Source organism: Brevibacterium sp. ZH18, from assembly GCF_022748595.1.
In the GTDB taxonomy this organism is placed as follows: Bacteria; Actinomycetota; Actinomycetes; order Actinomycetales; family Brevibacteriaceae; genus Brevibacterium.
Map to the genome: position 1 here is coordinate 1 of NZ_JALDSX010000001.1, position 57,671 is coordinate 57,671.

The window sequence follows — 57,671 nt, forward strand, 5'->3', positions numbered from 1 at the left end:
CCGCCCCTCCTGCGTTCCCTGCTGAGCCGTCAGCGCGCGACTGCAGCGCTGCGCAGCGCCTCGGGGTTCGTCCTCAGCTCAGCGGCGAGGACCCGGAACAGCTGAGCTCCACGGTCGACGTCGGCAGCGGATTTGCAGAACGAGTACCTGATCGATGTGCGGTATGCCTCATGTGCTGCAGAACCCGGACGGCACAGGGCCGGAACCGGGATGCCGACGAGCGAATACCTGTGCGCCAGCAGATCGTTGAGTTCGAATGCGTCGAGGTCGGTGAGCGCGGAGAAGTCCATGACCGTGAAATAACCGGCAGCCGGCGTCGACGCGATCGCACCGGGCACCGAACGGCAGGCAGGCACCAGCATCTCGGCGCGTTCGCGCAGCGATTTCCGGTTCTCATCCACGAAGCTCGGATCCTCGCTGAGCATCCGACCCAGACCCACCTGCATCGGCCCGCTCGCGGTGAAGGTGAGGAACTGCTTGACCGTCTGTATCGCTTCGCGGACCTCGGGCTCGGCGATCACCCAGCCGACCTTCCACCCGGTGGCATTCCACGACTTCCCGGCCGAGGAGACCGTGACGACGCGAGAGGGGTCGGCGATGGCCACGGCCGGCGGTACGTGGGTGCCGCCGTCGAGGACCAGCTGCTCGTAGACTTCGTCCGTGAGCACCCATGCGTCGACGGCGGCAGCGGCCTCGCCGATTCGCGCCAGATCCTCGGGCGAGAACATGAAGCCCGTCGGGTTGTGTGGCGTGTTGATGAGGATGATCGACGGGGGAGTGGCGGCACCGGTGACTGCCTCGTCGAAGCTCGTCCAATCGGGGGCGAACCCACCATCTGCGGTGGGCATGATCGGCACTGTTCTCAGCTCCCCTCCCGCAGCCGCGACGGCAGCCGGATAGGAGTCGTAGAAAGGCTCGAAGGTCAACAGGCTGCCACCGCGCGGCAGGAGAGCCAGAATCGCGGCAGTCAGGCCCTCTGTGGCCCCGCACGTGTAGAGCACCTGCTCGGGACGGACCTCCTGGCCGAAGTCGCGTCGGCGCTGCTTCGCAACGGCATCGAGCAGCGCCGGGAAGCCCTGCCCGGGGGCATATTGGTTGAAGCCCTCCCGCATGGCCTGGGCGGCCGCGTCGATGAGAGCAGCCGGAGGTTCGGTGCCCGGCGCTCCCTGCCCGAGGTTGACGGCTCCGATCTGCGCCGCGAGTTTGGTCATCTGTCCGTAGATGGTCTCGCCGATCGTTCCGTCAGCATTGACCAGGCCCGCCGCATCGGCCATCTGATGCCACAGATCCGCACGCATCACATCAGGCATGTCGAGCCCCTTCTCCGAGAAATTCCCTGTTCATCGTTGCCGTCTCTCAGGTGCCGAGATTCGGCGGCGCGACCCGCCCCAAACGGTCGAGCACCGAGTCGTGGAGCCGCGAATTCGTGGCGACCGCGTTTCCGCCGAAAGGTCCCGGAACTCCGGCTGTATTCGTGAACGAGCCCCCGGCTTCGAGGACGATAGGGGCAAGCGCGCCCATATCGTAGAGTTCGAGTTCCGGTTCGCAGGCGATGTCGACGGCTCCTTCGGCGACCAGCATGTACGAATAGAAGTCGCCGTAGCCTCGCGTACGCCACAGCGCATCGCACAGACCGATGAATTCCTCGCGGATGCCCAGGTCCTTCCAGCCGCCCAACGAGGCGTAGGACAGGGACGCATCACCGAGGTCGTCGACGTCGGAGACCCGCAGCTGAGTCGGTGCCCCGCCCAGCGCCGAGGCGAAGGCTCCGTGACCGATCTGCGCCCACCAGCGTCGGCCCAAAGCTGGCGCCGAGACCACACCGAGGATCGGCGTCTGCCCGTCGTAGAGGGAAATGAGCGTAGCCCAGATCGGGACTCCGCGGACGAAGTTCTTCGTGCCGTCGATAGGATCGACGATCCACCGCCTCGGCGAGGTGCCGTGCGATCCGAACTCCTCACCCAGGACGCTGTCCTCTGGGCGCGAAGCAGAGAGCCGATCCATGATGGCGGCTTCGACGGCACGGTCGCATTCGGTGACGGGGGTGAGGTCGGGCTTCGTCTCGACGGCGAAGTCCTGTGCGATGAAGTGCCGGTGACTGATGGAGTCCGCGAGGTCGGCGAGTTCGATCGCCAGATCGAGGTCGTTCATGCCTCCACCTTATCCAGTCTTGGGCAGCAGCCTGCGCAGGGATTCCAATCGTGAGACTCCACCCGGCCCGGCCTGGCCCTCAGCAACCCAGGCGTCGAGGCGGCACCCGGGGGCGCCGGCCTGATGCGTGCAGCCGCGGGGGCAGTCGGCGGTGGCCTCGACGAGCTCCGGGAACGCGGAGATGAGCGTCTCGCGGTCGACGTGTGCCAGTCCGAAGCTGCGCACGCCCGGGGTGTCGACGAGCCAGCCGCCGCCGTCGAGGGGCAGACAGATCGCCGAGGAAGAGGTGTGCCGTCCCCGGCCGGTGACGTCGTTGACGTGTCCGGTGGCCCGGTGGGCCCGGGGCACCAGTGCGTTCATCAGGGTCGACTTGCCGACCCCCGAGTGTCCGACGAGGACGCTGAGATGGCCCCGCAACCGGTCGAAGACAGGTGCATCGGTCAGTGTTCCGTCGGGCTGGAGCCCTGAGGAGATGATCTCGACACCGGTGGCCGAGAACCGTTCGACGATGTCGTCGGCGGGCCGCAGATCGGTCTTCGTGACGATGAGCAGGGGAGTGACGTCGGCGTCGAAGGCCGCTGTGAGTGCGCGGTCGATGAGCCCGAATGACGGTTCGGGGTCCTCAGTCGCGGTGACGATGCCCATCACGTCGACATTGGCGACGATGACCCGTTCGGTCGGGTCGGTGTCGTCTGCGCTGCGTCGCAGCAGAGTGCGACGCTCGGTGATCTCGACGAGTCGGGCCAAAGTGTCTTTCCCGCCCGAGGTGTCCCCGACGAGTTTGACGATGTCGCCGGGCACGACCGCATCCTTGCGCAGATGGGATGCCCGCACGGCGGTGATCGAGCCAGTGCCGGAACCGTCGGTCAGGGCTACGCGGTAGCGGCCGCGGTCAACGGCGGTGACGAGTCCGTCGACCGCGGCATCGTGGTTCGGGCGGTTCTTCGTTCGCGGGCGCGAGCCGCGCTTGTTGGGACGAGGCCGGTAGTCTTCGTCGCGGTAGACGCGGGTCATCTCAGGCTCCGGGACTCAGCATGGCTTCCCACAGCTGAGTGAATTCGGGCAGCGTCTTGGCCACGGTGTCGGCATTCTCAATGACCAGACCTTCGGTCCGCAGGGCGAGGATCGCACCGGCCATGACCATCCGATGGTCGTTGTACGTGTGCCACATGCCGGGTCCCGGACGTGAGCCCGTGATTGTGAGAGCCGTGGGATGCTCCTCGACCTCGACGCCGATGGCGCTGAGTTCGCGGTGCAGAGCAGCGAGGCGGTCGGTCTCATGGCCGCGGAGGTGGCCGATGCCATGCAGGTGCGATGTGCCTTCGGCCAGAGCTGCCAGAGCCGCGACGACGGGAGTGAGCTCGCCGATCGCAGACAGATCGAGGTCGACTGCGCGCAGTGCACGCGGTCCCTGGACGTGCAGACCGTCGCGGTCGAGTCTGACCTCGGCACCGAAGGCCTCGGCGATGGCGCGGAAGCCGTCACCTGCCTGGGTGGTGTGCACGGGCCAGTCGAGGACGGTGACGTCACCGCCGGTGGCCACCGCGGCAGCGGCGAACGCGGCCGCATTCGAGAGATCGGGTTCGACGAGGACGTCGAGACCGCGGGGCAGTCCCGGTTCGACGATCCAGTGCTCGGGTTCGGGCTCGGTGACGTCAACACCGGCATCTGCGAGGACTTCGAGCGTCATGTCGACGTGGGCACGACTGGGCACCGGCTCACCTTGGTTGACCAGTTCGATGCCCAACGGCATCACCGGTGCGGCCAGGAGCAGTCCCGAGACGAACTGGCTCGAAGCGCTGGCATCGATGGCGAGGTGACCCCCGCGCAGCGAGGAATCCGCGTGGATCGTCATCGGCAGCAAGCCCTCTGCCGAGGTGATGGAGGCACCGAGGCGAGTGAGCGCATCGATGGTGACCGACATCGGGCGCACGCGGGCCTGTTCGTCGCCATCGAGGATGACCTCGCGTCCGGTGGCGGCGGCCAGCGGGGGAACGAAGCGCATGACCGTGCCGGCGAGACCGCAGTCGATGACGACGGGTGCGGCGTTCGTCGCCGCGGAGAAGTCGATGGGTGTGATGAGGAGGTCGCCGTTGTCTGCTTCTTCGATGACGGTGCCGAGGGCACGCAGCGCATCGATCATCAGCAGAGTGTCGCGACTGCGCAGCCAACCGCGCAGCACCGAATCGGACTCAGCCAGTGCCGCGAGGATGAGGTATCGATTGGTCAGGGATTTGGATCCGGGAACACTGGCATGGGCAGTCACGCCGGAACCGGCGACCGGCGCAAGCCAGTCGCCGGTCACGGGGACAGCGGACGCGGGTGTATCAGTCAACGCCAAGTGCACTCAGTGCCTGTTTAGAGGTGTCCTCGACAGTGGTCCACAGATCTTCTGCGGCATGCTGCGTGCGCCACCACAGACCGGGCTTGCCGGCCGTGTCGACGCTGGCGAGCAGGGCGCCGCCGAGCATCGAGGTGCGGATCAGCGTGCGTTCGGTGCGATCGCGCTTCTCCTCCTTCGACGTCGCCTTGTCTCCGGCGATGCGTTCGCCGACGGTGTCGAGGAGGTAGGTGCCGACGAGGATCGTGGCGCTCAGTCGTGGGAAGCGACCGATGGCCAGCAGCGATCCGGCGGCGATCTGTGCCGCACCGGTGGCCCGAGCCAAGGTCGGAGCGTCGATGGGGATATCGACCTGCTTGCGAGCGAGGGTGAGCAGCGGGCCGATTGTGGCGGCAGCTGCTTCCGGTCGGCGCAGACGGTCGACGCCGTTGCTGATGTAGCCTGCGGCCAGCATGGGCCGTGCGAGGAATCTGATTGGAGACACTGTGGTCCTTCCTACGTGTCGGGCATCTCACTGGCAAGCATAACTGCTGTGCGGGAATAGTGGGGCACCGGTGAGGTGTTGGAATCAGTAATGCGCGTCGAGGGTGTGACCCTGCGACGCTGAGTCGATTGGCAGAAGGAGATGTCTGTGAACGCCACTGCCGTCCTGGAGAGAACGGGCGTACCATTGACTACGATGACCGAATCAGTCAAAGAAGTCCCCGAGACGAAGGCCGAGCGTTCGGCCCGTTTCGAGCGTGACGCTCTGGAGTACCTCAATCAGCTCTATGCGGCTGCTCTGCGGATGACCCGTAACCCAGCAGACGCCGAGGACCTTGTGCAAGAGGCCTATGCGAAGGCCTACGCCGCCTTCCACCAGTACACGCCCGGGACCAACCTCAAGGCGTGGCTCTACCGGATTCTGACGAACACCTTCATCAACAACTATCGGAAGAAGCAGCGCCAGCCGCAGCAGCACGGCAGCGAGGACATCGAAGACTGGCAGATAGCCCAGGCGGACAGCCACTCGTCCTCCGGCGGCCGTTCAGCCGAACTCGAGGCACTCGATCATCTGCCCGACTCGGACGTCAAGGACGCTTTGTCAGCGCTTCCCGAAGACTTCCGGATGGTGGTCTACTACGCCGATGTCGAAGGCCTTCCGTACAAGGAGATCGCCGAGATCATGGAGACGCCGATCGGCACCGTGATGTCGCGTCTGCACCGGGGGCGACGTCAGCTGCGCGACATGTTGGCCGACTATGCCGCCGACCGCGGCTTCTCCACAGCGAAGGGAGGCGCGAAGTGAACGGCGAAGACTGCTGCGAAAGCGTCCGCGCGGAATCTCTCACCCGCATCTACCACTACCTTGACGGGGAGCTGACGACGACGGAGATCCGTGAGATCTCGGTCCATCTCGACAACTGCCCATCGTGCCATGACGAATACGAGATCGAAGCCCTGCTCAAGGAGCTCGTGCGTCGGTCCTGCAGTCGCGAACAGGCCCCGATGGGTCTGCGCGAGAAGATCCGTCAGCGGATCGCCCGCGAACCAAACGTCGGACCTGCCACCGGGCTCTGAGAGCCGTATACAGACGAAGAAGAGGGCGGGAAGAGTTTTCACTCTTCCCGCCCTCTTCTCTCACACTGAGGGTCTCAGTGCATCAGCTGTTCGGACGATTGCCGTGGTTCGCATTACGGCGTTTGCGATCGCGACGTTTGCGGCCTCGCTTGCTCATAGCAGTCCTCCTTCAATAGACGGTTCATTCTTTCATGTTCACAGAGTCAGGGCAAAGTATCGCCGTGCTCAGCTGTCGCCCAGGACGTCCTGGACACCGAGCCACGGGAACCAACCCCGGTGGAGCACCAGCCAGGCGAGAAGACCGTAGCCCTCCTGCGCCGGCTGATGATCTCGTGACGACGCGATCTCCCGTTGCCACACCGGATGTCCGAGCAACGGGGTGAACGTATCGACGTAGGTGATCCCACGGCGTTTGGCGACATCCGAGAAGCTCGTGTTGAGCTCAGCGATCGCTCGGTTCCGATCCGAGTTGTACTCGGGCGGAGGGCCGATGACGAAAGCCGAGACCTTACGTGCCAACGCCTCATCGAGGACATTGGCGACGTCGAGTCGCGCCCTGGCAACCGACCGGCCGGTGTCGAGATCTCCAGACCCCAGAGCCAACACGAGTCGGTTGTCACCGTCCGAGGTGAAGCGCAGCGACGCCTCGGCGATGGTGCGGGCATGCAGCCCGGCGGAATCCTCGTGGGGGACCGCCAGGGGGAAAACCCGGAGCTCGGGAAGACTCGGCAGCGTTCTGGCAGTGACGCGGCCAACCCATCCGAGCCCACGCCCGTCGCCGTGACCGGCGACGAGCGGGCCACCGATCACTGCGACGGTCGTCGGGGATTCGGAGCTCACCGGCGGAAGACCTGATCGACGACCTTCTGCTGCTGCAGTTCGTGGATGTGCTTGAGTCCGGTCGCGGTCGCGGCCGAAGCCGGACGTGAGACGACCGTGAGCTCGCGGTCCCCGAGCAGCTGCGGAAGGTTGAGAGCCATGAACGGCCATGCGCCCTGGTTCTCCGGCTCTTCCTGGGCCCAGACGAGCTGAGCACCGGCCGGGTAGCGATCGAGCACCGCGGTGATGGACTCCTCATCGAGCGGGTAGAGCTGCTCGACGCGGATGAGTGCGGTCTTCGTATCGCCGGTCTTCTCCCGCTCGGCCTCCAGCTGCCAGTAGAGCTTGCCGGAGACGAGCACGATGCGTTCGACCTGAGCCGGGTCGACAGTGGAATCGTCGATGACGGGCTCGAACGTGCCGTTGGTGAAGTCCTCCGGGGCGTTCGCAGCGGCCTTGAGACGCAGCATCGACTTCGGAGTGAAGACGATGAGCGGACGCTTGTTCGTCGTCATCGCGTGACGGCGCAGGAGGTGGAAGTACGAGGCGCCGTTCGATGGGAGCGCGACGGTCATGTTCGACTCGGCACACAGCTGCAGGTAACGCTCGATGCGCGCCGACGAGTGGTCGGGTCCCTGTCCCTCGTAGCCGTGGGGCAGGAGCATGACGACGCCCGAGTTCTGCTGCCATTTCTGCTCAGATGAGGAGATGAACTCGTCGATGACGGACTGGGCACCCTGCGCGAAGTCGCCGAACTGGGCTTCCCATGCGACCAGGGCATCCGTGCGTTCGACCGAATAGCCGTACTCGAAGCCGACGGCGGCGTATTCGCTGAGCAGGGAGTCGTAGACCCAGAAGCGGGCCTGCTCCTCGCTGAGGTTCTGCAGCGGAGTCCACTCATTGCCGTTGACGGAGTCGATGAGGACCGAGTGGCGCTGGACGAAGGTACCGCGGCGGGAATCCTGGCCGGCGAGGCGGACCGGGATGCCATCCATGAGCAGCGAGCCGAAGGCCAGAAGCTCGGCGAAGCCCCAGTCGATGCCACCGGAACGGACCATCTCCTTGCGCTTCTCGAGCAGAGCCCGCAGCTTCTTGTGGACCGTGAAGCCCTCAGGCACCTCGGCGAAGGCATCGCCGATGCGCTGGAGGGTGTCCGCGCTGATCGCGGTCTCCGTGTCGTTGTACGCCTCGATATCGCTGGGCACGTGAGGCGAATTGAACGCATCGCCGTCGTACGGTCCGGTCTCCGCGGCCTTGGTCTCGGCGAATGCCGACTCGAGCTTGGACTGGTAGTCCTTGAGCGCTTCGGCTGCCTCGTCGTCGGTGATGCACTTCCTGCCCACGAGGGACTCGGTGTAGAGCTTGCGCACCGAACCCTTCTTCTCGATGAGGGAGTACATGGTCGGCTGGGTCATCGACGGATCGTCACCCTCGTTGTGGCCGCGGCGGCGGTAGCACACGAGATCGATGATCACGTCGCGGTTGAACTCCTGGCGGTATTCGAAGGCCAGGCGAGCGGCCCGGACGACAGCCTCGGGGTCATCGCCGTTGACGTGGAAGATCGGCGCGTTGATCGACTTCGCGACGTCCGTGCAGTAGAAGGACGAGCGTGCCGATGCCGGCGGAGTGGTGAAGCCAACCTGGTTGTTGATGATGACGTGGATCGTACCGCCGGTGCGATAGCCGCGCAGTTCTGAGAGGTTGAGGGTCTCGGTGACGACACCCTGACCAGCGAATGCGGCGTCGCCGTGGACGAGCACGGGCAGGACAGTGAAGCCGGATTCGCCCTGATCGATGAGATCCTGCTTCGCGCGGACGATGCCCTCGAGGACAGGGTTGACGGTCTCGAGGTGGCTCGGGTTCGCAGCGACGTAGACGTCGGTGGTATTGCCTGCTGGTGAGGTGAACGACCCCTCGGTGCCCAGGTGGTACTTGACGTCGCCAGAGCCCTGCACGCTGTCAGGAGACATGGTGCCGTCGAACTCGCGGAACATCTGTGCGTAGGACTTGCCGGCGATGTTCGTCAGCACGTTGAGTCGACCGCGGTGGGCCATGCCGATGGCGACCTGCTCGAGGCCCGAGTCAGCCGACTGGTTGAGGACCTCGTCGAGGAGGACGATCGCGGATTCTCCGCCTTCGAGGCTGAAGCGCTTCTGTCCGATGTACTTCGTCTGCAGGAAGGTCTCGAAGGCCTCCGCAGCGTTGAGACGACCGAGGATATGACCCTGCTCGGAGCGGGTCAGCTCCTGATGGGGAACCTCGATCTTCGACTGGAACCAGCGGCGCTGCAGCGGATCGGCGATGTGCATGTACTCGAAGCCGATCGTGCGGCAGTAGCTCTCGCGCAGCAGTCCGAGGATGCTGCGGAAGGGCATCATCGGCTTGGCGCCGAAGCCGCCGGTGGGGAACTCGCGCTCGAGGTCCCACAGGGTCAGTCCGTGCTGGTTGATGTCGAGATCCGGGTGCGAACGCTGGCGGTAGACCAGCGGATCGATGTTCGCCATCAGGTGACCGCGTGAGCGGTAGGCGTCGATGAGCTCGATGACGCGGGCGGTCTTGTTGACGTCGTCCTGGTCCTCGGCCGAGACGTCGGGAACCCAGCGCACGGGTTCGTAGGGCAGACGCAGCGATTCGAAGACGTCATCGTAGAAGCCGTCTTCGCCCAGCAGGTAGCTGTGGACGAGCTTGAGGAATTCGCCGGAGCCCGCACCCTGGATCACACGGTGATCGTAGGTCGAGGTCAGGGTCAGGACCTTGGACACGGCCAGTTTGTTGATCGTCTGCTGGCTCGCACCCTGGAACTCCGCCGGGTAGTCGAGAGCGCCGACACCGATGATGCAGCCCTGGCCCTTGGTCAGGCGGGGCACGGAGTGGACTGTGCCGATGCCGCCGGGGTTCGTCAGCGAGACCGTGGTGCCTGCGAAGTCATCGGCGGTGAGCTTGCCCTTGCGCGCCTTGTCGACGAGACCGTCGTAGGCATCGACGAACTGACGGAAGGTCAGCGTTTCGGCCTTTTTGACGTTGGGCACCAACAGTGTGCGGGAGCCGTCCTTCTTCGGTACGTCGATGGCGAGACCGAAGTTGATGTGGGCGGGGGAGACGGAGACGGGCTTGCCGTCGCGGACATCATAGGAGACGTTCTGCGACGGGAAGTTCTGCAGAGCGCGGATGACGGCGAATCCGATGAGGTGGGTGAAGGAGACCTTCCCGCCGCGGGTCCGCTTGAGGTGCGAATTGATGACGATGCGGTTGTCGATGAGCGCCTTGGCAGGCAGTGCCCGCACCGAGGTGGCGGTGGGGACCTCGATCGAGTCGTCCATGTTCTTCGCGATGAGCTTCGCAGGGCCGCGCAGGGGGGTCACGGTCTCCTCGGGCGCCGGCTTGGGCTCGGTTTCCTTGGCGACGACCTTGGGCACGGACTTCGTCTCGGCCTTCAAGGTCTCAGTCTGTGCCGACGACGGCGAGACGCCGCGGGGGCTCTCATCGACCGTGGATTCGGCTGACTTCTCCGCGGGTTTCTTGGCAGGTTTCGCAGCTGCCTTCGCGGGCGGCTTGGAGGCAGCAGGTTTCGCAGCACCCCCTCCGCCGTTCTTCTCGTACTTGTCGAAGAAGGGCCACCATGACTGGTCGACCGAGTTCTTATCGGACTTGTACTGTTCATACAATTCCTCGACCAACCACTCATTCGACCCGAAATCGTCGACGGTGCGGTTCGGAGTATTGACGGACACGGCGTTGATCGCCTACTTCCTGATTCAAGAATTGCTGCTTAACGACATGACCAGCCTAACGCGATGTGCCCGTGTATGTCCGCATAGGGGACAATAGTGTTATGCGTTTCATCTCAAATGGCCCCAATACGGATCTGACGTACTCCGACGTCTTCCTCGTCCCCAACTCCTCGTCGCTGACATCGCGCTTCGACGTCGACCTGACGACGATCGATCCCTCAGGCTCCACGACGCCGATCGTAGCCGCCAATATGACGGCCGTGTCCGGGCGTCGGATGGCCGAAACAATGGCGCGCCGAGGCGGTCTGGCAGTCCTGCCCCAAGACATTCCCCTGACTGCGGCGAAGGACACCATCGCGTGGGTCAAGAGCCGCGACCGGGTCTTCGAGTCCGCCCTGCGGTTCTCCCCGGACGATACGGTGCTCAGCGCCCTGCACGTCCTGGCCAAGCGCTCTCACGGGTTCGGCGTCGTCGTCGACGAGTCCGGAAAGCTCGAGGGGATCATCGATTCGGCCAACCTGTCCGACGTCGACCGCTTCACCTCGGTGTCCGAGCTGCTCGAGTCCTCCTCGCACGTGATCACCGACTCGGAGTTCGACTGGTCGGACCCTGCCGCACTCGAAGCCCTGTTCGAGACGATGAACGAGTCGCGGACTCCGTTCGCCGCCGTCGTCGATGCCACCGGCACGGTGCTCGGCTCACTGACCCCGAAATCGCTGCTGCGATCCTCGATCTACAGCCCCAACCTCGACGCCCAGGGTCGGCTGAAGATCGCCGTGGCCGTCGGCGTCAACGGCAATGCCGCCGAGCGTGCCCGGGCACTCGTCGAGGCCGGCGCAGACGTCCTCGTCGTCGACACCGCGCACGGACATCAGGTGAAGATGCTCGATGCCCTGAGTTCGATCGCCTCCGCCGACCTCGGCGTTCCGATCGTCGCCGGCAACGTCGTCACCGCCGACGGGGTCCGTGACCTCGTCTCGGCCGGCGCTCAGATCGTCAAGGTTGGAGTCGGTCCGGGGGCCATGTGCACGACCCGGATGATGACGGCCGTTGGGCGTCCGCAGTTCTCCGCAGTCCGCGAATGCGCCGAGGCGGCCCGTGAGCTGGGTGCCCATGTGTGGGCCGACGGGGGAGTCCGCTACCCCCGCGACGTCGCCCTGGCACTGGCTGCCGGCGCATCGCAGGTGATGATCGGATCCTGGTTCGCCGGCACGCACGAATCCCCGGGCGACCTCCTCGTCGACGGAGATGGCCGCAAGTACAAGGAGAGCTTCGGAATGGCCTCGGCCCGCGCGGTGGCGAACCGGACACGCACCGAGTCCGCCTTCTCGCGTGCTCGGAAGGGACTGTTTGAAGAGGGCATCTCCTCGTCGACGATGTACATCGACCCGGAGTCTCCCGGCGTCGAGGACCTGCTCGACGGAATCACCTCCGGAGTGCGCAGCTCCTTCACCTACGCGGGGGCCAGGAACCTCGCGGAGTTCGCCGACCTGGCGACAGTCGGCGTGCAGAGCGCAGCCGGCTACGAAGAAGGCCGCCCCCTGGCCGGAAGTTGGTAAACTCTCCTCATGCACAGTGACAGTCCCGGCCGGCGGGAAGCCGGCGCCTCAGACGACGACCCCCACCCCGCGGCGGTCTGTCGACACACATCCCCTGATCCTCGGACGTCGGACGGCAGGGATCGTCACTGATGGAATGGCTTTACCTTGCCTTAGCCCTCGTCCTCATTTGCGGCACCGGAATCTTCGTCGCCGCAGAGTTCTCCCTTCTCACCCTCGATCGCTTCACCGCGGACAAAGCTGTCGAAGACGGCGTGTTCGGTGCGAAGACCCTGCGCCATTCGATGACCCATCTGTCCACGCAGCTCTCCGCTGCTCAGGTGGGCATCACGATCACGACGCTGCTCACCGGTTATCTGATGGAGCCCTCGCTCGGCAAGATCCTCGCTTCGGTGTTCGAGGCCTGGGGTGCCAGCCCTGGACTGTCGGCTCCGATCGCCCTGGTCATCGCCCTCATCGTCTCCACGATCCTGTCGATGATCTTCGGCGAACTGGTGCCCAAGAATCTGGCGATCGCGGCACCACTGGCGGCTGGGCGGATCGCGGCTCCCTTCCAGTACGGCTTCTCCGTCGTCTTCAAACCGGTCATCGCGGTGCTCAACGGCACCGCCAACAAGATCCTTCTCTCCGTGGGCATCGAGCCGCAGGAGGAGGGGTCGGTGGGGCGCTCTCCCGAAGAGCTCACCTCACTGGTCAGACACTCCGCTGAAGAGGGGATGCTCGATGAGCAGACAGCGGATCTGCTCGAGCGCACGCTCAGCTTCTCCGAGCGCAGCGCCGAGGACGTCATGACACCGCGGACCCGGATGTCCTCGGTGGTCAAGGACACAACTGCCCGGCAGATCATCGAACAGGCCCGTGAGACCGGATACTCCCGCTTCCCGGTGGCCGGCGAGGACAAGGACCACATCGTGGGAGTCGTCCACGTCAAGCAGGCCTTCGCCGTGCCGCTGTCGAACCGCGACGATGCCTACGCAGGCGGGCTGATGACCGACGTGACCGAGATCCCCGAAACTCTGCGACTCGATCCGCTGCTCATGGAGCTGCGCGCTCAGGGGCTGCAGATGGCCGTCGTCGTCGACGAATTCGGTGGCACCGCCGGCGTGGTGACACTCGAAGACGTCGTCGAAGAACTGGTCGGTGAAGTCGCCGATGAACACGATCGGATGCGTGTGGCAGCACGGCCCGCCCGCGACGGTACGTGGATCGTTCCCGGTCAGCTGCGCCCCGACGAAGTCTTGTCGACGATCGGCCTCGAGATCCCCGAGGACTCCGACTACGAGACCTTGGCCGGCTATGTCCTCAAGGAGCTGGGGCGGATCCCGGAACCCGGGGACCAGGTGCGCACCGACGACGCTCTCATCCGGGTCGAGCGGATGCATGGACGACGGATCGAACGGCTTCGGATCCTGCTGCGCGCAACCGATGCCGCAGGCTACGAACTGGGAGGTGAGCTCTGATGGGCGCTGATTGGATGGGCCTCATCTGGCTCGTGGTCCTCCTGCTGGGCAACTCCTTCTTCGTCGCCGCGGAATTCGCTGTGGTGGCGGCCAAACGCTCCCAGATCGAACCGCGGGCCCAAGAGGGCTCCGCGGCTGCGAAGACTGCTCTCTACGCGATGGAGCACGTGTCTCTGATGCTGGCGATCTGCCAGCTCGGCATCACGGTCTGCTCGCTGCTGCTCGGCAACGTTGCGGAACCGGCCATCCACCACCTCCTGTCCGGGCCGCTCGAAGGATTGGGCATCCCTGCCGGACTGTCATCGACGATCTCCTTCATCCTGGCTCTCGGCGTCGTCACGTATCTGCACGTGGTGATCGGAGAGATGGTGCCCAAGAACATGGCGTTGGCCTCATCAGGCACCGCTGTGATGCTGTTGGCACGGCCGCTGGTGTTCCTGGCCAAAGTGTTCGGCTTCGTCATTCGACCGCTGAACAGTCTGGCGAACTCGATCTTGCGTCTGTTCAAGATCGAACCCCGTGACGAGGTCAACGAGGCCTTCACGATCGAACAGGTCGAATCCATCGTCGCCGAGTCCAAACGTGAGGGACTGCTCACCGATGACACCGGTCTGCTCAAGGGTGCCCTCGAGTTCAGCGACAAGACGGCCGCTGACATCATGGTCCCGATGCTCGAGATAGTCACGATATCCGGGCGGGTGAGCCCGGATGAGCTGGTCACGCTCGTCGGCAAGACCGGGTTCTCCCGTTACTTCGTCATCGATGCGGAGGGATACCCGGAGAACTATCTCCACATCAAGGACGTCCTCTACGCCGACAGCGACCTCGAATACGATTCGCCCGTGCCGGGTAAGCGATTCCGACCTCTCTTCACCGTGAAGTTCGACGATGAGGTGGAGGAAGCCCTGGCGCAGATGCAGAAAGCGGGCATCCACGTGGCGCGGGTCGTCGCTGCCAATGGTCAGGTTCTGGGCCTCCTGTTCCTCGAGGACGTCCTCGAGGAACTGGTCGGCGAGGTCCAGGACGCCATGCAGCGGGGACGCTTCGCTCACTGAGCGTGAGATCGCGCACGGAGCGAGCTGGGAGTGTGACCCGGCTCGCTCCGGAGCACGGTTTTCTGTAACGAAATGTAACGAATCGGACCTTTTCGATAGGTCCAATTGTGTATTCGTGACCTGTTGAGACACGGATCTGCGGCATATATCGAGGTCACGCGCCGATAATGAACAAGAAGTGACTTTTTGTAACGAGGTCGTTATAGTGTTGTGACATAAGGATTTCACTCGCCCGGGATGTTGGCGGCCGAAATCAGGACCACAGGACAGACAACAGTACGGAGCATTATGTCGAGTGACACCTCGACCGCGGAGGCAGCACCGATTCGCCGCCGCGATCTGCGCAAGCAGCACGCGTCCTCACCAGCCTCATCGTTCTTCACTCGGCAGACCGCGACACCGGAGTCGCAGGCACCCGAGTCCGCTCGGACACCAGAGCTCTCGCCCCGACGGGCCGCCATGGCGGCCGAGGCCAGAGCAGCAGCAGGCTCTCCCCGTCGCGCTGCGATGGCCAAAGAGTCCGCAGTCAACCTTCAGACAAGCACCGCCGACACAGGGGGAAGCGCCTTCGTCGCCGCCCAGATGGGTCGGCGCGGCTCCGACGGTTCGCTGCTGCGGTCGGTGCGCCGGCGTCGGGTGACGACGATCTCCGCACTCGCCACTGTGTCTGTGACCGGCACTGCCATTGCGGCCGTGATGATCGCTGGAAACATGAGCGGGAGCCAGGAAGTCAAGGTCGACGAGACTGCCGCGAAGTCACAGACGCGTGCCATCAATGCCGAATCTGTCTCCGCGAACATCAAAGCAGATGACGAGAAGACCAGCATGGCCATCGGTGCGCCCAGCGCCAAGCAGACCAAGGTCGAGGCCGCCTCTCGTGCGATCAAGAAGACCGTACTGCCCGGTTGCGAAGGAGACGCGCCGAAGGGCGAGGCCTCCAACGGCGAACTGCCGTCGGACTGGCTGTGCAAGATCGGCGTCGGCGACCACAAGCTGCGTGCCGATGCCGCAGTGTCGTTCGCGAAGATGAATGCCGCGTTCAAGAAGGACACCGGCAAAGAGCTCGCCATCACCGACTCGTATCGCTCCCTCGAATCCCAGATCTCGGTGGCCCACCGCAAGCCGGGCTTCGCTGCCCGTCCAGGCACGTCGAACCATGGTTGGGGCCTGGCCCTCGACCTCGGCGGCGGCACCCAGACAGGCACCGGCGTGCAGTACGAATGGCTCGTCGCCCACGCGAAGGAATACGGCTGGGAGAACCCGGACTGGGCTCAGCGGAACTCCTACGAACTCTGGCATTGGGAGTACGTCCCGGGCCGCAAAGCCATGAAGGGCGCCTGAGCCCACAGGACACGTCAACCGCGTGCAATCGAGACTCGATTGCACGCGGTTTCGTTTTGGGAGCCGCCCCAAGGTGGTGATAGCATTGCATCCGTTGCCCGCGTAGCTCAGTGGATAGAGCGTCTGCCTCCGGAGCAGAAGGTCGTAGGTTCGAATCCTGTCGCGGGCACCACAGAAACCTCCTGAGTAATCAGGGGGTTTCGCCATTTGTAGCGGCACTCTAGTTGGTTGCTTCACGGCTCTCAGACCACGTTTTGGCCCTATGACGCCGGGTCTGCTGCCGTCGTCGATGACGGTGCACAACCCCGCAGGGCAGGAGCAGCCGACGAGACCTGCTGGGCCCTAGGGCCCGATCGGTGGGACAACGTGCGGTTGCCGCTTCAGGACAAAGGACTTCCATCGTTGAGGACGACCTGCCGGAAGCACAGTCCGGCAGCGAATGCTAGTCATTTCGCCCTATCGGTGGCGCGCCACCCGGTGCCACAATGAACAGATGACAACTTCTGCTCCTGCAGACCAGCCCGTCACCCCCGCCAAGAGTTCGCTCGCCGGCGGCATCTTGCCCCTCATCGGCGTCATCCTCTTCGTGATCGTCACCATCATCCAGTTCGCCGGCGGTGCGGGTGCACAGTGGGGGCAGCAACTCCTCGCCAACGCCGTGACCTACATGATCGGGTGGGCGGGCGTTGGTGCGGGCATCGCACATCTCTTCTTCGGGCGCAGGATCTCGAAGACGATCGGATTTGAGAAGAGCCCCTACGAACTCGAGGTCGGGTTCGCCGACCTGGCGTTCGGAATCGTCGGTCTGATGGCCGCGAGCTACTCGATCGAGTTTTCTCTCGCCGTGATTCTCGCTAGCTCCATCTTCCGCGTTGGTTGCGGCATCGGTCACATCCGCTCGATAGTCAAGGAGCGCAATTTCGCGATCAACAACACCCTGATCTTGGTGAGCGACTTCTTGGTGCCCGCGTTCCTGATCTTCGCGTATTACACCTGGGCGTGATGCACTTCCCTAATCGGGAATTCGTCAACCACGTTGCTGAGGTTGGTGATGGCAGTTGCGCTCGATCCACGTCTCGATCCCGATCCGTAGCTCTTCCCACCTCGCCCAGTTGCGACGGTTGAGCACGTTCCTCCGCATGAGACCCTCTGATAACGGCGCAGAGAACTGCTCGACTGTCCGGACACTCAGTCCGGCCTCGAGTGTGAAATCGACCGTTTCAGAGCCCGTGACGACTTTTGAACCTCATCCAGCCCGGGGCACCGATCACCGCCCACCTCATCACCTGCGATGGGTGGTTTCTGCTGCCACCGACTAGAGTTGTCCAGGAGAGACCACTTACCTGCGTGCAAAGGCCGTGATGTCGATTTCTGCGAATGGGATCAGTGACGATGTCGTGCTCAGCGCCGAGGGTCTGCGCAAGAGCTTCGGCCGCGGGGAGACAGCGGTGACTGCGCTCGACGACATCAGCGTGGACTTCGAAGCGGGACGATTCAGCGCGATCATGGGTCCTTCGGGCTCAGGGAAATCGACGCTCATGCATGTTCTGGCCGGACTCGACAGAGTCGATTCGGGAACGATCACGATGAGCGGGCGGGACATCACGACGCTCAACGACCGGCAGCTGACCCAGCTGCGGCGTGATCGGGTCGGGTTCATCTTCCAGGCGTTCAATCTCGTTCCGACCCTCAGCGCAGAACAGAACATCGAACTGCCCGTGTCACTGGCACGCAAACGGATCGACCGGGACTGGAAGGCCGAGGTCGTCGAACGCCTCGAGCTCGGAGACCGTCTCAAGCACCGTCCCCACGAGCTCTCCGGCGGCCAGCAGCAGCGTGTGGCCGTGGCTCGCGCCCTGCTCACCCGACCCGATGTGATCTACGCCGACGAACCCACCGGCAACCTCGACTCCCATTCCGGCACCGAGGTGCTCTCCCTGCTCCACGGTGCGACCACGCGCTATGGGCAGTCCATCATCATGGTCACGCACGACCCGATGGCCGCCTCCCACGCGGATCGCGTCGTTCTGCTCAAGGACGGTCGTGCCGGGGGTGAGGTCCGGCAGCCGACTCGGGAGTCCGTGGTGAGCGCGCTGAGCGAATTGAGCGATCAGTGATCGCAGTCGCCCTAGCCCAGATCCGCATCCACTGGGCGCGTTTCCTCGCCATTGGGCTCGGCATCGCCTTGGCCGCAGGCTTCGTCGCCGCAACCCTCATCAGCAGCGCCTCGCTGCAGGCGAGCCTCAGGGACACGGTCACCGACACGTTCTCGCAGGCCGATCTCGTTGTGATGCCCGCCCGTGACGTCTTCGTCGACGGGCAGGAGGCCTCGGGGGTGACGAAGCGCCTCAGTGCCGTCGAAGGCGTCAGCACTGCGGCCGTCAATGCACGTACAACGACGACGGGCAAAAGCTCATCCTTCTCCGAGAGCACCTTCGCTCTGTCCCCGGTGCCCGTTGCCGAGCACCTCGACACCTTCTCGATGGTCGCAGGCTCGCGTCCCGCGTCGATCACTGATCTGGTGCTTGAACGCGCCACAGCGGAGGAACTGGGTGTCGGCATCGGCGATGAGATCCGCTTCTCTGTCGACTCGGTCCCCGTCGAGTCAGCTGATGACTCGATGCCGGTCTACCGCGGCCCGAGTCACAGCAGCACAGTATTCACAGTGGTCGGCCTCGCCGAGATGGCCAACGACCCGTCAGCGGCCGGGACTCATCGGGCGCTGACAACCTCGGCGAGCTATCAGGAGTACTTCGCCCAGCTGGGTGATGTCATCTCGATCAGGATCGCCCTCGACAGTGGCGCCGACCCAGCAGTCGTGCGGGAGCGGCTGCAGACGACGATCGATGACTCCGCTCTCGCGGGCAGTCTCGAGGCGATGACGGTCGATGACGCCGTCGCGGCGAAAACCGATCGCCTCTCCCAAGGCGACGACGTCATCACCTGGATGTTCCTCGTCTTCGCCGGAATTTCCGTCATCGTCGCGATCCTCGTCGTGTCCAACACGTTCTCCGTCATCGTGGCAGGCCGTCGCCGTGAGCTCGCGCTGCTGCGGTGCCTCGGTGCCTCACGAACGCAGCTCTACGGGTCCGTGGTCATCGAGGGACTCGTCGTCGGGCTGCTCGGCTCGATTGTCGGCGTGGTCGCCGGGATCGGCGCGAGCTTCGGGCTCGCCGCCACGGCCAAGCGTATCTGGCCCGACGACTTCGACTACGTCAACGTCCACGTTCCGGTGTCCGCACTGCTCATCGGCGTCGGGGTCGGAGTCCTGCTGACGATCTTCGCCACGATCAGACCCGCGCGCAGCGCCATCGCGGTCACCCCACTCGAAGCGCTGCAGCCCTTCGACGAGTCCCTGCGCCCCGCGGCCCACAGCCGACTGCGGCAGGTCGCGGGCTGGACGAGCCTCGGGCTGGGTGCCGGCCTGATCGTCATCTCCCTGCTCGCGGTCGCCCACTCACAGATGTGGATTCTGGCGGGGGCGCTCGGGGGTGCACTCATCGTGTTCGGCCTCGTACTGTGTTCGGCGCTCATCATCCCGCCGATCGTCGCGGGCATCGGCGAACTCGTGCTCAGCCCCTGGGGAGTGCCCGGACAGCTGGCGACCCTGAATACGCTGCGCAACCGACGGCGGACCGCGGCCACCGCAACAGCGCTGATCATCGGCGTCACCCTCGTGGCGACGATCCTGGTCGGCGGAATGTCGACGAAGGCCACTCTCGCCCAAGGCCTGAGCCAGCGCTACCCCGTCGATATCGCCGTGCCGCTGGCCACCACCGTCGACCAGGACACGCTCGACGACCTCGGCGAGATCAGGGGAGTGGCTGCGGTCGCCGTGGCCCATCGTGCCGATGCCCTCGACGACCATGACGGGTCGACCCCCGATCTCTATGTCATCGATCCGGATTCGGCTGCGTCCGTGCTCGGCCCCGGAGCTCCACCGCTGGTCGCGGGCAAGGTCACGGTCCCGGATGACTTCGCTCGGGACAGCATCCGCATCAAGGGGCTCAACGAGATGAACGTCGCGGTCGAGAAGGCCGGGAGTTCGAGCCTCGTGTTCTTCACGACCCCCGACGTCGGCAACGATCTGGGCGTGTCCGCCACCACGACCTCGGTGCTGGTCAGGATCGACGACGACACGGACGTTGCTGACATCTTCCGGATCCAGCAGGACGTGGCGCAGGCACTCGACGTCACGAGCGACGAGGTCGTCGGATCGGCGGTGGCGAAGGGAATGTACTCCGAGCTCATCGACATCCTCCTTCTCATCGCAGTGGCCCTGCTCTTCGTCGCCGTCATCATTGCACTCATCGGCGTGTCGAACACGGTGAGCCTCTCGGTCATCGAGCGCAGGCGGGAGAACTCCCTGCTGCGTGCTCTGGGGCTGACCATCGGTCAGCTGCGCACCCTCCTCGCCCTCGAAGCCGTGCTCATCTCATCGGTGGCTGCGCTCATCGGACTCGTCCTCGGGGGAGGGCTCGGAATTGTGGGCACTCGACTGATCACCGTCGACTATGCAGACGAGCTGGTCATCGACTGGTCCATCCCTTCGTCGCTGGGCATCCTGGCCGCAGCGATCCTGGCCGGACTCGGTTCGGCCCTGGTCCCGGCGCGGCGTGCCGCCAGACTCTCACCGGTCGAGGGTCTCAAACAGGAGAACTGACCCCACCGGTGTCCGGGAACCGGGCGCAATGATAGAAATGCAAGCATGAAATCAGCGTGGACGACCGGACTGGTCGTGGTCGGCCTCATCGTCGCCGCATTCAACTTGCGGCCCGGCGTCACCGGTCTGTCCCCGCTGCTCGACGCGATGGGCGCCGAGATCCATCTCAGCGCAGCCTTCCTCGCCGTCATCGGCATGCTGCCTCCGCTGCTCTACGGACTCAGCGGCTTCATCACCCCACGTCTCTACAGTCGATTCTCCGGCCTCTCGCTCACCTTGGCCGCGATGATCATGATCACCGTGGGCCTGGGCGTGCGTGCGATCACCGACTCTCCGGGCCTGTTCCTCGGCCTCAGCGTGCTCGCGCTGTTCGGCATGGGCATCGGCAACGTCGTGTTGCCTCCGATCGTCAAGTCGTACTTCCCCGACAAGGTCGCTCTGATGTCGACCGTCCACGTCGGGCTGCTGCAGCTGGGCACCTTCATTCCCCCGCTCGTGGCCGTGCCGTTGGCGGGCATGTTCGAGTGGCGGGGATCGCTGCTCGTGTGGACCGGATGCGCCGCGGTGGCCGTCATGGTGTGGGTGATCATCATCGTCGTGCGACCAGCCGCCCGGACGGAGGTCGCGGCCTCCGTCGTCGGCGGCAGCGAGCTGCGGCGGCTGGTGCGCAGCCCTCGCGCCTGGTCGCTCATGACGATGACGGGTCTGACCTCATTCAACAACTTCATCCTCTTCACCTGGCTGCCCACGCTCCTGACCCGTTCTGGCTTCGACGCTGCCTTCGCCGGTGCCATGCTCGCACTCGTGACTGCGATCCCGTTGGTCCTCGGATTCGTCCTGCCGGTGCTGGCACAGAAGATGCGCACCGCCTCACCGATCGTCTCGGCATTCTGTCTGAGCCTGGCCGTCGGCTACATCGGGCTGTGGCTCTTCCCCGCGGCTGCCCCTGTGCTGTGGACCGTGCTGCTGGGAATCGGCATCTCGACCTTCCCCCTGGCACTGACCTTGATCACCCTGCGCTCACGCAGTGCCGAAGCCTCGGCGGCCCTGTCGGGCTTCGTGCAGGGAGGCGGATACCTCATGGCCGCCACCGGACCTCTGCTCTTCGCGTTCCTGCTGCAGAGCTTCGACATGATGTGGCCGGCCTTCGCGCTCGTCCTCCTCTCGACGGCAGTGAAGTTCGCCGTCAGCTTTTCTGCGTGTCGGCCGGGGTCGATCTGAAACGCATGGATTCGCCGTCGACAACCTGCGCCGAGTAATCTGTTCGAGTGACCCTGGAACTTCTGCACACCGGCCTCGCGCGCGCTTTGGCGACGATTGCCGCGGCAGGAGAATCCGCAGACGTCCCACTCGCGGACTTCATCGTCGAGCGCACCCGGGATCGATCGCAGGGGGACTGGTCGACGAACATCGCACTGCGCAATGCGCGCCTCCTGCACACCGACCCGACGGCGCTGGCCGCTGAGATCGCCGATCTCCTGCAGGTCCACGCTGAGGTGGCCCGCGCCGAGGCGAGCGGCCCCGGATTCGTCAACATCACCGTCACGACCGCGGCCCGGGCCGCGGTCGCCGCCGAGATCGTCGCGGCCCAGTCAGGGGCGGAGTCAGAGCCAGGGTCAGAGTCCATCGATGCTGCCCCCGAGACCATCCGAGTCCTCCAGGCCGCCCATGCCGCCGCCTGCAGAATCGAACGGCGGGCCACCTCGGCGGGGATCGACAGCTCCGATTTTGCGCCGGAGACACTCGCCGAGCCACGCGAGGTCGAGCTCCTGCTCGCCCTGACCGACGCTGCAGACATGATGATCAGCGCTTCGCCGATCCACGATTCCCAGCGGCTCGAACGCAGCCTCGAGGCTGTCGCCGAGGCCTTCTGCGACTGGTCGGGGGCCACGACCGTGACACCCACGATCGACGAGCACATCACCTCGACGCACGCTTCCCGGCTGGTCCTCGACCGAGCCGTCATCACTGTCCTGGCCACAGGACTTCGACACCTGGGCGCTTCGGCCCCGGAGAGGATGTAATGCCATCTCATATCGCCGGCACCATGCACGCCACGCCAGCACCCGTCTGGCTGCCGTATCCCGATGACGTCAATGCGCTCCTGCCTAGCCTGTGGTCGGACAATGTGACGAAGTCTGAGTCCGGGGTGCTCACCATCGCCGGTCACGGTGTCACCGACCTGGCCGCGCAGTACGGCACGCCGACCATGGTCATGGATGTCGAGGACTTCAAGGCCCGCGCCGGGTCCTACCTCAGCGCATATTCTGCGGCCTTCTCCGAGGACAAGGGCTTCTCCGGTGTCGACGTGTTCTATGCCGGCAAGGCCTTCCTGTGCACGGCGGTGGCCCGGTGGGTCCACGAAGCAGGCCTCGGTCTCGACACGTGCTCCCTGGGGGAGATGATGGTGGCCCGTGCCGCGGGTGTGCCCGGCGAGAGAGTCGGTCTGCACGGCAACAACAAATCCGTGGCCGAGCTCGAATACGCTCTCGACTACGGAGTCGGACGCATCTTCGTCGACAGTCTCGATGAGATCGCGCGTCTCGAGTCGATCGCGGCGGCGAAGGGGCTCGTCGCTCCGGTCATGCTGCGCGTGACCGTCGGCGTCGAAGCCCACACCCACGACTTCATCGCCACCGCCCACGAGGACCAGAAGTTCGGGCTCTCCGTCGCCGCCGGGACCGCAGCCGCTGCTGCGAAGGCGGTGGCGAACTCGGAGCACCTGCGCTTCGACGGCCTCCACTCGCACATCGGATCGCAGATCTTCGACATCTCCGGATTCCAGGTGGCTGCCGCACGTGTGCTCGAACTGCGCGCTCAGATCATGGCCGAACACGGCGTCGACCTGCCCGACATCGACCTCGGCGGCGGCTTCGGCATCCGCTACACCTCGCAGGACACGCCGATCCCGGTGACGGAGATGGCCGAGGAACTCGCCGAGGTGGTCGCGAAGGAGTGCCGCGGGCTCGGCACGAACGTGCCCCGGCTCTCGATCGAACCCGGTCGTGCGATCGTGTCTCCGTCGATGTTCACCCTCTACGAGGTCGGCACGGTCAAAGAGGTCAGCACGGACAACGGCATCCGCACCTACGTCGCTGTCGACGGCGGCATGAGCGACAACATCCGGACAGCCCTCTACGACGCGGATTATTCGTGTAGTTTGGCGAATCGGAACTCGGCTGCTGAACCGGTGATCGTGCGAGTCGTGGGCAGACACTGCGAGTCGGGCGACATCATCGTCCGCGATGAGTACATGGGAGCCGACGTCACCGCCGGTGACCTGGTGGCGGTTCCGAGCACCGGTGCTTACTGCCGGTCGCTGGCGAACAACTACAACCATCAGCCCAGACCCGGAGTCTTGGCTGTGGCACCGGATAAGGTTGAATGGATCGTGCTCCCGGAGGACTACTCGCAGATGCTGAGCAGCGATCCCGGCATGAGCGCAGGCGACAACGGATGAGAGTCAATGACGAGCGGGGAAAAGGTGAGGATATGCAGGCGTTGAAGGTAGCCATGCTCGGATGCGGTGTCGTGGGCACGGAAGTCGCCGCGCGCATCCAAAACAGGGGAGAAGCCCTGGCCGAGCGCATCGGTGCTCCACTCGAACTCAGCGCCATCGTCGTGCGCGACACCGCCAAGGAGCGCCCCGGGATCGATGCGAGTCTGCTCACCACCGATGCCGAAGCCGCCATCGCCGGCGCAGACATCGTCATCGAACTCATGGGCGGCATCGAACCGGCCAAATCGCTCATCACCGCAGCCCTGGACCAGGGGTCGTCCGTGGTCACGGCGAACAAGGCCCTGCTGGCCGCGAACTACGTCGAGCTGATGTCCGCTGCCGACCGCGCCGGCGTCCGCCTCGAGCACGAGGCCGCCGTGGCCGGAGCCATCCCGATCATCCGCCCCGTCGGGGACTCCCTGGCCGGAGATCGGATCGAACGGATCATGGGCATCGTCAACGGCACGACGAACTACATCCTCGACCAGATGGACTCCGAAGGCTGGGCCTTCGACGAAGCGCTGTCCACAGCACAGGAACTCGGCTACGCCGAGGCGGATCCCACCGCGGACGTCGGCGGCCACGATGCCGCAGCGAAGGCCGCGATCCTGTCCTCTCTGGCCTTCCACGCCCCGGTGACGATCGACGACGTCCATGTCGAAGGCATCGAGGACATCACCCCCGATATGGTCGCCACGGCCAAAGACCAGGGCTTCGTCATCAAACTTCTCGCCGTGTGCGAACGAGTCAACGATTCCGCCGCGGGCTCGGGCCTCTCCGCCCGTGTCTACCCGGCCCTGCTGCCTCGCACCCATCCGCTGGCCACCGTCCGCGGAGCCTTCAACGCCGTGTTCATCGAAGCCGAAGCAGCTGGCTCGCTGATGTTCTACGGCCAGGGTGCCGGCGGTTCGCCGACCGCCTCCGCGGTCCTCGGCGACGTCGTGTCCGTGGCCAGGCGCAAAGTGCTTGGCGGTCGCGGGCAGTATGAACGCCCGTTCCACGAGGACTCGCGGATCCTGCCGATCTCAGCCATCACGACGCGCTACCACATCACGCTCGACGTGGTCGATCGTCCCGGTGTGCTCGCGGCGGTCTCCGAGATCTTCGCCGATGAGGGGGCGTCGATCGAACTCATGCGCCAGACCGTGGGCGAAGCCGACGAACAGGGCAACCAGCACGCGAAGCTCGTGCTCGCCACCCACTCGAACACCGACGCGGTCCTCAGGGGAACGGTCGACCGCCTCGGCGATCTCCCCGTGGTCCGCGCCGTCAAATCCGTGATCCGTGTAGAAGGACAGTGAGAATGAATTACCCCAGACATCAGTGGCAGGGCGTCGTCGAGGAATACCGGAGCTTGCTCGACATCTCCGCGGCCACCCCGGCCGTGACCCTGGGCGAGGGCGGAACCCCGCTCATCCGCGCGCAGAAGCTCAGCGAGCTCACCGGCGCCGAGGTGTGGGTGAAGTACGAGGGTCTTAACCCGACCGGCTCGTTCAAGGACCGCGGCATGACGATGGCGATCACGAAGGCCGTCGCGCACGGGGCGAAGGCCGTCATCTGCGCCTCGACAGGAAACACCTCGGCCTCAGCGGCCGCGTATGCCACGAAGGCCGGACTCACCTGCGCTGTGCTCGTGCCGACGGGCAAGATCGCCCCTGGCAAGATGAGCCAGGCCATCGCCCACGGTGCCACGCTGCTCGAGGTCGACGGCAACTTCGACGACTGCCTGACCCTGTGCCGGAAGCTCTCCGAGTCCTACCCTGTTCACCTGGTCAATTCGGTCAACCCTGACCGGATCGAGGGCCAGAAGACCGCCTCCTTCGAGGTCGTCGACGTCCTCGGCGACGCTCCCGACATCCACGTCCTTCCCGTCGGCAACGCCGGCAACATCACTGCCTACTGGAAGGGATACCGCCAGTACAAGGAGATCGGCGTCTCGACCAAGCTGCCGCAGATGTGGGGCTTCCAGGCCGCGGGTGCGGCCCCGATCGTCCTCGGCCACCCGGTCGACGAACCCGATACGATCGCCACGGCCATCCGAATCGGCAACCCGGCCAGCTGGTCTCAGGCTGAAGAGGCGCGAGACTCGTCCGGAGGAGTCATCGACTCGGTCACCGACGATGAGATCCTCGCCGCCCATAAGGTGCTCTCCCGCGAAGAGGGCATCTTCGTCGAACCCGGCTCAGCCGCCTCGGTCGCCGGTCTGCTGAAGATGTCCGAAGCCGGCCGCGTGCCGGCCGGCGCACGCATCGCGGTCACGGTCACCGGGCACGGGCTCAAGGACCCCAGCTGGGCGCTGCACACCGCGGACGGCTCGGAGATCGAGCCGAAGCGCGTCTCCGTCGACGCCGTGAGTGCGGCTCGCGCCCTGGGACTCGAGGACAGGTGAGCGTGAGGTTCGAGCTCGAGGTGCCGGCCACCTCGGCGAATCTGGGACCCGGATACGACTCCTTCGGGCTGGCACTCGAGATCTTCGACTCCTTGTCTCTGACCCTCCACGACGAACCGGTCGACGCGACCGCCTGCGTGCGGGTGACAGGGGAGAGCGCCGCGGCGCTGCCGACTGACCGTACCCATCTGATCATGCGAGTCATCGCCGAAGTGCTTGCTTCGGAGTACCCGCTTACCCCGGCGGGCGTCGTCGATCGGCTCAGCCTCGACTGCACCAATCGGATCCCGCATTCGCGCGGCCTCGGCTCGTCCGCCGCCGCCATCGTGGCGGGCATCGCGCTGGCAGGGGAAGTCGGACACCACGTGGGAGGCCCCGAGCTCAGCCGTGAACGTGTCCTCGAACTCGCCACTGACCGTGAGGGTCATCCCGACAACGCGGCGCCCGCGATCTTCGGCGGGCTGAGCATCTCCCTCTCGCACCCGGCGCGGTCCTTCCGGATTCCGATCGGCACGGTCGCTGAGGTGACCGTGCTGGTTCCGGACGTGCGCCTGGACACCGAGATCGCCCGTGGCGTCATTCCCGTGTCCATCGAACACGAGGTCGCTGCGGAGAACTCTGCACGTGCGGGACTGCTCGTCCACGGATTCTCCAGCGATGCCTCGGTGCTCATGGAAGCCACCGACGACCGACTGCATCAGGAGTTCCGTCGGGAGGCCTATCCCGAGTCGATGGAGCTCGTCGACGCTCTGCGCGCCCGCGGGCTGCCGGCGGTCATCTCCGGTGCCGGACCCACAGTCCTCGTGCTCGCCGATTCGGTTCCGGCCGAGGTCGTGCCCGCCGCGGTCGAGGTGATTCGGACGTCGATTGACCTCGGCGGATATCGCACGCGCAGGATCGGCTGAGCAATCGATTCGCAAGATCGGCGTTGACCAAGTAAACTGGTGGTGTTCCGTCAGTGAACGGGTTTTGCGGTACTCATCGCAAGTTCCCTGTCAAAGTCACAAATTCTGGAACGTCTCCTGCTCATTCTCATAGCAGGTTATCTTTCACAATGCACCGTCAAGGGTGTTTCCGTCGCCGTGAGTAAACGGCTCTTGCCGCACGGCCGAAAGAGGGAGAAGGACCTTCGTGTCTGAAACCACTACTCAAGATTCCGCACCACGCACCGGCAGTCTGACCGCTTTGCGTCTGCCCCAGCTCCAGGAAATGGCAGCGGGCCTTGGAATCAAGGGGTACCGTCGACTTCGCAAAAGCGAACTGATCGACGCCATCAACAACAGCAAGAGCGGCGCCCAGGCCGGATCCGGTCGGGCCAAATCCGCACCCAAATCCGCACCTGAGGCTCCGGCCGTCGCCGATGACAAACAGGCCGAGCCCACGCGCCGTCCTGCTCGTCGCAACGCTGCACCGCAGGCCCGCAACGACGCCGAGGCGTCACAGGGTTCGCAGGCACCGGCACCGGAGCAGACGGCACCCGCCGAAGCTCCGAAGTCCGAGGCTCCGAAGTCCGATGAGTCGGCGGATCAGGCATCCGGTGACCAGGATCGTCAGCGCTCACGGCGCGGCCGGTCGCGTTCGCGCGGCAACGAGGCGCAGAGTGACGATCAGTCGCAGGCGCAGCAGTCCTCGCAGGCACCGCAGTCGGCTCCCGAGTCGAACGACCACGGTGACCAGAACGATCACCGCGGCAACCGCGGCAATGATCGTCGGGGCCGCAGCAACGACGACTCCAACGGTGATCGCGGTGACAACGGCAGCGATCGCAATGATCGCCGCAGCAACGATCGCAACAACGACCGTGGCGATCGCAACAACGATCGCAACAACGATCGTGGCGATCGCAACAACGATCGCAATGATCGCAATAACGATCGTCGGGGCCGCAACAACAATGACGACGACGATCGCGGCAACCGCCGCGGACGCGGACGCGACCGCAAACGTCGCGGCGGCGGACGCAGCGACGAGCCTGAGATCCGTCAGGATGATGTGCTGATCCCGGTCGGCGGCATCCTCGACGTCCACGACAACTACGCATTCCTGCGCACCTCGGGCTACCTGCCCGGCCCCAACGATGTCTACGTCTCGGCTTCCATGGTGCGCAAGAACAGCCTTCGCAAGGGTGACGCGATCGCCGGTGCGATCCGTCAGCAGCGCGAGAACGACCGCAACGGCAAGCGTGAGAAGTTCGATGCCCTGGTCCGCCTGGACTCGGTCAACGGACTCACCGTCGAAGACGCCCGCAACCGTGTGGAATTCTCGAAGCTGACGCCTCTCTACCCACAGGAGCGGATGCGCCTCGAGACCACCTCGAAGCAGCTTTCGACACGCCTCATTGATCTCGTCACCCCCATCGGCAAGGGCCAGCGCGGACTCATCGTGGCGCCTCCGAAGGCGGGCAAGACGATGATCATGCAGCAGGTCGCGAATGCGATCACCGAGAACAACCCGGAAGTCCACTTGATGGTCGTCCTCGTCGACGAACGTCCCGAGGAAGTCACGGACATGCAGCGTGCAGTCAAGGGCGAAGTCATCGCTTCGACCTTCGACCGTCCCGCCGATGACCACACGACGATCGCAGAACTCGCCATCGAGCGCGCCAAGCGTCTCGTCGAGATGGGCTCTGACGTCGTCGTGCTCCTCGACAACATCACCCGCCTCGGCCGTGCGTACAACATCGCACAGCCGGCTTCGGGACGAATCCTCTCCGGTGGTGTCGACGCGAATGCGCTCTACCCGCCGAAGCGCTTCTTCGGTGCTGCTCGCAACATCGAGAACGGCGGTTCGCTGACCATCCTGGCCACCGCACTCGTCGAGACCGGATCCAAGATGGACGAGGTCATCTTCGAGGAGTTCAAGGGCACCGGCAACATGGAACTGCGCCTGAGCCGTCAGCTTGCGGACAAGCGCATCTTCCCGGCCGTCGACGTCAACGCGTCGAGCACCCGTCGCGAAGAGATGCTCATGACTTCGGAAGAGATGAAGGTCATGTGGCAGCTGCGTCGTGTGCTGTCCGGACTCGAGCAGCAGCAGGCAGTCGAACTCCTGATGTCGAAGCTCAAGGAGACCGGCTCCAACGTCGAGTTCCTCATGCAGGTGCAGAAGACGACGCCGCTGCAAAAGTCCGCTACCGACAACCACTGAGATGGCCGACGACGACACCCTCAAGGCCAGCATCAGCGTCCTGCTCGACGAGCATGCTCGTCTGCAGGAGGAGCTCTCCGACCCCGCCGTGCACGCCGATGCTGGCCGGGCGAAGAAGCTGACTCGACGCTATGCCGAACTCGAGAAGGTGGCCGTCGCCGCCAGGCGGTTCTTCCAGCTCGAAGAGGACGTCGCGGCCGCGGAGGAATTCGCGGCCGACGACTCCGACTTCGCAGCTGAGGCGAGGCGCCTGGCACAGGAGCACTCAGAGGTCGAAGCCGAACTCAAGGACCTCTTGGTCCCGAGCGATCCCGATGACGCGCGAGACGCGATCATCGAGATCAAAGCCGGCGAAGGCGGTGACGAATCGGCGCTGTTCGCAGCCGACCTGCTGCGGATGTACCAGCGCTGGATCGACTCCCGCGGGTGGTCCTCGCAGATCCTCGACGCCACGCATTCGGATCTGGGCGGCTATAAAGACGTGACCATGGCGGTCAAAGCCAAGTCCGACGGCGCCTACGGGTGGCTGAAGTTCGAAGGCGGCGTCCATCGCGTCCAGCGAGTGCCGGTGACCGAGTCGCAGGGACGCATCCACACCTCGGCGGCCGGAGTCCTCGTCTTCCCCGAGGTCGACGAACCCGAAGAGGTCGGACTCGACGACAACGATCTGCGCATCGATGTCTACCGGTCATCCGGACCCGGTGGTCAGTCTGTGAATACGACGGACTCCGCCGTGCGCATCACCCACCTGCCCACGGGCATCACCGCCAGCTGTCAGAACGAGAAGTCGCAGCTGCAGAACAAAGAAGCGGCTCTGCGCATGCTGCGCGCCCGGATCCTGGCCAAGCAGGCCGAGGAAGCCGCAGCTGAAGCCGCTGACATCCGCCGTTCCCAAGTCCGCACCGTTGACCGCTCGGAGCGGATCCGGACCTACAACTTCCCGGAGAACCGGATCACCGATCACCGCACCGGGTACAAGGCCTACAATCTCGATCAGGTGCTGGCTGGCGACCTCGACCCGGTCATCGGCTCCTGCCGTGAAGCTGACAAAGCGGCACGACTCGACGCCCTGGGGGACTGAACTGAGTTCGCATCCGCCAGTGCCCGCCTCAGACGTGTCCGCGCTTCTGAACGGAGCCGCACGACTGCTCCGTGAGGCCGGAGTCCCGAACCCGGATTCCGACGCGGCGACACTGCTCGCCCACGCCTGGGGTATTGACGCATCGACTCTGTCTCGGCACCGACTCTTCGAGGAAGAGGTCCCGTCGGCAGTCTCCGCGACATTCGCGCAGCTGCTCGACCGTCGGGTCGAGCGCGTCCCGCTTCAGCACATCACGGGCACAGCCGCGTTCCGCCATCTCGAACTCGACGTGGGGCCCGGCGTCTTCGTCCCGCGGCCTGAGACCGAGCTGCTCGTGACCGAAGTGCTCGACGAGCTTGAGAGACAGCGGACCGAAGACGAGCACATCCCGCTCGTCGTGGATCTGTGCTCAGGTTCGGGGGCGATCACCCTCTCACTGGCCACCGAACATCCACAGCTGCGCGTCATCGGCGTCGAACGAGAGGCTGCCGCCCTCGAATGGTCGCGGAAGAATCGTGCCCGCCTCGACCTCGGCGACTCCACTGTCGACCTGGTCTCCGGAGACGCGACGACCTTCGGCGATGAGAACTCCGACCTGTGCGGCGGCGTCGACGTGGTCGTGACGAACCCGCCCTACGTTCCCGACACTGCGATCCCGCGCGATCCCGAGGTCCGCGATCACGACCCTGCAGCTGCGCTCTACGGGGGAGCCTCGGGGCTCGAGATTCCCGGGCTCATTATCGCCCAAGCGGAGAAGCTGCTGCGTCCCGGTGGCTTCTTCATCATGGAGCACTCCGAGGAGCAAGGTGCCGGAGTCCGAGAACTCATCATGTCGACGGCCAGTCTGAGACGGCCCACAACCTTCCCGGACTACACTGGACGCGACCGCTACACCGTGGCGCACCGCATCACCTGCGATGGTCCGCTGAGCCGCTGACCACGGCCCGACCGGCCACGACCACTGTCAACCGAGATTTGAAACGGAGAATTCGTGTCGAGACGATTCGACGTCACCCAGACAGACATCCGCGACCTGGTCCTCGACGAGTGTGCGCGGGTCAGCGAGGCGGGCAGTCTGCTCGTCGTCCCCACGGACACGGTGTACGGGATCGCCGCCGATGCGTTCAGTGCCTCGGCCGTCGCCGCACTGCTCGCGGCCAAAGGTCGGGGCCGAAACATGCCTCCGCCGGTGCTCGTACCGCGCGCTGAAACGGTGTTCGGCCTCGTCGACGGCGTCGACGACAGGATTCTCGCCCTGACTGCGAAATTCTGGCCCGGACCGCTGACGATCATCGCGAACGCACAGCCGTCCCTCGACTGGGACCTCGGCGACACCCACGGCACTGTCGCGGTTCGGATGCCCGACGACGAATACGCGCTGGCGCTGCTGGGCCGAACCGGACCTCTGGCTGTGTCGAGTGCCAACATCTCCGGTCAGCCCGCTGCCACCTCGGCGGATGAGGCCCAAGAGGTGTTCGGCGAGGACGTCGACATCTACCTCGACGGGGGAGCCCGGGAGTCGGGCCTCGCCTCGACGATCATCGACCTCAGCGGTGATAACGCGCGCATCGTGCGGCAGGGACCGATCACGGCAGAGGCGCTGCGCGAAGTCGTCCCCGATCTGATCGACCTGGACGGCTGAGTGCGCGCCTACCTCTTCATCCTCATCATCTCGGCCCTCGTGGCCTACCTGCTGACCCCGATGGTCAAGCGGGTGGCCGAGCGCGGACTCATCTTCTCGCCTCTGCGCGAACGAGATGTCCATTCCGTTCCGACGCCGAGGCTGGGTGGGGTGGCCATGTTCGGCGCGGTGATCGCGGGGCTCGTGTTCGCCTCCCAGACACCGTTCCTGCAGAGGATCTTTTCCGACATGGGTCCGATCATCGGGATCGCCGGCGCCGCGACCATCCTCTGCGTGCTCGGCATCATCGACGATATCTGGGACCTCCACTGGATCACGAAAATCGCCGGGCAGGCGCTGGCTGCCGGCTTCATGGCGATCAACGGGGTGGCGTTGCTGTCGATCCCGTTCGGGGGAGTCATCATCGGCTCGCCGCGGATGTCGATCATCATCACGATCCTCGTCGTCCTCGTGACGATCAACGCCGTCAACTTCGTCGACGGCCTCGACGGACTGGCAGCAGGAGTCGTGGCCATCGGCGGCAGCGCCTTCTTCATCTACTCGTATTGGCTGGCTCGCGACGCCTCGCCGGAGTCGTACGCGAACCTCGCCTCGCTCATCATCGCGATCCTCGTCGGTGCGTGCGTTGGTTTCCTCCCGCACAACTTCAACCCGGCTCGAATCTTCATGGGCGATTCCGGATCCATGCTCATCGGTCTTCTGCTCGCGGCGTCGACGATCCGTGTCACCGGTCAGGTCGATCCCGCACTTCTCGGCCAGGAGCGGGTCTTCGCCACATTCATGCCGATCATTCTGCCGATCGCCGTGATGTTCCTGCCTCTGCTCGACCTTGGTCTCGCAGTCATCCGCAGGTTGATGGCCGGACAGTCTCCTTTCTCCGCCGATGCGAAGCACCTCCACCACCGCATGCTGCGGCTCGGACACTCACACGCCCGCGCTGTGCTCATCCTCTACACGTGGACAGCGCTCATCGCCTTCGGCTCAGTGCTGCTCCTGTTCCGCAGCTGGCCGTTCGTCGTCTGCGTCGTGGGCATCCTGTTCGCGATCACCCTGATCTTCACCTTCTACCCCTTGCGCATGCGTCAGAAAGCCAGAGAGGAAATCTCGTGACTGAACCGACCCGGAGAAGCGAAACAGCTGTCGAGGCAGCGTGGACGAGAGTCTGGAGGACCATGCTGGTCCGCGGCATCATCCTCGTCCTCGCCGTCGCGATCCTCGGCATGGGCATCGGCTGGCTGGTCTCCGGTCAGCAGGGCCTCAACGGTGGAGCCGTTGGTGGGGGACTGGCAGCGGTCTTCATCATCATCACGCTCGTCATCATGTACGCCGGCCGCAACATGGGACTGACCGCGATCGCCGGGTTCCTCGGCATGGGCTTCCTGTTCAAAGCCTTCATCTTCATGATCGTGATCTGGCGCCTCAAGGATGCGACGTGGCTTGATGGCACGGTAGCGTTCTTCACGATCGTCGTCGCCGTCATCGGGTCCTCGCTCGTCGAAGCCCTCACGGTGGTCAAGGGACGAGTGCCCTACGTTGATCCCGAGGCGAAATAGCCCGAGGCGCAAAAGTCTGTGAGATGCGATGCATCTCACTGCCAGAAAATGTACAGTCAAAACCAATGGATTTGTCGGCAGCTCTCTACAATTGGTAGAGTAGTTGCGGTGCTGGAGCCAATTGTCGCTCCATGTCGCTCCTGAACCTCAAGCCCCACAGTGATTGCGGGGCTCAGGCCAGGCCATCAAGGCCCTTGACCATGGGAGAGTAAAGCAAACGTGGGAACACTCAACGCCGCGAACACAACGATCCAAGCCGCTGAAGGTGGTTTCCACGCCCCGTCGATGGCGGAATTCTTCCCCGAGGCAGTGCTCTTCCAGGGTTCTCCCTTTGAGATGAACCGCGTGATGATCATCCGCATCCTGGCCACAGTCGCCGTCGTCGTGCTCCTGGCCGTGTGGGCTAACCGGATGAAGCTCATTCCCGGTCGTTTCCAGTCCGCCATGGAACTCGCCATGGAATTCGTCACCGTCGGCATCGCCGAAGACACCATGGGCAAGGCGAAGGCCAAGAAGTTCATGCCCCTCATCGTGGCGATCTTCTTCGGCATCCTGTTCTGGAACGTCACGAAGCTCATTCCGTTCCTCAACATGCCGGGTACAGGCGTCATCGGCCTTCCGATCGTCCTGACACTCACAGTCTACGTGACCTACCACTGGGCAGGCATCGCCGAGAAGGGACTCGGCGGCTACCTCAAGGATTCGCTTATCCTGCCGGGCGTTCCCTGGCCGATGCACATCCTGCTGATCCCGATCGAGTTCATCACGAAGTTTGTCACCCAGCCGTTCACCCTGGCCATCCGACTCTTCGCGAACATGATGGTCGGCCACCTGTTGCTCGTCCTCTGCTTCACCGCAACGAGCTTCTTCCTCGTCGATGCTTCGAACGGCTTCCAGTTCTTCTCGATCATCACCTTCGCCGGCGGATTCTTCGTCTTCATCCTCGAGATGCTGATCGTCGTCCTCCAGGCCTACATCTTCGCCCTTCTGTCCTGCGTCTACATCAATGCCGCCATCTCGGATGACCACTGATTCGACGCTTCACTGAACCGTAACCCCCAAGTGTTACACGAGCCGGGCCAACCACCCGGCTGCCATATGAAAGGAAAAGCATTCAATGGATATGCTCGCTGAAGTCACCGGTAGTCTGAGCACCGTCGGATACGGCCTCGCCGCAATCGGCCCCGGCGTCGGTGTCGGTATCGTCATCGGTAAGACCATCGAGGGAACCGCTCGTCAGCCTGAGATGGCCGGCGCACTGCGCGGAAACATGTTCCTCGGTATTGCTCTGATCGAGGCCCTGGCCCTGATCGGCATCGCCACCCCATTCTTCCTGCCCTGATCTTCAAGAGGACTAAACGATGACTCCAGTACACATTGTTGCAGCGTCTGAGAACCCGCTTCTCCCCGCGCTGCCCGACATCATCTGGAGTGCCGTCTGTCTGCTGATCGTCTTCCTGGTTGTCTGGAAGTACGTCCTTCCCGCCTTCAACAAGACACTCGACGAGCGTGCAGAGCGCATTCAGGGTGGAATTGAGAAGGCCGAGAAGGTGCAGGCCGAAGCCGATCAGGCTCTGGCCGAGTATCAGAAGCAGCTCGCCGACGGTCGTGCAGAAGCTGCACGACTGCGCGCCGAGGCTCAGGAAGAAGGCGCCCAGATCATCGCAGACATGAAGGCTCAGGCTCACACCGAGTCTGACCGCATCGTCGCGCAGGCCCAGACCCAGATCGAAGCAGAGCGTCAGGCGGCCATGGTGTCGCTGCGTTCGGAAGTCGGAACTCTGGCTACGGACCTGGCATCCCGCATCGTCGGCGAATCGCTCACCGATGACCAGCGCTCGGCCAACGTCGTCGATCGCTTCATCTCTGATCTCGAATCCCAGTCGTCGGCGCAGCCGGTCAAGGGGGCGTGATGCTCCAGTCGAGCAGACTGTCCCTGCAGGCCGTTCTCGAGACCGCCAACTCCGAGATCTCCGGCGGCGACGCTCGGGAGATCGGCGAAGGCGCTCTCGGCATCGTCGGCATCCTTGCTGACAACGTGTCACTGCGCAAGGCCCTGGCTGATTCGGCCGAGGCCGCCGAGAAGAAGCAGCAGCTGCTGCGAAGCCTCTTCTCGTCTCAGGTCTCGGAGGCTGTCCTGCGTCTGGCGCAGAAGGCAGTCGGCCTTCGCTGGGCCAGAACTCAGGACCTCGTGACCAGTCTGGAGGTGGCCGGTGTGACGGCGATTGCCGCTGCTGCACAGGCCAACAGCCAGCTCGGCCAGGTGGAAGAGGAAGTCTTCCGCTTCGCGCGTCTGTGCGAGAGCGACCACGAACTCGGGCGCGCACTCGACTCTGATGCGAGTGGCGAGCTCAAACGTCAGCTCATCTCTGATCTGCTGGCAGGCAAGGCTCAGGCCGACACCATCACTCTGATCGGGCAGGCGGCTGTGCACCCACGCGGGCTCCGCGTTGCCATCGCCCTCGATCAGTACAGCGACATCCTCGCGGCTCGTCAGCAGCGCTCAGTCGCTGAAGTCACCGTCGCGAAGCCCTTGAGCGAAGCACAGACCGAAAGGCTCGCAGACGCACTGTCCGCCAGCTACGGTCGACAGCTCGTTCTCAACGTCCAGGTCGATCCCGATGTCATCGGGGGAGTCCGGGTCCAGGTCGGCGACGAGATGATGAGCTCGACAGTCGCGGATCGTCTGTCTGAGGTGCAGCGCAAGCTCGCCAGCTGAATCGTATGGCCGGACATCCGGCAGCACAGGCGGCCCACCGGTCGTCGGACACAAGTTTTGAGTAAAGGAAGCAGGGAATCCAGATGGCGGAAGTGACAATTCGCCCGGAGGAGATCCGGGACGCTCTGGGGAAGTTCGTTGATTCGTACAATCCCGAGAGCTCGGCAAAGACTGAGGTCGGCAAGGTCGTCACCGCGGGTGACGGCATTGCCCACGTATCGGGACTGCCCGGCACAATGGCCAACGAACTTCTTCGGTTCGAAGACGGCACATTGGGTCTGGCACAGAACCTGGAAGAGCGCGAGATCGGCGTCGTCGTCCTCGGTGAGTTCTCCGGTATCGCGGAAGAGCAGAACGTCTACCGCACCGGGGAGGTCCTCTCGATTCCGGTCGGCGACGGCTACCTCGGTCGCGTCGTGGATCCGCTCGGTCGCGCAGTCGACGGCCTCGGTGACATCGAAACCGTCGGTCGTCGTGAGCTCGAGCTCCAGGCCGCCGGCGTGATGGATCGCCAGGAAGTCCGCGAGCCCCTCCAGACCGGATACAAGAGCATCGACGCCATGATCCCCGTGGGTCGTGGACAGCGTCAGCTCATCATCGGCGACCGCAAGACCGGTAAGACCGCTCTCGCGATCGACACGATCATCAACCAGAAGGACAACTGGGCGACCGGTGACCCGAAGAAGCAGGTTCGCTGCATCTACGTCGCCATCGGCCAGAAGGGTTCGACCATCGCCGGTGTTCGTCGTTCGCTCGAAGAAGCGGGCGCCCTCGAATACACGACGATCGTGTCCTCGCCTGCTTCCGACCCCGCCGGTTACAAGTACCTGGCTCCGTATTCCGGTTCGGCCATCGGCCAGCACTGGATGTATGAGGGCAAGCACGTCCTCATCGTCTTCGATGATCTGTCGAAGCAGGCCGAGGCTTACCGCGCCGTGTCGCTTCTGCTGCGTCGTCCGCCGGGCCGTGAGGCATTCCCCGGTGACGTCTTCTACCTGCACTCGCGCCTGCTCGAGCGTTGTGCCAAGCTTTCCGATGAACTCGGCGGCGGTTCGATGACCGGTCTGCCGATCATCGAGACCAAGGCTAACGACGTCGGTGCGTTCATTCCGACCAACGTCATCTCGATCACCGATGGTCAGATCTTCCTGCAGTCGGACCTCTTCAACGCCGGTCAGCGCCCAGCTGTCGACGTCGGAATCTCCGTCTCCCGCGTGGGCGGCGCTGCTCAGACCAAGGCGCTCAAGAGCGTCTCGGGCACATTGAAGATCTCGCTGGCGCAGTACCGCTCGCTCGAAGCGTTCGCGATGTTCGCCTCTGACCTCGACGAGACGACCAAACGGGATCTGGCTCGCGGTGCGCGCCTGACCGAGCTGCTCAAGCAGTCGCAGTTCTCCCCGATGGCCTTCGAGAAGCAGACCGTCTCGATCTTCGCCGGTACCAACGGCTACCTCGACGAGGTTCCTGTGGCGGATGTGCTGCGGTTCGAGACCGAACTGCACGATCACATCGAGCGTAAGACCGGTATCTTCACTACCATTCGTGAGACGCTGAAGCTCGACGATGACACCTCCGCAGAACTCAAGAACGTGCTGAGCGAGTTCACCCAGAACTTCGTCAGCTCAGATTCCTCCGGTTCGAAGGCTGGCAGTGAGGACACTGCTGCAGCTTCGTCCGAAGAGGTCGAGCAGGAGCGAATCGTTCGGCAGAAGCGTTGAGTCTGATCCGTAACAGCGAAAGGAAGAACTGATGGGAGCCCAGCAGAGGGTCTTCAAGCAGAAGATTCGCTCTACTTCGTCCTTGAGGAAGATCTTCAAGGCCATGGAGCTCATCGCCGCTTCGCGGATTCAGAAGGCCATTGCCCGTTCGCAGGCAGCCGGCCCCTACGCCAATGCTCTGACCCGCGCGGTCTCAGCAGTGGCCAGTGAGTCCAATGTCGACCACGTGCTGACGACCGAGCCCGAGTCCGTCACCCGCGCAGCAGTGCTGGTGATGGGGCCCGACCGTGGATTCGCCGGAGCCTATTCAGCGAACCTGCTGCGTGAAGCCGAAGAACTCATTCGGCTGCTGCGCAGCGAAGGCAAGGACGTTTCGCTCTTCACCGTCGGCGGCAAGGCAAAGAACTACTACACCTTCCGTGACCGTCCCATCGAAGAGTCCTGGACTGGGATCTCCGAAACCCCGTCGCCCGAAGTGGCGCGGGAGATCGGCGAAGCCCTGCTGAAGGACTTCACCGCCGAAAGCGGAGACGGTGGCGTTGACGAGATCTACATCGTGTTCACGAAGTTCGTCTCGAGTGTCAAGCATGATCCGGAATACCGGCGACTGCTGCCACTCGAGGTTGTCGACGCCGACGAGGCTGCGACGACGGGCGGCCAGGCTGAAAGTAAGACTGACGCAGCTGCGTTCCCTCTCTATGAGTTCGAACCCAGCGCCGAAGCCGTGCTGGACGCGTTGCTGCCCCGATACATCGACTCGCGCATTCTGTCCGCGCTGCTGAGCGCATCAGCATCCGAACAGGCCTCGCGCCAGGCGGCGATGAAGACCGCGACGGACAATGCGGATGATCTCATCAAGACCTACACCAGGTTGGCCAACACGGCCCGCCAGGCGGAAATCACCCAGGAACTCACCGAGATCGTCGGTGGGGCCGATGCCCTCGCGGCATCATCAGCCGGCGACTGACCGGCGAGAGCAGAGAAGAAAGAGACCATGACTGCCACAGCTACGGATAACACCCCGGCGCAGGGCACAGCCCTCGGCCGGATTTCCCGAGTCATCGGCCCGGTTGTCGACATCGAGTTCCCGCTCGACTCCGTGCCAGAGATCTACAACTCGCTGTCCACCTCGGTGGAACTCTCCGAGGGCACGCGCAAGCTGACCTTCGAGGTCGGTCTGCACCTGGGCAACGGCATCGTGCGTGCCGTGTCCCTGCAGCCCACCGACGGACTGGTCCGCGGTCAGGAAGTCGTCGACTCCGGCGCTCCTATCTCGGTGCCGGTCGGCGATGTGACGAAGAACCACGTCTGGAACGTCACCGGTGACTGCCTCAACCTCGAAGACGGCGAAAAGCTCGAGATCAGCGAGCGTTGGCCCATCCACCGTCAGGCACCGGCCTTCGACGAACTCGAGTCGAAGACCGAGATGCTCGAAGTCGGCATCAAGAGCATCGACCTCCTTACCCCGTATGTCCAGGGTGGAAAGATCGGCCTCTTCGGTGGCGCCGGCGTCGGCAAGACCGTCCTCATCCAGGAAATGATCTTCCGCATCGCCCACAACCACAACGGCACCTCGGTGTTCGCTGGCGTGGGTGAGCGCACCCGTGAGGGCAACGACCTCATCATGGAGATGGACGAAGCAGGAGTGTTCAAGGACACCGCCCTTGTCTTCGGGCAGATGGACGAGCCGCCAGGCACCCGTCTGCGCGTGGCTCTGTCGGCGCTGACCATGGCGGAGTACTTCCGCGATGTCCAGAACCAGGACGTGCTGCTGTTCATCGACAACATCTTCCGTTTCACCCAGGCCGGTTCCGAGGTCTCGACCCTTCTGGGTCGCATGCCTTCGGCCGTGGGCTACCAGCCCAACCTGGCCGACGAGATGGGTGTTCTGCAGGAACGCATCACCTCGACGCGTGGTCACTCGATCACGTCGATGCAGGCGATCTACGTTCCCGCCGATGACTACACGGACCCGGCTCCGGCAACGACGTTCGCTCACCTGGACGCGACGACCGAGCTCAACCGCGACATCGCTTCGCGCGGCCTGTACCCCGCGATCGATCCGCTGACCTCGACCTCGCGCATCCTCGATCCTCTGATCGTCGGTGACGAGCACTACCGCGTTGCCAACGAGGTCAAGGCCATCCTGCAGAAGAACAAGGAACTGCAGGACATCATCGCCATCCTCGGCGTCGATGAGCTCGGTGAAGAGGACAAGCTCGTCGTGCACCGTGCACGTCGTATTGAGCAGTTCCTCTCGCAGAACACCTACACCGCTGAGAAGTTCACGCAGGTGCCGGGTTCGACCGTGCCGCTGGCCGACACGATCGAGGGCTTCTCGAAGATCTGTTCCGGCGAGGTCGACCACATCCCCGAGCAGGCATTCTTCAACGTGGGTGGGCTGGACGATGTTCTGCGCAACTACGAAGAGATGCAGAAGTAAGCCATGGCTGTGCTCGATGTCAACGTCGTAGCAGCCGACCGTCAGATCTGGGTCGGTGAGGCGAAGCGCGTCATCGCCCGGACCATGGACGGCGAGATCGGCATCCTTCCAGGTCACGAGCCTGTGTTGGGTGTAGTCGCTGATGGTGAGGCACGCATTCTCACAACTGACGAGAAGACCATTCGGGTTCAGGCCGACGGTGGTTTCCTCTCAGTTGAGAATGATCGCGTCATCATTGCCGCTGATCAGGCCGAACTTCTCTGATTCGTCAATTAAACTGGCAACCGTGAACCCTTCTGTCCTGCTGATCGTTCTGCTCTCGCTGGTAGGAATCGCGCTTGCTCTGATCGTCGTTGTGACGATCCGTCGCAGGTCGATCTCGAAGTTGTCCGGTGCCTTTGACTGTTCCATCAACGTGGGCGAGGAGTCTTCTTCTCGCCCACGTTGGCGTTTGGGTGTAGCAGTCTTCTCGGTCGCCTCACTGGATTGGTATCCCGTGTTCGCGCTGACTCGGCGCGCAGCAGTTCGCCTGCCGCGTGCCGATCTTGATATTCTCGTCCGCCGCAAACCGACGTCCGGTGAGCAGTATTCTGTGCTTCCGGACGCGGTTGTCGTGGATTGTTCCTATGGGAAGGCCGATGGCCGTCCCCGTTCGGTGTCTCTGGCCATGGACACCGAATCTCTGTCGACGATGGCTTCGTGGTTGGAATCCTCACCCCCCGGATTCAACCCGACGATGGGAAGGTTCACCTGATGGATGTCTTTCGGATGACCGGACCGAGTCGACTGACCGGCACGGTCGACATCCGAGGCGCGAAGAACAGCGTCCTCAAACTCATGGCCGCGAGCCTCTTGGCCGTCGGTCGGACTACGATCACCAACGTCCCCGCGATCCTCGACGTTCGCATCATGGTCGAGCTCCTCGTGCGGCTGGGCTGCGTCGTCGACTATGACGCCGAAGCCGGAGTCGTGAGCATCGACGTTCCCGCGGCCGTCGGCATCCAGGCTGACTACGAACTCGTCCGCGCGATGCGGGCGTCCATCTCCGTCCTCGGTCCGCTGACCGCTCGGATGAAGTCGGCTCATGTCGCTCTCCCCGGTGGCGATGCCATCGGCTCACGCGGCCTCGACATGCACCAGGCCGGACTCGAAGCTCTGGGTGCGACGGTGCACCTCGACCACGGCTATTTCGTCGCTGACGCCCCCGAGGGGCTGCGCGGTACGGACATCGCGCTTGAATTTCCATCCGTGGGAGCCACGGAGAACCTTGTCATGGCAGCGACGCTGGCTCGTGGCACGACCACGATCTCGAACGCCGCGAAGGAACCGGAGATCGTCGACATCTGCACCATGCTCGTCGAGATGGGCGCCCGGATCGACGGTATCGGCACTGCCGACATCACCGTCACCGGCATCGACGAACTCCATCCGGTCAGACATCGCACTGTCGGTGATCGGATCGTGGCCGGGACGTATGCGTTCGGCGCTGCTCTCAGCGGCGGGGATGTCACAGTCAGAGGCGTCGGCCTTGATCTGATGCCCAACATAGCGAACAAACTCACCGCTTCCGGTGCGAGCGTCGACGACCTCGGCGAGGTCGAACTCGGAGACGGCACCGTCGGCCGGGGATTCCGTGTGATCGGCCCCGAACGTCCCCGGTCCATCCGGGTGGCGACCATGCCGTTCCCCGGTTTCCCGACCGATCTGCAGCCGTTCGTCATCGCACTGAATTCGGTTTCGGACGGGGTCGGCCTCCTGTCGGAGAACCTGTTCGAGGCACGGTGGCGGTTCGTCCAGGAAATCGCCCGTCTGGGCGCCAAAGTTCGCGTCGACGGCAATCATGCGCTCATCTCCGGAGTCGAGGCCCTCTCCGGCGCCGAGGTCGAGGCCTCGGACATCCGCGCCGGTGCCGGCCTGGTGATGGCCGGGCTGCGAGCCAGCGGCGTCACCGAGGTCTCGGGAATCGATCACATCGAACGAGGATACGAGAACTTCGTGACGAACCTGCGTAGTCTCGGTGCGAACATCGAACGCGTGGCGAAGCGGGACATCCTCAGCTTCGAATAGATCTCAGAACAGGCGCGAGTCCGGATCATCCATTCCGCGCAACGCATCGTAGTCGAGGACGACACAGCGGATGCCGCGGTCCTCGGCCAGTGTTCGAGCCTGCGGTTTGATCTCCTGAGCCGCGAAGACGCCCTGAACGGGAGTCAGCAGCGGGTCGCGGTTCATCAGCTCGAGGTACCTCGTCAGCTGTTCCACCCCGTCGATGTCCCCACGGCGTTTGATCTCGACGGCCACGGAACTCTGTCCCTCGTCCCGGGCCAGAATGTCGACAGGGCCGATGGCAGTCATGTACTCGCGTCTGACCAGACTGTAACCGGTGCCCAAGGTCTCTATGTGCTCGGCGAGCAGTTCCTGCAGGTGGGCTTCCACACCGTCCTTGACCAAGCCGGGGTCGATCCCGAGGTCATGCTGGACGTCGGAGATCACCTCGGCGATGGAGATGACGAGACGGTCGCCTGTCTTCGTCTGGGACACGGTCCAGATCTCTCGCAGACCTGCCTCGACCTGCTCTTCGCTCGGGTCGGTGGCTTTGACCGTGCACGGGGGAGTCATCCAGTTCAGGGGTTTGTACGATCCACCATCGGAATGGACAAGGATCGAGCCATCAGCCTTGAGCATGATGAGGCGGGTGGCCATGGGCAGGTGGGCGGTCAGACGACCGGCATAATCAACGGAGCATTCAGCTATCACAAGACGCACGCGTTTCACCCTACGTGAGAGAATGGGCAGATGCCACGATCAACATCCTCGCGTCGCAAGAACAAATGGCAGCAGCCTCCGCGTGACCTCTCTGACTCGGTCGCCGGGATGCGGGTGAGCCGAGATCTTCCCGATGGAAGCTGGTCGGTGCAGAAGGTCGCTGGGAATTCGCACGGCAAGGTCTATGTCTGTCCTGGCTGTGGTCAGGACGTGCCGTCATCGAGTTCGCACATCGTCGCGTGGAGGCAGGAAGCAGGACACGGCATCGATGTGGGTGTTGATTCGCGTCGTCATTGGCATACCCGCTGCTTCCAACGATTCCGGTGAGTTCTGGTCCCGGCCTGCGGACCATAGGTGCGGTCTGATTCGAGCAGCACCCGGTTGAGACAGATAAGGAACAGAGGAAATGAGGAAGGGGCCCAAATATGGGCCCCTTCCTCATTGCTGTGTGCGGGTGGTGTCTGCGCGGAGTGGGTCAGCGCAGGGAATTGCGCGAACGCGATGCCTTCGAGTTCGGATTGGCGTTCGTCTTCGCTCCGCTGTTGCCGGTGTTCGGTCCGCTGCTCGGCTTCTTCTGCCCGGAGACCTGAGCATCGATCGCGATGGTATCGGCGTCAGTGGCACCATTGGGCAGTTCGGAGTCGTCGTCGGTGTCGTCGGCGTCGTTCTGCGACTTGGTCGTCGAATCATTCTTCGATGCGCCGTCGCCCTTGGACGAATTCTCCGCCGGAGCAGCTGAACCGGAGGGCTTCACCGCCGGAGGAGTGGGCTCGGCGGCCTTCGCTGTGTCCTTGGCCGCAGAGGGCTTGGCTGCGGCGGCTTTGTTCGAGTCCTCGCTCTTCGCATCGTCGGCCAGGAGGTCGGTGAGTTCCTGCTCGTCGGCGATCTTCTCCGTGGCGTGTGTCGCCGACTCGGCCTTCGCCGGGTCGACATCCTCGTCGCCGCCCATCACGCCGGGCATGGCGAAGAGGGAGCGGAGCTGATCGAGCTGGGCGGTGATCGTCTTGCGCTGCTTGGTCAACAGATCGACCTGGGACTGGGCAGAGGCGACATTCCGCTTGGCTTCGGCCGCCGACTCCTCGATGGTCGCCTCGGCGGTGGCACGAGCTTCGGTGATGAGTGTCTGTGCGCGGGACTTGCCGTCGGCGATGATGTCGTCGGCTTTCTTCACTGCGTCCGCGCGGGTCGACTCGGCCCGCTCGGCAGCTTCCTTGGCTTCGCCATCGGCCTTGGCCGCACGTGCCTGGGCCTCTTCGATGAGCTTCTTGTTCTCAGCCAGTGCAGAGTCGTAGCGCTTCTTGCGCTCGGATTCGGCTTCCTGACGCTTCGCAGCGAGTTCGACGTCGAGGTCGTTGGCGGCCTTCTTCGAAGCTTCGTCGCGTGCCTTGGCCGTGGCGTGGAGTTCGGCGGCCTGAGCCTGTGCGGCGGCGATGGTCTCTTCGGCTTCGGTCTTCGCTTCGGCGCGGAGGTCGGCGGCCTGCTTCTCAGCGGTGGCCTTGAGCTCGGAGATCTCGTGATCGAGGCTCTCTCGAGCCTCCTTCGTCGCTGCCTCGTTGGCTTCCTTGGCCTGGTTGTACTCACGTTCCGCAGTCGCTTTGAGCTCCGCAGCACGCTTTTCGGCGGCCTTCACGGTCTCATCGGCGCGCAGTTCGGCAGAGCTGATGATCGCGTCGGCTTCGGAACGAGCATTCGAGAGGGTGTCGTTACTCTCCGTGTGCATGCGGGCGCGAGCGGATGCCGCCTCGGCGCGTGCCTTGTTGCGGATGGTCTCCGCATCGGAGTTCGCCTGGGCAAGGGTCTCGCGAGCCTGGGACTCGGCGATCTTGAGCAGGTGATCGATCCGGCTTCCGGGAGGGCCAGCCGCCTCGGCGCTGTCGTTCGCCGCTTTCTTCAGTTGAGCCTTGGCCTCGGACAGTTCGCCGGCGATCTGCAGCTTCGCGCGATCGGCGTTGATGACCTGACTACGCGCATCGGAGAGGGCCTTCCGAACGGACTCGACCTCGGTTCGCAGCTGCTGCAGGCGAGAATCAACTTCACTTTTTTCGTAGCCGCGCATCGCTGTGCGGAATTCTTCGGTGGGCGTCACTGAAGTGAACTCCTGTCATGTCAAGGGATATGGTCTCTATCGTCCTTCCACTACTCTAACGGACTCACTATGAGTGTTGGGTGCGAATGTCGATGCGCGGACACCCGCGTGGACAGTGACCGACCGGGCTCCGGACCCGCCCCCGTGACCTCCGCCACAGCGGGCTCGACTATCCTGGAATCAGTAAAGTGCGCCACCGTCGATTTCACCGCCGGTGGGAACAATGACTCGAGGAGGAAACATGGCTGATGCAGTGATCGTTGCGGGTGCGCGGACACCATTCGGACGTCTGCAGGGAGCACTGTCGTCGCAGACTGCAGTGCAGTTGGGCGGCACTGCGATCGCGGGTGCGCTCAAGCGCGCCGGCATCAAGGGCGACGACGTCGAATACGTCATCATGGGCCAGGTTCTCCAGGCCGGTCTCGGACAGGGGCCTGCCCGGCAGGCAGCCGTTGAAGCAGGCATCCCGATGAGCGTCCCGGGCATCACGATCAACAAATTGTGCCTCTCCGGCATCAACGCCATCACGCAGGCAGCTCAGCTGGTTCGGGCGGGGGAGTACGACGTGGTGGTCGCCGGTGGTCAGGAGTCGATGAGTCTGGCCCCGCATCTGCTGGAGAAGTCCCGCTCGGGCTTCAAATACGGCGACGTCGTACTCAAGGACCACACCGACTACGACGGGCTGTGGGACGCCTTCACCGATCAGGCCATGGGCGGTCTGACCGAGGACGCCAATGCCGGTGACTTCGAGTTCTCCCGCGCCGAGCAGGACGAATTCGCTGCCCGATCGCATCAGCGCGCGGCCAAGGGTTGGGAGTCAGGTGCCTTCGCCGATGAGGTTGAGCCCGTGACCATCTCCAGCCGGAAGGGCGACGTGACGGTGTCCACCGACGAAGGCATGCGCCCCGACACCACGGCTGAGTCGCTGGGCAAGCTGCGACCTGCCTTCCGCAAGGACGGCACGATCACCGCCGGCAATGCCTCGCAGATCTCCGATGGCGCCTGCGCCGTCGTCGTGATGTCACGTGAGAAGGCCGAAGAGCTCGGTGCTCCGATCCTGGCCGAGATCCGTGCCCATGCGTGGACTGCCGGACCGGACTCGAGCCTGCAGCATCAGCCCTCTCAGGCCATCGAAGCAGCGGCGAAGCGCGAAGGTGTGGCCGCTGACTCCTTCGACCTCTACGAGATCAATGAGGCCTTCGCTGCTGTCGGACTCGCCAGCTCCAAGGATCTGGGCATCGATGCCGAGAAGGTCAACGTCAACGGCGGTGCGATCGCCCTCGGCCATCCGATCGGCGCATCAGGCGCCCGTATCGTCCTGACCCTTGCGCTTGAGCTTCAGCGCCGAGGCGGGGGTACAGGAATCGCCGCACTCTGCGGCGGCGGCGGCCAGGGGGATTCCCTCATTGTGACTGTTCCTGCACAGAGCTGATCGGCGTACCGAGCTGATCTCGTACAGAGACAGCTGACTGCCGTGTGTCCCGGCTGGCAGACCTGCCGGCCGGGACACACCCAATTGAAGAGGAGAACAGCATGCTCGCAGCATTTTCGGTCGCGCCCAGCGGCGGAGACAATCCGGATGCATCAGTCCACGATGCGGTCGCAGCCGCAGTGGAGATCGTGCGCCGTTCGGGTCTCCCGCATCGGACAGACTCGATGTTCACGACCATCGAGGGCGAATGGGACGAGGTCTTCGCGGTGATCAAGGAGGCCACCGAGGCCGTGGGCGAATTCGGTCCTCGAGTCGCCCTGGTCCTCAAAGCCGATATTCGTCCCGGACACACAGGAGAGATCGACGGCAAGCTCGAACGATTGGAACGCGCCATCGACGCTCGCGACGGTGAGTGACCAGCGGCGACGCCGTGGACCTACCGACAGGTAGCTGGGCGCAGAGGAAACTTTCGGCGAATTCCTAGTGACGTGCGTCTCAATCGGAGCTAGTCTTCAAATAGGACTACGAAGGAGATGAGCAATGAACGGGTCCACGTTTTTCACTACTGCCACCGCACTGACGATGGTTGCTCTGCTGGGGTTCATGGCAGCGGGATTCTTCCCGATCATCGTTGACTTCGCGTTTGCGATCGAAGCGGTCGCCGTGATCCTCGCTCTGACAGGCCTCGTGATGGTTTCATTCGTCACGGTGCGCAAGTCGTTGGAGCGTGTCAGTCGCATCTACTGACCGCATCTGCTGAACATCAGGGCATTCGACATCACCGACGGCGGTTGATGTGAACGGCCCGAGCAGCTGCCCAGGAACCGACGGTCCTCGTCGGAGTTCGGAGAAGACTCTCCGGGCTCTGGCGAGGGCCGCTTTCTTTTCTGCTGCGGCCATCGGTTAGGATATTTGAGCCTCCGTAGCTCAGTAGGATAGAGCAACCGCCTTCTAAGCGGTAGGTCGCGGGTTCGAGCCCCGCCGGGGGTACTCCCCATCCCAGCAGACCCCCTTCATGACTGCTGCCCGATGATGTTCGCGGCGGCCTCCGATACGGGCGCTGAGCGTCCCGGAGACAGGCACTGTAAGAGCAATTGACCACCGCTACGGCGTGGCAATTGGTGCACAGCTGGGAAAACGTAGAGAGTGGATGCGTGATGACAGACAGCAAGAGTGCCGTGACGCCGCCAGTAGGAGGGGCGCTGAGCGATATCGCGAAGCGAATCTCGGAAACCCGCTTCACCATGCAGACCGATGACTCGGCCGAGGGTCGCGAACTCCACAGGAAACTGTCCTCGGAGCTCACGGACTATCTCCTGCCGAGGATCAACCGGACACGGACGCCGTTCCTCATCGCGGTCGGCGGTTCGACCGGCGCCGGTAAGTCGACGCTGGTCAATTCGCTCGTCGGACGCTCAGTCAGCCCTGCCGGTGTACGGCGACCGACGACGGGCAACCCCGTCGTGGTCCACAATCCCGCAGACGCGAAGTTCTTCGAGTCGCAGAGCTTCCTCTCCGACCTGCCCCGCAGTTCCGACCCGGAGTCACCGACTCCCGCCGTTGTGCTCATCTCCGATGACGGGATCGAACCCGGGACAGCAGTCCTCGACTGCCCTGACATCGACTCCATCGCAGAATCCAACCGCTACCTGGCTCGGCGCATTCTCATGAGCGCCGATCTGTGGATGTTCGTGACTACCGCCAATCGGTACGCCGATGCCGCGCCATGGGCGCTGCTCAAGGATGCCGCCGTCAGGAACACGTCAGTGGCGATCGTCCTCGACCGGGTTCCGCCGGAAGCCAACAGGGAGGTCAGGCACCACCTTTCGAGTCTGCTCGCTGAGGCCGGACTCGCCAGCTCACCGATCTTCTCCGTCGCCGAACTCGATCTCGAGGACGGACTTCTGCCCCATTCCGCGATCTATCCCATCCGCTCCTGGATCCGCCAGGTCAGCTCGGAAGGACGTTCGCAGGAGAGGATCCGTCAGCGGACGCTCTCCGGATCGATCGGTGCACTGCCGGCTCAGGTGAAGTCGCTGGCCGATTTCGTCGAGACGCAGGAAGGTGCCTACGTCGGCCTTCAGCAGAGTCTCGACCAGGAATTCAGAACAGCTCACGATGGTCTGTCCGAAGTGTTCTCGGACGGGCGGGTCCTCCACGGTGAAGTCAACGCCAGGTGGCAGGACTTCGTCGGCACGGGGCAGCTCTTCCGCGGTTTGGAACCGACCATGGCCCGGATGCGCGACAGGATCTCTGCGGCCGTCACCGGCAAGCACGACGCGGCCTCTCCTCTGCACATCGCGATCCTCCGCAGCGCCGCGATCTCACTGCGCGAACAGGCGATCGGAGTCGTAGACGGAGTCAATGCCCGGTGGCAGCGTGATGCGGCAGGATCGGCGCTCATCGACGCCCACCCGGAGCTGCGACAGGTCGCCGGCAACCTCGAGGAGACGGTCAAGGCTGCAGTCAGCGGCTGGGCGAACGAAGTCAACGCACTCGTGCGTGACATCGGGCAGGGGAAGAAGTCCAAAGCGAGGATCCTCTCGTTCGGCGTCGCCGGAGTCTGCGCAGTCGTGGAATATGCCGCGTTCTGGGACCCGAAGCACACGGAGACCGGCGGCCAAGCCTCTCGCAATGACGCACGAGTTGCGCTGAGCTTGGCAGGCACGATCTTCGGCGAGCAGGAAGCCGTCAGCCTCGTCGCATCGATCAGGGATCGATTCCTGGGTGCGGCCGCGGGCATCGTCGGCGACTGCCGCGAGCCCTTCGACAATGTATTGGGACTATCCGCGGTACCGGCGCGGCAATCGGGTGCCCTGCGCGCCTCCGGTGATCGACTTGAGGTGGCATTGTGAACACTCCCGCACAGACCGAGATCAGGCGTCTGGCCGAAGGCATCCGGCACTCGCTGTCGTTGGGTCCCGACAAGCTCAGCGCAGAGGTTCGTGCCGACGCACAGAATCTCCTCGACCGCTCGGACGACCGTCTGGGGCTGGGGGAGGACTTCACCGTCGTCGCCTTCGCCGGATCGACGGGATCGGGCAAGTCGTCGCTGTTCAACGCTGTCGCCGGTCTCGAGATCGCACGCGTCGGAGTGCGCCGGCCCACAACTTCGCGTCCCACCGCCTGCGTCTGGGGCGAAGGCGGCAACGAGCTCCTCAACTGGCTGCATGTGCCGGAGCGCAGTCGGACCTGGCGCGAATCGGCTCTTGACGGCGATGATCAGCGCAAGCTCCACGGACTCATCCTCCTCGACCTTCCCGACCATGATTCGACCGCTGTCGCCCACCGCGTCGAGTCCGATCGTCTCGTCGGTCTCGTCGATGTCGTGTTCTGGGTCGTCGACCCGCAGAAGTACGCCGACTTCTCACTCCACTCGGAATACCTCGCGAAGCTGGCAGAGAACAGCTCGAACATGGTCGTCGTCCTCAACCAGATCGACAAGCTCAGCGTCGAGGAGCAGAAGGCGGCAGCAGACGATCTGCGGCAGCTGCTCAACGAGGACGGACTCACCGACACCGAGGTTCACATGTCCTCGGCAGTCTCCCGCGACGGCATACCTCAGCTGCGGTCGATCCTCGCCGACACCGTCGACTCCAAGCAGGCTGCGGCCGAACGCCTGCTCTCCGACATGCAGGGGATGGCCAAGCGGATCCAGGGCGAGCTCGGAGAACCTGTGGCTGCGCCTGACGAACGTCCCGGTGCCTCCCGCCTCGTCGAGACTATGTCAGATGCTGCAGGCGTCGAAGCCGTCTCGCAGACTGTCCACGACGACTACATTCGCCGCGCCTACCGCAAGACCGGCTACCCGGTTCTCGCGTGGATGCAGCGAAATGCCCCTGACCCACTGGGTGCCAAGCACGGGCAGGAGCGTGACGAGCTCGTCCGCGCCTCAGTTCCGGCCACGAGCCGAACACAGAGCTCCCAAGTGCGTCTCATGGCCCACGAACTCATCACCGAGTCCGTGTCCTCGATGCCCAGGCCCTGGCAGAGTGCTGCCGCGGAAGCAGAGAAGACGAGCACGACCGAGCTCTCGGAGACCCTCGACTCGGCCGTCACAGGTGTGGATATCGAACGTCTCCGACCCGGATGGTGGTCACTGGCCGGCATCCTGCAGATCATCTTCTTCGCCGCGACGATCCTCGGACTGCTCGGCGTGATTGTCACCGCAGTGGTCGCCCTGGTGGGCTCCGGAGCAGTTCCCGGCTGGACTTGGGCAGTGAGCATCGGCCTGTTGGCCCTCGGCATCATCGGTTCCGTCGTGACCTCGCTGGTCGCCAAGTCCGCACGGCACAAGGGCGCTGACGAGGCAGCACGGGACGTGGACGGCAAACTGCGCAGTGCTGTCGGGTCGGTGGCTCAGAGCTCCTACTTGCAGCCCGTGAATGCGGTCATCGCCGAACATCGACGGGCCTATGACATGCTCAGCTAGCACTTGAGTGCACAGGTGGTCTCCACTCGTGTGCTGATGCCCTGTGGACGCCGAACACGTGTCCACAGGGCATTTCTCGTCTCTGGACACTGACCGCCCCAGCCGGACTCAATGGAAGTCCATGCGGTTCTCATCACCTGCGCCGCCGACCGAAGCAGTTGGCCGGTACGGACCTGACGAGGTCGCACACTCGATAAGAGAAGAGGCAGTTCGATGTCCAGCATTCCGATCAATCTCTGTGGCACAGTGGCCACGGCTCCGCAGAGCAAGGTTCTGCCGTCGGGACGGGCCTGCGCGTCCTTCCGGCTTGCCGTCAATCACTGGAAGCTCGACAAAGCGACAGGAGAGTACACCCAGGACTCGACATCGTGGTTCGGCATCGACTGCTACGGCCCCTTGGCCAGCAACGCCGCGATGTCGATCACCCCTGGGATGGCCATCATCATTCAAGGCGGACTGAAGATCCGGGAGTGGACGGCCGAGGGCAAAACCGGTCTGGCGCCGACGGTCATCGCCGAGCATGTCGGGCCCGACCTGCGCTTCGGCACCGCGAACTATCAGAAGGTCGGCGGCGGCCGACAGCAGGCATCCTCGCACCAGAGCGGGTCGGAGTCTGCTGACGCAGCGCCCGACAGCGGCTGGGGCACTTACGGCACGAGTGGTCCGACGCAGACGACTGAGGCTGCTGAGCCGGGGGAGTACTCCCTCGACTCGTCGCCGGGGGACACCGGACGGGATGTCGCCGGCAATGATCTCAGCAGCGACGATACCGGGCGGGCCGACCTCGAGGACACCGGATCTGAAGAGACCGAACTGGAGAGCAATGACGATGCGATCGCCCGTGACACAGCTGCCGTTGCTGCTCCGTTCTGAGTCTTCGGCACCCACGGGCCGTAAGTCATGCGAGGAGGTGTCGAATCCAGTCCGCCTGACAGTGACTTCCCCGCAAATCGGCTACAGTGAGACTGTTAATCGTTCCCCTCCCGCCGAGGTTGTTGATGCGTGTCGTACCCCTGCTGGGCATCGGAGTCCTGACCATCGCCCTGTCGGGCTGTTCGCTCCTGGGCTTCGGAGGTGACGACTCCGAACCTGCGCCCGCTCCGACGTCGGCCAAGCCTGTGGCCGAGGTCGACAAGGTGGTCAAGGCGCTCGAGCCGCTGACCGGCAACGAGGAGTCCGTTCCGTCGACGAAGAAGCTGTTCTCCACTCTGATGGATGCCGGATACGACGCTGATCAGCTTGAAGCCACGCTCGACTCCTCACCACTAGGCAATGACGTGCCTTCGAAGATGTTCGGCGTCAAGACCGCCAAAGGCTGCGTCGTCGGTGAGATCCGCAAGGGTAAGGCAACCGCGGAGCTGATGCAGCCCACAGAATCGACGGGTGCCTGCCTGATCGGCGACGTGGACCGCCCCAAGGGCGTCAAAGCGCCCAAGGGTGAGAAGCGTGAGAAGGACGGCGACTCCAACGGCGCCGGCCACCTGCCGGGCGAAGACATCAACGGCAAGGACGGCAGCACGCAGAGTCCCTCAGCACCAGCCGGCGACTCGACGTCGAATGGTTCCAGCTCGGCCTCCGATTCCGAAGGGTCCTCGGCGTCGTCATCTGACGGATCATCGTCGTCCGGCTCATCGTCTGAGAGCTCGTCGTCCAACGGTGACACCTCAGGCAAGGCCCCGTCGCTCGGCGGCGGCTGAGTCCAGCTGTCCTCGTCCGCTGCTATGGCCGTGTCGAGGCCTGTCGCAACGTGGGCTCAATTGGCACTTGGGTGTGCTGAGCCTATAGCCTGGGGCCACTATGGCCGAATTTATCTATACCATGCACAAGGCGCGCAAAGCGCACGGTGACAAAGTCATTCTCGATGACGTGTCGATGTCGTTCTATCCCGGAGCGAAGATCGGCATGGTCGGTCCCAACGGAGCCGGCAAGTCGACCATCCTCAAGATCATGGCGGGCCTCGAACAGCCCTCCAACGGTGAAGCCAAGCTCAGCCCGGGATATTCCGTCGGCATCCTCCTGCAGGAGCCTCCTCTCAATGAGGAGAAGACGGTGCTGGGCAACGTCGAAGAGGGCGTTGCCGAGATCAAGGCCAAGCTCGATCGCTTCAACGCGATCTCCGAAGAGATGGCCAACCCTGACGCCGACTTCGACTCCCTGATGGAGGAGATGGGCAAGCTCCAGGAAGCCATCGACGCGGCAGAAGCCTGGGATCTCGACTCCCAGCTCGAACAGGCCATGGACGCACTGCGCTGCCCGCCGCCGGACGCTGACGTCAGCGTCCTCTCTGGTGGTGAGCGCCGCCGCGTCGCGCTCTGCAAGCTCCTCCTCGAGAAGCCCGATCTGCTGCTCCTCGACGAGCCGACGAACCACCTCGACGCCGAATCGGTGCTGTGGTTGGAGCAGCACCTGACTTCGTACCCCGGCGCCGTCATCGCGATCACGCACGATAGGTACTTCCTCGATCACGTGGCCCAGTGGATCGCCGAGATCGACCGCGGTCACCTCTACCCCTACGAGGGCAACTACTCGACCTACCTGGAGAAGAAGCAGGAGCGTCTGCAGGTCCAGGGCAAGAAGGACGCGAAGCTCTCCAAGCGCCTCAAGGACGAACTCGAATGGGTCCGTTCGAACCCGAAGGCGAAGCAGACGAAGTCGAAGGCTCGTCTGGCACGCTACGAGGAGATGGCGGCTGAAGCCGAGAAGACGAAGAAGCTCGATTTCGAAGAGATCCAGATCCCTGCAGGTCCCCGCCTGGGCGACATCGTCATCGAGGCCGACAAGCTGCGGAAGGGCTTCGACGACCGTCTCCTCATCGACGGCCTGAGCTTCTCACTGCCGCGCAACGGCATCGTCGGTGTCATCGGACCCAACGGCGTGGGCAAGACGACGCTGTTCAAGTCCATCGTCGGCCTCGAAGAGATCGACGGCGGCGATCTCAAGATCGGCGACAGCGTCAAGATCTCGTACGTCGACCAGTCCCGTGGCGGAATCGACCCGAACAAGAACCTGTGGGAGGTCGTCTCCGACGGACTCGACTTCATCCAGGTGGGCAACGTTGAGATGCCGTCTCGCGCCTACGTCTCGGCGTTCGGCTTCAAAGGTCCGGACCAGCAGAAGAAGGCCGGAGTGCTCTCCGGTGGTGAGCGAAACCGCCTCAACCTGGCGTTGACTCTCAAACAGGGCGGAAACCTGCTGCTCCTCGATGAGCCGACCAACGACCTCGATGTTGAGACTCTCGGATCGCTGGAGAACGCTCTGCTCGAGTTCCCGGGCTGTGCCGTGGTCGTCTCGCACGACCGGTGGTTCCTCGACCGTGTGGCAACGCACATCCTTGCCTGGGAGGGCACGGAGGAAGAACCCGCGAACTGGTACTGGTTCGAAGGCAACTTCGAATCCTACGAGAAGAACAAGGTCGAGCGCCTCGGCGAGGACGCGGCCCGTCCTCATCGTGTGACTCACCGTCGCCTCACGCGCGACTGAGCCAGTTCGTTCCTCGGAAGCCTCCCGCGTTCACGCGCGGACGTCGCCGACGAGCAAGCTCAGAGAACAGCAGTGCCCCGGTCTGAGGCCGGGGCACTGCTGTTCTCATGTGAGTGGCTTCGAGTTCGTCGGAGGCTGCATCGAGCCCACGAGCTCGAGGTCAGCGGAACAGGCTGACGAGGTGCATGACCATCTTGAACACGAATCTGATGATGAACGTGCCGGCGACGCCGATCAGGATGGCCAGCACAGCATCGAGCGCCATATGCAGCGTCGTGTGCTCGACCAGCCAGACGAAGGCGAGGATGGAGATGACGATGCCGAGCGCGACATTGACCAGGCGGCTGAGTATCGAGCCGAGGATCTCCATCATGGCAGTGTCGCGGCTCATGGTGTGACCTCGCTGTGCTGCGTCTTGACGCGGACCATGCCCTCTTGGGCGACTGTGGCCAGTAGCTGACCCGAGCGGGAGAAGATGCGACCATAGCCGAGTCCGCGGCCACCCTGCGCGGATGGGGACTCCTGGACGTAGAGCATCCATTCATCGACCCGGACGGGCCTGTGCCACCACATCGCGTGATCGAGGCTGGCCACGCGCAGTCCCGGAGACGTCCAGGTCAGACCCTGCCGGCGCAGCACCGGCTCGAGCAGGTTGAAGTCGCTGGCGTACGCGAGGGCAGCCGCGTTGAGCACGGGGTCGTCGCCGAAGTGCGAGCTGGCACGGAACCAGACATGCTGTTCGTGGCGCTGACGGTCGTCCGTCGATTTCAGGTACAGCGACGACTCGACAGGACGGACCTCGAAGGGGCGCTTCTTCAGCCACTCCGTGGCCTGCGCCGACTCATCGTCTCTGACGATGTCTCGCACGTCGGGGCAGTCCTCGGGCGCAGGCAGTCCGGTCGGCATCGCCTCGGCGTGTTCGAGGCCCTCCTGCTCGTCCTGGAATGAGGCGATGAGTGAGAGGATGGGCGCGTTCTTCTGATAGGCGTGAACGCGCCGGGCGGAGAACGAGCGTCCGTCGCGCAGACGCTCGACGCCGAACTCGATCGGTTCGCTGACGTCTCCGGCGCGCAGGAAGTATCCATGCAGCGAGTGGATGAGACGATCCTTTGGCAGCGTCGCAGCAGCGGCGACGACGCATTGTGCCAGCACCTGGCCGCCGAAGACTCGTCCGTCGGGCTTGTACTGGCTGTGTCCGATGAAGAAGTCGCTCTCCCGGGACGCTGAAGTCGAGGTCAGCGGCTCCAGTTCGAGCAGACGACGCAGAGTGGCGACGTTCGCCTCAGCGGTGTTCGGTTCGGCATCGCTCATAAGGGCCTCCAGCCTGCGAGAAGAATGTGGGTTTGCACTGTCCACGATCCTATCGTGAGCGCACCGGCTGTGCTGAAGGTGGCATGATGGGAACCATGCACACAGGCACCACCAATCCCCTTCTGAACGAATTCACGCGCGTACTGCTGGAGCTGAGATGGGGTGATATGGACGCCTATGGCCACGTCAACAACGTCACCCAGCTGAGACTGCTCGAGGAGGCGCGGGTGCGTGCACTGGGCTCGCCCACGCACAGTTCCGACGCCCCTCTGACCCCGGGCCTGCCCGGTTCCGAAGAGACAGTGACCGGGATCGAGATCCCGGAGATCTTCGCCGCTGCCTCGGCCACCACCGAACTCCTGGTCGCCTCTCATGCGATCGAATACCGTCGGCCGATCGGCTATCGTCCGGGCGCGATCGCCGTCGACGTCGTCATCAGCGAGGTCAAGCCCGCCTCGGTGACAGTCGGCTACGTCATCGCCGAGCCTGACGGCAGCACCGCCTACACCGTCGCCGAGACCGTCATCGTATTCGTCGACATCGCATCAGGGAGGCCGCGACGTCTTCGCGAGGACGAAATCGAAGCGCTGGAGTCTATCCGGCGCCCTTCGGTCCCGATGCGGAGGCAGCGCCGATGACGAGCCTGACGATCGCCGATCCGCTGGCGATGAAAGACCTGAACGCGTTCACGACTCTGGCGCACCGGCTGGACCCCGACGGTGCGATGCGCCTGCAGGTGTCCTCGACCGTCCTCGTCGTCACCGTGGCTCCGCTCTACCCGCACGGCATCGGAGACTCCACTCCGCTGGTCCTGGCTATGCGGATGCTGCGCCTGAGGGGACCGGAGCAGGACGGACTCGACGAGGTGGTTCCCCTGACCAACCTCAAGGACCGTCTGGCGCGCGAGGAGAACGGCACCGAACTGCCGGTGCCACCGAATTCGATGCTCGTGTCGTGGTCGGGCATCGCCCCACCGAGAGGGGAGTGGACTCAGCGTGATCGGATCAGCGGTGACCTGCTCCGGTCCACTGCGAGTGCTGGAATCGAAGAGATCAGCGTCGGCGCACCTGAAGGGGCCGGATCACACGCGGTCAAGGGCCTGCGCTCACGTGTGTGGTCGAGGCCGATGAGCGCAGCCGACGGCACTGAACTGCCCGGGGGACTGGCATTCGCTGCCAGCGGCCTGAAGTTCGTTCCCGAATCCGGGGCCGACGAATATGAGCTCATGGGCTCGAAGAATTGGCTGCGCGTCGTGACCCCGGGCGGTCATCTGCTCACCCGGGCGAAGAGCTG

Annotated in this window: 53 protein-coding genes and 2 tRNA genes (1 of these 55 running past the window's edge); 44 read left to right on the forward strand and 11 right to left on the reverse strand. The window is 64.0% G+C overall.

Features of this window, described 5'->3' with window-relative positions; translation table 11 throughout:
* Positions 1 to 29: 29 nt before the first annotated feature.
* Genes MPN20_RS00005 through MPN20_RS00025 form a run of 5 tightly spaced genes read right to left on the reverse strand, consistent with a single transcriptional unit; the run spans position 30 to position 4,976 of the window.
* Entirely contained in the window at positions 30 to 1,310 is a 1,281-nt protein-coding gene (locus MPN20_RS00005; protein WP_242777791.1) for an aminotransferase class I/II-fold pyridoxal phosphate-dependent enzyme, read from the reverse strand.
* Between the two features lie 46 nt (positions 1,311 to 1,356).
* Positions 1,357 to 2,151 (reverse strand): inositol monophosphatase family protein, encoded by a 795-nt coding sequence (locus MPN20_RS00010; protein WP_242777794.1) that lies wholly within the window; start codon positions 2,149 to 2,151, stop codon positions 1,357 to 1,359.
* 9 nt (positions 2,152 to 2,160) lie between these two features.
* Positions 2,161 to 3,165, reverse strand: coding sequence for a ribosome small subunit-dependent GTPase A (gene rsgA, locus MPN20_RS00015; protein ID WP_242777797.1), 1,005 nt, complete (start codon positions 3,163 to 3,165; stop codon positions 2,161 to 2,163).
* Position 3,166: 1 nt separating this feature from the next.
* Entirely contained in the window at positions 3,167 to 4,486 is a 1,320-nt protein-coding gene (gene aroA, locus MPN20_RS00020) for a 3-phosphoshikimate 1-carboxyvinyltransferase (RefSeq protein ID WP_242777800.1), read from the reverse strand.
* A complete protein-coding gene (locus tag MPN20_RS00025; protein ID WP_242777803.1) occupies positions 4,479 to 4,976 on the reverse strand; it encodes a DoxX family membrane protein in 498 nt (165 codons plus the stop codon). The genes aroA and MPN20_RS00025 overlap by 8 nt, the downstream gene beginning before the upstream one ends.
* A 195-nt stretch (positions 4,977 to 5,171) precedes the next feature.
* On the opposite strand from MPN20_RS00025, the gene MPN20_RS00030 reads away from it, so the two are divergent.
* On the forward strand, positions 5,172 to 5,780 hold the full coding sequence (locus MPN20_RS00030; protein WP_242777806.1) for a sigma-70 family RNA polymerase sigma factor: 609 nt from the start codon (positions 5,172 to 5,174) through the stop codon (positions 5,778 to 5,780).
* Positions 5,777 to 6,052, forward strand: a complete 276-nt coding sequence (rsrA, locus tag MPN20_RS00035; protein ID WP_242777809.1) for a mycothiol system anti-sigma-R factor — start codon at positions 5,777 to 5,779, stop codon at positions 6,050 to 6,052. The genes MPN20_RS00030 and rsrA overlap by 4 nt, the downstream gene beginning before the upstream one ends.
* A 225-nt stretch (positions 6,053 to 6,277) precedes the next feature.
* On the opposite strand, the gene MPN20_RS00040 is transcribed toward rsrA, so the two are convergent.
* Together MPN20_RS00040 and MPN20_RS00045 are read right to left on the reverse strand one after the other, a co-directional pair.
* A complete protein-coding gene (locus MPN20_RS00040; RefSeq protein ID WP_242777812.1) occupies positions 6,278 to 6,892 on the reverse strand; it encodes a GDSL-type esterase/lipase family protein in 615 nt (204 codons plus the stop codon).
* A complete protein-coding gene (locus MPN20_RS00045) occupies positions 6,889 to 10,602 on the reverse strand; it encodes a multifunctional oxoglutarate decarboxylase/oxoglutarate dehydrogenase thiamine pyrophosphate-binding subunit/dihydrolipoyllysine-residue succinyltransferase subunit (RefSeq protein ID WP_242777815.1) in 3,714 nt (1,237 codons plus the stop codon). Before MPN20_RS00045 ends, MPN20_RS00040 begins: the two co-directional genes overlap by 4 nt.
* Positions 10,603 to 10,703: 101 nt before the next feature.
* Here MPN20_RS00045 and MPN20_RS00050 point away from each other — a divergent pair, with 101 nt between their 5' ends.
* The 30 genes from MPN20_RS00050 to murA all read left to right on the forward strand — a co-directional run bounded on the left by MPN20_RS00050 (position 10,704) and on the right by murA (position 42,938).
* Positions 10,704 to 12,161: a GuaB1 family IMP dehydrogenase-related protein gene (locus MPN20_RS00050; protein ID WP_242777818.1), complete on the forward strand. Its 1,458-nt coding sequence runs from the start codon at positions 10,704 to 10,706 to the stop codon at positions 12,159 to 12,161.
* A gap of 131 nt (positions 12,162 to 12,292) precedes the next feature.
* Entirely contained in the window at positions 12,293 to 13,621 is a 1,329-nt protein-coding gene (locus tag MPN20_RS00055; RefSeq protein WP_242777821.1) for a hemolysin family protein, read from the forward strand.
* Positions 13,621 to 14,676, forward strand: coding sequence for a hemolysin family protein (locus MPN20_RS00060; RefSeq protein ID WP_242777824.1), 1,056 nt, complete (start codon positions 13,621 to 13,623; stop codon positions 14,674 to 14,676). The genes MPN20_RS00055 and MPN20_RS00060 overlap by 1 nt, the downstream gene beginning before the upstream one ends.
* A gap of 288 nt (positions 14,677 to 14,964) precedes the next feature.
* A complete protein-coding gene (locus tag MPN20_RS00065) occupies positions 14,965 to 16,017 on the forward strand; it encodes a M15 family metallopeptidase (protein ID WP_242777827.1) in 1,053 nt (350 codons plus the stop codon).
* Between the two features lie 96 nt (positions 16,018 to 16,113).
* Positions 16,114 to 16,189 (forward strand) — tRNA-Arg (locus MPN20_RS00070).
* A 321-nt stretch (positions 16,190 to 16,510) separates the two neighbouring features.
* A complete protein-coding gene (locus tag MPN20_RS00075) occupies positions 16,511 to 17,020 on the forward strand; it encodes a DUF6790 family protein (RefSeq protein ID WP_242777831.1) in 510 nt (169 codons plus the stop codon).
* A gap of 358 nt (positions 17,021 to 17,378) precedes the next feature.
* Positions 17,379 to 18,134: an ABC transporter ATP-binding protein gene (locus tag MPN20_RS00080; protein ID WP_242777834.1), complete on the forward strand. Its 756-nt coding sequence runs from the start codon at positions 17,379 to 17,381 to the stop codon at positions 18,132 to 18,134.
* On the forward strand, positions 18,131 to 20,680 hold the full coding sequence (locus MPN20_RS00085) for an FtsX-like permease family protein (RefSeq protein ID WP_242777837.1): 2,550 nt from the start codon (positions 18,131 to 18,133) through the stop codon (positions 20,678 to 20,680). Before MPN20_RS00080 ends, MPN20_RS00085 begins: the two co-directional genes overlap by 4 nt.
* 45 nt (positions 20,681 to 20,725) lie before the next feature.
* Positions 20,726 to 21,901, forward strand: a complete 1,176-nt coding sequence (locus MPN20_RS00090; protein WP_242777839.1) for an MFS transporter — start codon at positions 20,726 to 20,728, stop codon at positions 21,899 to 21,901.
* Between the two features lie 47 nt (positions 21,902 to 21,948).
* Entirely contained in the window at positions 21,949 to 22,704 is a 756-nt protein-coding gene (locus MPN20_RS00095; RefSeq protein WP_242777842.1) for a DALR anticodon-binding domain-containing protein, read from the forward strand.
* On the forward strand, positions 22,704 to 24,140 hold the full coding sequence (gene lysA / locus MPN20_RS00100) for a diaminopimelate decarboxylase (RefSeq protein WP_242777845.1): 1,437 nt from the start codon (positions 22,704 to 22,706) through the stop codon (positions 24,138 to 24,140). Before MPN20_RS00095 ends, lysA begins: the two co-directional genes overlap by 1 nt.
* 32 nt (positions 24,141 to 24,172) lie before the next feature.
* Positions 24,173 to 25,480, forward strand: a complete 1,308-nt coding sequence (locus tag MPN20_RS00105; protein ID WP_242777848.1) for a homoserine dehydrogenase — start codon at positions 24,173 to 24,175, stop codon at positions 25,478 to 25,480.
* Positions 25,481 to 25,482: 2 nt separating this feature from the next.
* Positions 25,483 to 26,568, forward strand: coding sequence for a threonine synthase (gene thrC / locus MPN20_RS00110; protein ID WP_242777851.1), 1,086 nt, complete (start codon positions 25,483 to 25,485; stop codon positions 26,566 to 26,568).
* Positions 26,569 to 26,570: 2 nt separating this feature from the next.
* Positions 26,571 to 27,473, forward strand: a complete 903-nt coding sequence (thrB, locus tag MPN20_RS00115) for a homoserine kinase (RefSeq protein ID WP_242777853.1) — start codon at positions 26,571 to 26,573, stop codon at positions 27,471 to 27,473.
* Between the two features lie 226 nt (positions 27,474 to 27,699).
* Complete coding sequence (gene rho / locus MPN20_RS00120; RefSeq protein WP_242777856.1) at positions 27,700 to 29,715, forward strand: transcription termination factor Rho; 2,016 nt, start codon at positions 27,700 to 27,702, stop codon at positions 29,713 to 29,715.
* A gap of 1 nt (position 29,716) precedes the next feature.
* A complete protein-coding gene (prfA, locus tag MPN20_RS00125; protein WP_242777859.1) occupies positions 29,717 to 30,796 on the forward strand; it encodes a peptide chain release factor 1 in 1,080 nt (359 codons plus the stop codon).
* A gap of 19 nt (positions 30,797 to 30,815) precedes the next feature.
* Positions 30,816 to 31,733 (forward strand): peptide chain release factor N(5)-glutamine methyltransferase, encoded by a 918-nt coding sequence (gene prmC / locus MPN20_RS00130; protein ID WP_242777862.1) that lies wholly within the window; start codon positions 30,816 to 30,818, stop codon positions 31,731 to 31,733.
* Between the two features lie 54 nt (positions 31,734 to 31,787).
* Positions 31,788 to 32,438, forward strand: a complete 651-nt coding sequence (locus MPN20_RS00135; RefSeq protein ID WP_242777865.1) for an L-threonylcarbamoyladenylate synthase — start codon at positions 31,788 to 31,790, stop codon at positions 32,436 to 32,438.
* Positions 32,439 to 33,548: an MraY family glycosyltransferase gene (locus MPN20_RS00140; protein ID WP_242777867.1), complete on the forward strand. Its 1,110-nt coding sequence runs from the start codon at positions 32,439 to 32,441 to the stop codon at positions 33,546 to 33,548.
* Positions 33,545 to 33,991, forward strand: a complete 447-nt coding sequence (locus tag MPN20_RS00145) for a hypothetical protein (protein WP_242777870.1) — start codon at positions 33,545 to 33,547, stop codon at positions 33,989 to 33,991. Before MPN20_RS00140 ends, MPN20_RS00145 begins: the two co-directional genes overlap by 4 nt.
* A 219-nt stretch (positions 33,992 to 34,210) precedes the next feature.
* On the forward strand, positions 34,211 to 35,023 hold the full coding sequence (gene atpB, locus MPN20_RS00150; protein ID WP_242777872.1) for a F0F1 ATP synthase subunit A: 813 nt from the start codon (positions 34,211 to 34,213) through the stop codon (positions 35,021 to 35,023).
* A gap of 85 nt (positions 35,024 to 35,108) precedes the next feature.
* Positions 35,109 to 35,333: a F0F1 ATP synthase subunit C gene (atpE, locus tag MPN20_RS00155; protein WP_242777875.1), complete on the forward strand. Its 225-nt coding sequence runs from the start codon at positions 35,109 to 35,111 to the stop codon at positions 35,331 to 35,333.
* Positions 35,334 to 35,352: 19 nt separating this feature from the next.
* Positions 35,353 to 35,904: a F0F1 ATP synthase subunit B gene (locus MPN20_RS00160; RefSeq protein ID WP_242777878.1), complete on the forward strand. Its 552-nt coding sequence runs from the start codon at positions 35,353 to 35,355 to the stop codon at positions 35,902 to 35,904.
* A complete protein-coding gene (locus MPN20_RS00165; protein WP_242777881.1) occupies positions 35,904 to 36,710 on the forward strand; it encodes a F0F1 ATP synthase subunit delta in 807 nt (268 codons plus the stop codon). The genes MPN20_RS00160 and MPN20_RS00165 overlap by 1 nt, the downstream gene beginning before the upstream one ends.
* Positions 36,711 to 36,793: 83 nt before the next feature.
* A complete protein-coding gene (gene atpA, locus MPN20_RS00170) occupies positions 36,794 to 38,428 on the forward strand; it encodes a F0F1 ATP synthase subunit alpha (RefSeq protein ID WP_242777884.1) in 1,635 nt (544 codons plus the stop codon).
* A 31-nt stretch (positions 38,429 to 38,459) separates the two neighbouring features.
* A complete protein-coding gene (locus tag MPN20_RS00175; RefSeq protein WP_242777887.1) occupies positions 38,460 to 39,395 on the forward strand; it encodes a F0F1 ATP synthase subunit gamma in 936 nt (311 codons plus the stop codon).
* 27 nt (positions 39,396 to 39,422) lie between these two features.
* Positions 39,423 to 40,871 (forward strand): F0F1 ATP synthase subunit beta, encoded by a 1,449-nt coding sequence (gene atpD / locus MPN20_RS00180; protein WP_242777890.1) that lies wholly within the window; start codon positions 39,423 to 39,425, stop codon positions 40,869 to 40,871.
* 3 nt (positions 40,872 to 40,874) lie between these two features.
* Positions 40,875 to 41,135 carry a F0F1 ATP synthase subunit epsilon gene (locus MPN20_RS00185; RefSeq protein ID WP_242777894.1) on the forward strand — a complete coding sequence of 87 codons (261 nt, stop codon included), beginning with the start codon at positions 40,875 to 40,877 and terminating at the stop codon, positions 41,133 to 41,135.
* Between the two features lie 22 nt (positions 41,136 to 41,157).
* Complete coding sequence (locus MPN20_RS00190) at positions 41,158 to 41,625, forward strand: DUF2550 domain-containing protein (protein ID WP_242777897.1); 468 nt, start codon at positions 41,158 to 41,160, stop codon at positions 41,623 to 41,625.
* On the forward strand, positions 41,625 to 42,938 hold the full coding sequence (murA, locus tag MPN20_RS00195) for a UDP-N-acetylglucosamine 1-carboxyvinyltransferase (protein WP_242777900.1): 1,314 nt from the start codon (positions 41,625 to 41,627) through the stop codon (positions 42,936 to 42,938). The genes MPN20_RS00190 and murA overlap by 1 nt, the downstream gene beginning before the upstream one ends.
* A gap of 3 nt (positions 42,939 to 42,941) precedes the next feature.
* On the opposite strand, the gene nucS is transcribed toward murA, so the two are convergent.
* Positions 42,942 to 43,637: an endonuclease NucS gene (gene nucS / locus MPN20_RS00200; protein ID WP_242777903.1), complete on the reverse strand. Its 696-nt coding sequence runs from the start codon at positions 43,635 to 43,637 to the stop codon at positions 42,942 to 42,944.
* A gap of 30 nt (positions 43,638 to 43,667) precedes the next feature.
* Between nucS and MPN20_RS00205 the strand changes: the two genes are divergently transcribed.
* The gene (locus MPN20_RS00205) at positions 43,668 to 43,964 is read left to right on the forward strand and encodes a hypothetical protein (RefSeq protein ID WP_242777906.1); all 297 of its coding nucleotides are present in this window, start codon (positions 43,668 to 43,670) and stop codon (positions 43,962 to 43,964) included.
* A gap of 148 nt (positions 43,965 to 44,112) precedes the next feature.
* On the opposite strand, the gene MPN20_RS00210 is transcribed toward MPN20_RS00205, so the two are convergent.
* Positions 44,113 to 45,723 (reverse strand): cell division protein, encoded by a 1,611-nt coding sequence (locus MPN20_RS00210; protein ID WP_242777909.1) that lies wholly within the window; start codon positions 45,721 to 45,723, stop codon positions 44,113 to 44,115.
* A gap of 241 nt (positions 45,724 to 45,964) precedes the next feature.
* Here MPN20_RS00210 and MPN20_RS00215 point away from each other — a divergent pair, with 241 nt between their 5' ends.
* From MPN20_RS00215 to ettA, 9 genes are all read left to right on the forward strand, one after another.
* On the forward strand, positions 45,965 to 47,155 hold the full coding sequence (locus MPN20_RS00215) for an acetyl-CoA C-acetyltransferase (protein WP_242777911.1): 1,191 nt from the start codon (positions 45,965 to 45,967) through the stop codon (positions 47,153 to 47,155).
* Between the two features lie 101 nt (positions 47,156 to 47,256).
* Complete coding sequence (locus tag MPN20_RS00220; RefSeq protein WP_242777913.1) at positions 47,257 to 47,571, forward strand: thiamine-binding protein; 315 nt, start codon at positions 47,257 to 47,259, stop codon at positions 47,569 to 47,571.
* Between the two features lie 124 nt (positions 47,572 to 47,695).
* Positions 47,696 to 47,902, forward strand: coding sequence for a hypothetical protein (locus MPN20_RS00225; RefSeq protein ID WP_242777916.1), 207 nt, complete (start codon positions 47,696 to 47,698; stop codon positions 47,900 to 47,902).
* Between the two features lie 169 nt (positions 47,903 to 48,071).
* A tRNA-Arg gene (locus tag MPN20_RS00230) sits at positions 48,072 to 48,145 on the forward strand.
* A 167-nt stretch (positions 48,146 to 48,312) separates the two neighbouring features.
* Positions 48,313 to 50,010 carry a dynamin family protein gene (locus MPN20_RS00235; RefSeq protein WP_242777919.1) on the forward strand — a complete coding sequence of 566 codons (1,698 nt, stop codon included), beginning with the start codon at positions 48,313 to 48,315 and terminating at the stop codon, positions 50,008 to 50,010.
* On the forward strand, positions 50,007 to 51,587 hold the full coding sequence (locus MPN20_RS00240; RefSeq protein WP_242777922.1) for a GTPase: 1,581 nt from the start codon (positions 50,007 to 50,009) through the stop codon (positions 51,585 to 51,587). Before MPN20_RS00235 ends, MPN20_RS00240 begins: the two co-directional genes overlap by 4 nt.
* Positions 51,588 to 51,800: 213 nt before the next feature.
* The gene (locus MPN20_RS00245; protein ID WP_242777925.1) at positions 51,801 to 52,460 is read left to right on the forward strand and encodes a single-stranded DNA-binding protein; all 660 of its coding nucleotides are present in this window, start codon (positions 51,801 to 51,803) and stop codon (positions 52,458 to 52,460) included.
* Between the two features lie 125 nt (positions 52,461 to 52,585).
* Positions 52,586 to 53,284 (forward strand): hypothetical protein, encoded by a 699-nt coding sequence (locus MPN20_RS00250; RefSeq protein ID WP_242777928.1) that lies wholly within the window; start codon positions 52,586 to 52,588, stop codon positions 53,282 to 53,284.
* Between the two features lie 100 nt (positions 53,285 to 53,384).
* Positions 53,385 to 55,067, forward strand: coding sequence for an energy-dependent translational throttle protein EttA (ettA, locus tag MPN20_RS00255; RefSeq protein ID WP_242777931.1), 1,683 nt, complete (start codon positions 53,385 to 53,387; stop codon positions 55,065 to 55,067).
* Between the two features lie 160 nt (positions 55,068 to 55,227).
* Here the strand turns inward: ettA and MPN20_RS00260 are convergent, their stop codons facing one another.
* Both MPN20_RS00260 and MPN20_RS00265 read right to left on the reverse strand, forming a co-directional pair.
* Positions 55,228 to 55,458: a hypothetical protein gene (locus MPN20_RS00260; protein WP_242777934.1), complete on the reverse strand. Its 231-nt coding sequence runs from the start codon at positions 55,456 to 55,458 to the stop codon at positions 55,228 to 55,230.
* Positions 55,455 to 56,378, reverse strand: a complete 924-nt coding sequence (locus MPN20_RS00265; RefSeq protein ID WP_242777937.1) for an acyl-CoA thioesterase II — start codon at positions 56,376 to 56,378, stop codon at positions 55,455 to 55,457. Before MPN20_RS00265 ends, MPN20_RS00260 begins: the two co-directional genes overlap by 4 nt.
* Positions 56,379 to 56,464: 86 nt before the next feature.
* On the opposite strand from MPN20_RS00265, the gene MPN20_RS00270 reads away from it, so the two are divergent.
* Together MPN20_RS00270 and MPN20_RS00275 are read left to right on the forward strand one after the other, a co-directional pair.
* Positions 56,465 to 57,016, forward strand: coding sequence for a thioesterase family protein (locus MPN20_RS00270; RefSeq protein WP_242777940.1), 552 nt, complete (start codon positions 56,465 to 56,467; stop codon positions 57,014 to 57,016).
* Positions 57,013 to 57,671, forward strand: partial view of a hypothetical protein gene (locus MPN20_RS00275; protein WP_242777943.1) — the 5' portion only. The gene runs 1 nt beyond the window's last position; the window shows 659 of its 660 coding nt (coding positions 1-659); the start codon lies at positions 57,013 to 57,015; only part of the stop codon is in view: it crosses the right edge, with 2 bases visible at positions 57,670 to 57,671. Before MPN20_RS00270 ends, MPN20_RS00275 begins: the two co-directional genes overlap by 4 nt.

Bases quoted from the DNA above. Each gene is read 5' to 3' on its own strand.
- MPN20_RS00005 (WP_242777791.1), bottom strand. From the start codon at position 1,310: ATGCCTGATGTGATGCGTGCGGATCTGTGGCATCAGATGGCCGATGCG.
- MPN20_RS00010 (WP_242777794.1), bottom strand. From the start codon at position 2,151: ATGAACGACCTCGATCTGGCGATCGAACTCGCCGACCTCGCGGACTCC.
- rsgA (WP_242777797.1), bottom strand. From the start codon at position 3,165: ATGACCCGCGTCTACCGCGACGAAGACTACCGGCCTCGTCCCAACAAG.
- MPN20_RS00030 (WP_242777806.1), top strand. From the start codon at position 5,172: ATGACCGAATCAGTCAAAGAAGTCCCCGAGACGAAGGCCGAGCGTTCG.
- MPN20_RS00050 (WP_242777818.1), top strand. From the start codon at position 10,704: ATGCGTTTCATCTCAAATGGCCCCAATACGGATCTGACGTACTCCGAC.
- MPN20_RS00055 (WP_242777821.1), top strand. From the start codon at position 12,293: ATGGAATGGCTTTACCTTGCCTTAGCCCTCGTCCTCATTTGCGGCACC.
- MPN20_RS00060 (WP_242777824.1), top strand. From the start codon at position 13,621: ATGGGCGCTGATTGGATGGGCCTCATCTGGCTCGTGGTCCTCCTGCTG.
- MPN20_RS00065 (WP_242777827.1), top strand. From the start codon at position 14,965: ATGTCGAGTGACACCTCGACCGCGGAGGCAGCACCGATTCGCCGCCGC.
- MPN20_RS00075 (WP_242777831.1), top strand. From the start codon at position 16,511: ATGACAACTTCTGCTCCTGCAGACCAGCCCGTCACCCCCGCCAAGAGT.
- MPN20_RS00080 (WP_242777834.1), top strand. From the start codon at position 17,379: ATGTCGATTTCTGCGAATGGGATCAGTGACGATGTCGTGCTCAGCGCC.
- MPN20_RS00090 (WP_242777839.1), top strand. From the start codon at position 20,726: ATGAAATCAGCGTGGACGACCGGACTGGTCGTGGTCGGCCTCATCGTC.
- lysA (WP_242777845.1), top strand. From the start codon at position 22,704: ATGCCATCTCATATCGCCGGCACCATGCACGCCACGCCAGCACCCGTC.
- MPN20_RS00105 (WP_242777848.1), top strand. From the start codon at position 24,173: ATGCAGGCGTTGAAGGTAGCCATGCTCGGATGCGGTGTCGTGGGCACG.
- thrC (WP_242777851.1), top strand. From the start codon at position 25,483: ATGAATTACCCCAGACATCAGTGGCAGGGCGTCGTCGAGGAATACCGG.
- prfA (WP_242777859.1), top strand. From the start codon at position 29,717: ATGGCCGACGACGACACCCTCAAGGCCAGCATCAGCGTCCTGCTCGAC.
- atpE (WP_242777875.1), top strand. From the start codon at position 35,109: ATGGATATGCTCGCTGAAGTCACCGGTAGTCTGAGCACCGTCGGATAC.
- MPN20_RS00160 (WP_242777878.1), top strand. From the start codon at position 35,353: ATGACTCCAGTACACATTGTTGCAGCGTCTGAGAACCCGCTTCTCCCC.
- MPN20_RS00165 (WP_242777881.1), top strand. From the start codon at position 35,904: ATGCTCCAGTCGAGCAGACTGTCCCTGCAGGCCGTTCTCGAGACCGCC.
- atpA (WP_242777884.1), top strand. From the start codon at position 36,794: ATGGCGGAAGTGACAATTCGCCCGGAGGAGATCCGGGACGCTCTGGGG.
- MPN20_RS00175 (WP_242777887.1), top strand. From the start codon at position 38,460: ATGGGAGCCCAGCAGAGGGTCTTCAAGCAGAAGATTCGCTCTACTTCG.
- atpD (WP_242777890.1), top strand. From the start codon at position 39,423: ATGACTGCCACAGCTACGGATAACACCCCGGCGCAGGGCACAGCCCTC.
- MPN20_RS00185 (WP_242777894.1), top strand. From the start codon at position 40,875: ATGGCTGTGCTCGATGTCAACGTCGTAGCAGCCGACCGTCAGATCTGG.
- murA (WP_242777900.1), top strand. From the start codon at position 41,625: ATGGATGTCTTTCGGATGACCGGACCGAGTCGACTGACCGGCACGGTC.
- MPN20_RS00205 (WP_242777906.1), top strand. From the start codon at position 43,668: ATGCCACGATCAACATCCTCGCGTCGCAAGAACAAATGGCAGCAGCCT.
- MPN20_RS00215 (WP_242777911.1), top strand. From the start codon at position 45,965: ATGGCTGATGCAGTGATCGTTGCGGGTGCGCGGACACCATTCGGACGT.
- MPN20_RS00220 (WP_242777913.1), top strand. From the start codon at position 47,257: ATGCTCGCAGCATTTTCGGTCGCGCCCAGCGGCGGAGACAATCCGGAT.
- MPN20_RS00225 (WP_242777916.1), top strand. From the start codon at position 47,696: ATGAACGGGTCCACGTTTTTCACTACTGCCACCGCACTGACGATGGTT.
- MPN20_RS00235 (WP_242777919.1), top strand. From the start codon at position 48,313: ATGACAGACAGCAAGAGTGCCGTGACGCCGCCAGTAGGAGGGGCGCTG.
- MPN20_RS00245 (WP_242777925.1), top strand. From the start codon at position 51,801: ATGTCCAGCATTCCGATCAATCTCTGTGGCACAGTGGCCACGGCTCCG.
- MPN20_RS00250 (WP_242777928.1), top strand. From the start codon at position 52,586: ATGCGTGTCGTACCCCTGCTGGGCATCGGAGTCCTGACCATCGCCCTG.
- ettA (WP_242777931.1), top strand. From the start codon at position 53,385: ATGGCCGAATTTATCTATACCATGCACAAGGCGCGCAAAGCGCACGGT.
- MPN20_RS00260 (WP_242777934.1), bottom strand. From the start codon at position 55,458: ATGAGCCGCGACACTGCCATGATGGAGATCCTCGGCTCGATACTCAGC.
- MPN20_RS00265 (WP_242777937.1), bottom strand. From the start codon at position 56,378: ATGAGCGATGCCGAACCGAACACCGCTGAGGCGAACGTCGCCACTCTG.
- MPN20_RS00270 (WP_242777940.1), top strand. From the start codon at position 56,465: ATGGGAACCATGCACACAGGCACCACCAATCCCCTTCTGAACGAATTC.